Origin of the sequence: Streptomyces termitum, from assembly GCF_014650175.1 — a bacterium.
GTDB lineage: Bacteria > Actinomycetota > Actinomycetes > Streptomycetales > Streptomycetaceae > Streptomyces > Streptomyces termitum.
Window position 1 is genome coordinate 1 of sequence record NZ_BMUL01000026.1, and the last position, 55,296, is coordinate 55,296.

At 74.3% G+C, this 55,296-nt stretch carries 56 protein-coding genes (1 of these 56 only partly in view); 28 read left to right on the plus strand and 28 right to left on the minus strand.

Going from position 1 to position 55,296, the window contains the following annotated elements; all coding sequences use genetic code 11:
• Together IE219_RS30020 and IE219_RS30025 are read left to right on the plus strand one after the other, a co-directional pair.
• A partial coding sequence (locus IE219_RS30020) for an FG-GAP-like repeat-containing protein (protein WP_189983241.1) occupies nt 1–822 on the plus strand: 822 nt, incomplete at its 5' end.
• Between the two features lie 68 nt (nt 823–890).
• Entirely contained in the window at nt 891–2,369 is a 1,479-nt protein-coding gene (locus IE219_RS30025; protein WP_308434057.1) for an FG-GAP-like repeat-containing protein, read from the plus strand.
• Nucleotides 2,370–2,382: 13 nt separating this feature from the next.
• Here IE219_RS30025 and IE219_RS30030 read toward each other — a convergent pair whose 3' ends face one another.
• The 3 genes from IE219_RS30030 to zapE all read right to left on the minus strand — a co-directional run bounded on the left by IE219_RS30030 (nt 2,383) and on the right by zapE (nt 5,450).
• Nucleotides 2,383–3,744, minus strand: a complete 1,362-nt coding sequence (locus IE219_RS30030) for an alkaline phosphatase PhoX (RefSeq protein ID WP_189983243.1) — start codon at nt 3,742–3,744, stop codon at nt 2,383–2,385.
• A 132-nt stretch (nt 3,745–3,876) separates the two neighbouring features.
• A complete protein-coding gene (locus IE219_RS30035) occupies nt 3,877–4,302 on the minus strand; it encodes an OsmC family protein (RefSeq protein ID WP_189983245.1) in 426 nt (141 codons plus the stop codon).
• Nucleotides 4,303–4,370: 68 nt separating this feature from the next.
• Nucleotides 4,371–5,450, minus strand: a complete 1,080-nt coding sequence (gene zapE / locus IE219_RS30040; protein WP_189983246.1) for a cell division protein ZapE — start codon at nt 5,448–5,450, stop codon at nt 4,371–4,373.
• A 36-nt stretch (nt 5,451–5,486) separates the two neighbouring features.
• Between zapE and IE219_RS30045 the strand changes: the two genes are divergently transcribed.
• From IE219_RS30045 to msrB, 4 genes are all read left to right on the plus strand, one after another.
• The gene (locus IE219_RS30045; protein ID WP_189983248.1) at nt 5,487–6,266 is read left to right on the plus strand and encodes a pyrimidine reductase family protein; all 780 of its coding nucleotides are present in this window, start codon (nt 5,487–5,489) and stop codon (nt 6,264–6,266) included.
• Nucleotides 6,267–6,372: 106 nt separating this feature from the next.
• Complete coding sequence (locus IE219_RS30050; protein ID WP_189983250.1) at nt 6,373–6,843, plus strand: indole-3-glycerol phosphate synthase; 471 nt, start codon at nt 6,373–6,375, stop codon at nt 6,841–6,843.
• A gap of 107 nt (nt 6,844–6,950) precedes the next feature.
• Nucleotides 6,951–8,342: a UDP-N-acetylmuramate--L-alanine ligase gene (murC, locus tag IE219_RS30055; protein ID WP_189983252.1), complete on the plus strand. Its 1,392-nt coding sequence runs from the start codon at nt 6,951–6,953 to the stop codon at nt 8,340–8,342.
• A gap of 16 nt (nt 8,343–8,358) precedes the next feature.
• Nucleotides 8,359–8,766 carry a peptide-methionine (R)-S-oxide reductase MsrB gene (gene msrB / locus IE219_RS30060; RefSeq protein WP_189983254.1) on the plus strand — a complete coding sequence of 136 codons (408 nt, stop codon included), beginning with the start codon at nt 8,359–8,361 and terminating at the stop codon, nt 8,764–8,766.
• A gap of 17 nt (nt 8,767–8,783) precedes the next feature.
• Here msrB and IE219_RS30065 read toward each other — a convergent pair whose 3' ends face one another.
• Complete coding sequence (locus tag IE219_RS30065) at nt 8,784–9,308, minus strand: GNAT family N-acetyltransferase (protein WP_189983256.1); 525 nt, start codon at nt 9,306–9,308, stop codon at nt 8,784–8,786.
• Nucleotides 9,309–9,398: 90 nt separating this feature from the next.
• Between IE219_RS30065 and IE219_RS30070 the strand changes: the two genes are divergently transcribed.
• The 3 genes from IE219_RS30070 to IE219_RS30080 all read left to right on the plus strand — a co-directional run bounded on the left by IE219_RS30070 (nt 9,399) and on the right by IE219_RS30080 (nt 12,071).
• Nucleotides 9,399–10,040: a mycothiol-dependent nitroreductase Rv2466c family protein gene (locus IE219_RS30070; protein ID WP_189983258.1), complete on the plus strand. Its 642-nt coding sequence runs from the start codon at nt 9,399–9,401 to the stop codon at nt 10,038–10,040.
• A 78-nt stretch (nt 10,041–10,118) separates the two neighbouring features.
• On the plus strand, nt 10,119–11,228 hold the full coding sequence (locus IE219_RS30075) for a hypothetical protein (protein ID WP_189983261.1): 1,110 nt from the start codon (nt 10,119–10,121) through the stop codon (nt 11,226–11,228).
• A gap of 96 nt (nt 11,229–11,324) precedes the next feature.
• Nucleotides 11,325–12,071 (plus strand): class I SAM-dependent methyltransferase, encoded by a 747-nt coding sequence (locus tag IE219_RS30080; protein ID WP_189983262.1) that lies wholly within the window; start codon nt 11,325–11,327, stop codon nt 12,069–12,071.
• A 7-nt stretch (nt 12,072–12,078) separates the two neighbouring features.
• Here the strand turns inward: IE219_RS30080 and IE219_RS30085 are convergent, their stop codons facing one another.
• From IE219_RS30085 to IE219_RS30105, 5 genes are all read right to left on the minus strand, one after another.
• On the minus strand, nt 12,079–12,867 hold the full coding sequence (locus tag IE219_RS30085; protein WP_229850214.1) for a hypothetical protein: 789 nt from the start codon (nt 12,865–12,867) through the stop codon (nt 12,079–12,081).
• Nucleotides 12,851–14,065, minus strand: coding sequence for a hypothetical protein (locus IE219_RS30090; RefSeq protein WP_189983264.1), 1,215 nt, complete (start codon nt 14,063–14,065; stop codon nt 12,851–12,853). Before IE219_RS30090 ends, IE219_RS30085 begins: the two co-directional genes overlap by 17 nt.
• 228 nt (nt 14,066–14,293) lie before the next feature.
• The gene (locus tag IE219_RS30095; RefSeq protein WP_189983266.1) at nt 14,294–15,112 is read right to left on the minus strand and encodes a DUF4232 domain-containing protein; all 819 of its coding nucleotides are present in this window, start codon (nt 15,110–15,112) and stop codon (nt 14,294–14,296) included.
• Between the two features lie 200 nt (nt 15,113–15,312).
• The gene (locus IE219_RS30100; protein WP_189983268.1) at nt 15,313–16,149 is read right to left on the minus strand and encodes an ABC transporter permease subunit; all 837 of its coding nucleotides are present in this window, start codon (nt 16,147–16,149) and stop codon (nt 15,313–15,315) included.
• Nucleotides 16,146–17,054, minus strand: a complete 909-nt coding sequence (locus tag IE219_RS30105) for an ATP-binding cassette domain-containing protein (protein WP_189983270.1) — start codon at nt 17,052–17,054, stop codon at nt 16,146–16,148. The genes IE219_RS30100 and IE219_RS30105 overlap by 4 nt, the downstream gene beginning before the upstream one ends.
• A 132-nt stretch (nt 17,055–17,186) precedes the next feature.
• Here IE219_RS30105 and IE219_RS30110 point away from each other — a divergent pair, with 132 nt between their 5' ends.
• Both IE219_RS30110 and IE219_RS30115 read left to right on the plus strand, forming a co-directional pair.
• The gene (locus IE219_RS30110; RefSeq protein WP_229850216.1) at nt 17,187–18,494 is read left to right on the plus strand and encodes a sensor histidine kinase; all 1,308 of its coding nucleotides are present in this window, start codon (nt 17,187–17,189) and stop codon (nt 18,492–18,494) included.
• Nucleotides 18,491–19,243 carry a response regulator transcription factor gene (locus tag IE219_RS30115; RefSeq protein ID WP_189983272.1) on the plus strand — a complete coding sequence of 251 codons (753 nt, stop codon included), beginning with the start codon at nt 18,491–18,493 and terminating at the stop codon, nt 19,241–19,243. The genes IE219_RS30110 and IE219_RS30115 overlap by 4 nt, the downstream gene beginning before the upstream one ends.
• Before the next feature lie 29 nt (nt 19,244–19,272).
• On the opposite strand, the gene IE219_RS30120 is transcribed toward IE219_RS30115, so the two are convergent.
• Both IE219_RS30120 and IE219_RS30125 read right to left on the minus strand, forming a co-directional pair.
• Complete coding sequence (locus IE219_RS30120; protein ID WP_189983274.1) at nt 19,273–20,058, minus strand: SDR family NAD(P)-dependent oxidoreductase; 786 nt, start codon at nt 20,056–20,058, stop codon at nt 19,273–19,275.
• 111 nt (nt 20,059–20,169) lie between these two features.
• Nucleotides 20,170–21,168, minus strand: a complete 999-nt coding sequence (locus IE219_RS30125; protein ID WP_229850219.1) for an ArsR/SmtB family transcription factor — start codon at nt 21,166–21,168, stop codon at nt 20,170–20,172.
• Between the two features lie 67 nt (nt 21,169–21,235).
• On the opposite strand from IE219_RS30125, the gene IE219_RS30130 reads away from it, so the two are divergent.
• A complete protein-coding gene (locus IE219_RS30130) occupies nt 21,236–22,156 on the plus strand; it encodes an aldo/keto reductase (RefSeq protein ID WP_189983276.1) in 921 nt (306 codons plus the stop codon).
• 28 nt (nt 22,157–22,184) lie between these two features.
• Here the strand turns inward: IE219_RS30130 and IE219_RS30135 are convergent, their stop codons facing one another.
• The 3 genes from IE219_RS30135 to IE219_RS30145 form a co-directional block, all read right to left on the minus strand.
• The gene (locus tag IE219_RS30135; protein WP_189983278.1) at nt 22,185–22,424 is read right to left on the minus strand and encodes a DUF397 domain-containing protein; all 240 of its coding nucleotides are present in this window, start codon (nt 22,422–22,424) and stop codon (nt 22,185–22,187) included.
• A gap of 66 nt (nt 22,425–22,490) precedes the next feature.
• The gene (locus IE219_RS30140) at nt 22,491–22,730 is read right to left on the minus strand and encodes a DUF397 domain-containing protein (RefSeq protein WP_189983280.1); all 240 of its coding nucleotides are present in this window, start codon (nt 22,728–22,730) and stop codon (nt 22,491–22,493) included.
• Nucleotides 22,727–23,560, minus strand: coding sequence for a helix-turn-helix domain-containing protein (locus tag IE219_RS30145; protein WP_189983282.1), 834 nt, complete (start codon nt 23,558–23,560; stop codon nt 22,727–22,729). Before IE219_RS30145 ends, IE219_RS30140 begins: the two co-directional genes overlap by 4 nt.
• Nucleotides 23,561–23,708: 148 nt before the next feature.
• Here IE219_RS30145 and IE219_RS30150 point away from each other — a divergent pair, with 148 nt between their 5' ends.
• Nucleotides 23,709–24,173: an ATP-binding protein gene (locus IE219_RS30150; RefSeq protein ID WP_189983284.1), complete on the plus strand. Its 465-nt coding sequence runs from the start codon at nt 23,709–23,711 to the stop codon at nt 24,171–24,173.
• Between the two features lie 152 nt (nt 24,174–24,325).
• On the opposite strand, the gene IE219_RS30155 is transcribed toward IE219_RS30150, so the two are convergent.
• Nucleotides 24,326–24,835 carry a hypothetical protein gene (locus tag IE219_RS30155; RefSeq protein WP_189983286.1) on the minus strand — a complete coding sequence of 170 codons (510 nt, stop codon included), beginning with the start codon at nt 24,833–24,835 and terminating at the stop codon, nt 24,326–24,328.
• Nucleotides 24,836–24,911: 76 nt separating this feature from the next.
• Nucleotides 24,912–26,285, minus strand: coding sequence for a VanZ family protein (locus tag IE219_RS30160; protein ID WP_189983288.1), 1,374 nt, complete (start codon nt 26,283–26,285; stop codon nt 24,912–24,914).
• Between the two features lie 381 nt (nt 26,286–26,666).
• On the opposite strand from IE219_RS30160, the gene IE219_RS30165 reads away from it, so the two are divergent.
• Entirely contained in the window at nt 26,667–27,191 is a 525-nt protein-coding gene (locus IE219_RS30165; RefSeq protein ID WP_189983290.1) for a hypothetical protein, read from the plus strand.
• A 71-nt stretch (nt 27,192–27,262) separates the two neighbouring features.
• Here IE219_RS30165 and IE219_RS30170 read toward each other — a convergent pair whose 3' ends face one another.
• Together IE219_RS30170 and IE219_RS30175 are read right to left on the minus strand one after the other, a co-directional pair.
• Nucleotides 27,263–28,078 (minus strand): serine protease, encoded by an 816-nt coding sequence (locus IE219_RS30170; protein WP_189983292.1) that lies wholly within the window; start codon nt 28,076–28,078, stop codon nt 27,263–27,265.
• Between the two features lie 142 nt (nt 28,079–28,220).
• A complete protein-coding gene (locus tag IE219_RS30175; RefSeq protein WP_189983294.1) occupies nt 28,221–28,409 on the minus strand; it encodes a hypothetical protein in 189 nt (62 codons plus the stop codon).
• Nucleotides 28,410–28,679: 270 nt separating this feature from the next.
• On the opposite strand from IE219_RS30175, the gene IE219_RS30180 reads away from it, so the two are divergent.
• Together IE219_RS30180 and IE219_RS30185 are read left to right on the plus strand one after the other, a co-directional pair.
• On the plus strand, nt 28,680–29,510 hold the full coding sequence (locus IE219_RS30180) for a type II CAAX endopeptidase family protein (protein ID WP_189983296.1): 831 nt from the start codon (nt 28,680–28,682) through the stop codon (nt 29,508–29,510).
• A gap of 162 nt (nt 29,511–29,672) precedes the next feature.
• Complete coding sequence (locus tag IE219_RS30185; RefSeq protein WP_229850221.1) at nt 29,673–30,128, plus strand: peptidoglycan binding domain-containing protein; 456 nt, start codon at nt 29,673–29,675, stop codon at nt 30,126–30,128.
• An 81-nt stretch (nt 30,129–30,209) separates the two neighbouring features.
• Here IE219_RS30185 and fusA read toward each other — a convergent pair whose 3' ends face one another.
• On the minus strand, nt 30,210–32,213 hold the full coding sequence (fusA, locus tag IE219_RS30190; RefSeq protein WP_189983298.1) for an elongation factor G: 2,004 nt from the start codon (nt 32,211–32,213) through the stop codon (nt 30,210–30,212).
• Nucleotides 32,214–32,484: 271 nt separating this feature from the next.
• Nucleotides 32,485–32,892: a VOC family protein gene (locus IE219_RS30195; protein WP_189983300.1), complete on the minus strand. Its 408-nt coding sequence runs from the start codon at nt 32,890–32,892 to the stop codon at nt 32,485–32,487.
• 164 nt (nt 32,893–33,056) lie between these two features.
• On the opposite strand from IE219_RS30195, the gene IE219_RS30200 reads away from it, so the two are divergent.
• Nucleotides 33,057–33,686 carry a nucleoside/nucleotide kinase family protein gene (locus IE219_RS30200; protein WP_189983301.1) on the plus strand — a complete coding sequence of 210 codons (630 nt, stop codon included), beginning with the start codon at nt 33,057–33,059 and terminating at the stop codon, nt 33,684–33,686.
• A 56-nt stretch (nt 33,687–33,742) separates the two neighbouring features.
• On the opposite strand, the gene IE219_RS30205 is transcribed toward IE219_RS30200, so the two are convergent.
• Nucleotides 33,743–34,246: a GNAT family N-acetyltransferase gene (locus IE219_RS30205; protein ID WP_189983303.1), complete on the minus strand. Its 504-nt coding sequence runs from the start codon at nt 34,244–34,246 to the stop codon at nt 33,743–33,745.
• Between the two features lie 178 nt (nt 34,247–34,424).
• On the opposite strand from IE219_RS30205, the gene IE219_RS30210 reads away from it, so the two are divergent.
• The 3 genes from IE219_RS30210 to IE219_RS30220 all read left to right on the plus strand — a co-directional run bounded on the left by IE219_RS30210 (nt 34,425) and on the right by IE219_RS30220 (nt 37,043).
• On the plus strand, nt 34,425–34,736 hold the full coding sequence (locus tag IE219_RS30210) for a hypothetical protein (RefSeq protein ID WP_189983305.1): 312 nt from the start codon (nt 34,425–34,427) through the stop codon (nt 34,734–34,736).
• Nucleotides 34,737–34,863: 127 nt separating this feature from the next.
• Entirely contained in the window at nt 34,864–35,823 is a 960-nt protein-coding gene (locus IE219_RS30215; protein WP_189983307.1) for a DUF1444 domain-containing protein, read from the plus strand.
• Between the two features lie 77 nt (nt 35,824–35,900).
• Nucleotides 35,901–37,043: an aminopeptidase P family protein gene (locus IE219_RS30220; protein WP_189983309.1), complete on the plus strand. Its 1,143-nt coding sequence runs from the start codon at nt 35,901–35,903 to the stop codon at nt 37,041–37,043.
• A gap of 30 nt (nt 37,044–37,073) precedes the next feature.
• Here the strand turns inward: IE219_RS30220 and treZ are convergent, their stop codons facing one another.
• Together treZ and IE219_RS30230 are read right to left on the minus strand one after the other, a co-directional pair.
• Complete coding sequence (treZ, locus tag IE219_RS30225) at nt 37,074–38,825, minus strand: malto-oligosyltrehalose trehalohydrolase (protein WP_189983311.1); 1,752 nt, start codon at nt 38,823–38,825, stop codon at nt 37,074–37,076.
• Between the two features lie 82 nt (nt 38,826–38,907).
• Entirely contained in the window at nt 38,908–39,876 is a 969-nt protein-coding gene (locus IE219_RS30230; RefSeq protein WP_189983313.1) for a GNAT family N-acetyltransferase, read from the minus strand.
• Between the two features lie 350 nt (nt 39,877–40,226).
• On the opposite strand from IE219_RS30230, the gene IE219_RS30235 reads away from it, so the two are divergent.
• On the plus strand, nt 40,227–40,772 hold the full coding sequence (locus IE219_RS30235; RefSeq protein ID WP_189983357.1) for an FHA domain-containing protein: 546 nt from the start codon (nt 40,227–40,229) through the stop codon (nt 40,770–40,772).
• A gap of 143 nt (nt 40,773–40,915) precedes the next feature.
• Nucleotides 40,916–42,013: a cytochrome P450 gene (locus IE219_RS30240; RefSeq protein WP_189983315.1), complete on the plus strand. Its 1,098-nt coding sequence runs from the start codon at nt 40,916–40,918 to the stop codon at nt 42,011–42,013.
• Nucleotides 42,014–42,016: 3 nt separating this feature from the next.
• Here the strand turns inward: IE219_RS30240 and IE219_RS30245 are convergent, their stop codons facing one another.
• From IE219_RS30245 to glgX, 3 genes are all read right to left on the minus strand, one after another.
• Nucleotides 42,017–42,223 carry a hypothetical protein gene (locus tag IE219_RS30245; RefSeq protein WP_229850223.1) on the minus strand — a complete coding sequence of 69 codons (207 nt, stop codon included), beginning with the start codon at nt 42,221–42,223 and terminating at the stop codon, nt 42,017–42,019.
• A gap of 51 nt (nt 42,224–42,274) precedes the next feature.
• Nucleotides 42,275–44,623 carry a malto-oligosyltrehalose synthase gene (treY, locus tag IE219_RS30250; protein ID WP_189983317.1) on the minus strand — a complete coding sequence of 783 codons (2,349 nt, stop codon included), beginning with the start codon at nt 44,621–44,623 and terminating at the stop codon, nt 42,275–42,277.
• A 212-nt stretch (nt 44,624–44,835) separates the two neighbouring features.
• On the minus strand, nt 44,836–46,956 hold the full coding sequence (glgX, locus tag IE219_RS30255) for a glycogen debranching protein GlgX (protein ID WP_189983319.1): 2,121 nt from the start codon (nt 46,954–46,956) through the stop codon (nt 44,836–44,838).
• Between the two features lie 146 nt (nt 46,957–47,102).
• Here glgX and IE219_RS30260 point away from each other — a divergent pair, with 146 nt between their 5' ends.
• The 4 genes from IE219_RS30260 to IE219_RS30275 all read left to right on the plus strand — a co-directional run bounded on the left by IE219_RS30260 (nt 47,103) and on the right by IE219_RS30275 (nt 51,524).
• A complete protein-coding gene (locus tag IE219_RS30260) occupies nt 47,103–47,948 on the plus strand; it encodes a Tat pathway signal sequence domain protein (RefSeq protein ID WP_308434058.1) in 846 nt (281 codons plus the stop codon).
• Between the two features lie 64 nt (nt 47,949–48,012).
• Nucleotides 48,013–49,320, plus strand: coding sequence for a copper amine oxidase (locus IE219_RS30265; RefSeq protein WP_189983323.1), 1,308 nt, complete (start codon nt 48,013–48,015; stop codon nt 49,318–49,320).
• A 112-nt stretch (nt 49,321–49,432) separates the two neighbouring features.
• Nucleotides 49,433–50,719, plus strand: a complete 1,287-nt coding sequence (locus tag IE219_RS30270) for a DUF5919 domain-containing protein (protein ID WP_189983326.1) — start codon at nt 49,433–49,435, stop codon at nt 50,717–50,719.
• Between the two features lie 79 nt (nt 50,720–50,798).
• A complete protein-coding gene (locus tag IE219_RS30275) occupies nt 50,799–51,524 on the plus strand; it encodes a 3'-5' exonuclease (protein ID WP_189983328.1) in 726 nt (241 codons plus the stop codon).
• An 87-nt stretch (nt 51,525–51,611) separates the two neighbouring features.
• Here IE219_RS30275 and IE219_RS30280 read toward each other — a convergent pair whose 3' ends face one another.
• Nucleotides 51,612–52,439: an alpha/beta fold hydrolase gene (locus tag IE219_RS30280; protein ID WP_189983360.1), complete on the minus strand. Its 828-nt coding sequence runs from the start codon at nt 52,437–52,439 to the stop codon at nt 51,612–51,614.
• Nucleotides 52,440–52,502: 63 nt separating this feature from the next.
• Nucleotides 52,503–53,360: a phosphotransferase gene (locus tag IE219_RS30285; protein WP_189983330.1), complete on the minus strand. Its 858-nt coding sequence runs from the start codon at nt 53,358–53,360 to the stop codon at nt 52,503–52,505.
• A gap of 378 nt (nt 53,361–53,738) precedes the next feature.
• Between IE219_RS30285 and IE219_RS30290 the strand changes: the two genes are divergently transcribed.
• On the plus strand, nt 53,739–54,578 hold the full coding sequence (locus tag IE219_RS30290) for an ATP-grasp domain-containing protein (RefSeq protein ID WP_189983332.1): 840 nt from the start codon (nt 53,739–53,741) through the stop codon (nt 54,576–54,578).
• Nucleotides 54,575–55,296 carry the 5' portion of an ATP-grasp domain-containing protein gene (locus tag IE219_RS30295; RefSeq protein ID WP_189983335.1) on the plus strand. Its footprint extends 73 nt past the window's final position, so 722 of the gene's 795 nt are visible here — the first part of the coding sequence; its start codon is at nt 54,575–54,577; its stop codon lies beyond the right edge, outside the window. Before IE219_RS30290 ends, IE219_RS30295 begins: the two co-directional genes overlap by 4 nt.

Here is a 55,296-nt window from a genome sequence, read left to right on the forward strand (position 1 = left end):
TACGCCGACGGTTCGGTGTCGCTCTTCACCTTCAAGTCCCGTGCCGACGGCGGTTTCTCGGATCCGGTGAAGTCGTGGACGACGGCGCCGGGCAACTGGTGGCCGGAGAACGTGAAGCTGGCCTCGGGTGACTTTGACGGCAACGGGCGCGACGACGTGGCGGCGTTCTACGGCTACAGCGACGGCCGGGCGGCCCTCTACACCTTCAAGTCCACCGCCACCGGCGAGTTCGGCACCCCGCTGCGCTCGTGGAACGTCCCGGAGAACTACTGGTGGGGCAAGAACGTGAAGCTGGCCTCGGGCGACTTCGACGGCGACGGCCGTGACGACGTGGCGGCGTTCTACGGCTACAGCGACGGCCGCGCCGCGCTCTACACCTTCAAGTCCCGCACCGACGGCGGCTTCTCCGACCCGGTCCGCTCGTGGAACGTTCCCGAGAAGTACTGGTGGGGCGAGAACGTGAAGCTGACCGCCGGGGACTACGACGGCGACGGCCGGGCGGACGTGGCCGCGATGTACGGCTACGAGGACGGCGGCGTCGCCCTCTTCACCTTCCTCACCGCCGCCGACGGCACGTTCTCCGACCCGGTGAAGTCGTGGACCACCGCGCCCGGCAACTGGTGGATCGAGAACGTCCAGATCGCCTCGGGCGACTACGACGGCAACGGCCGGTCCGACGTGGCCGCGTTCTACGGCTACAGCGACGGACGGGCCGCCTTCTACACCTTCAAGCCGGACACGGCGGGAAGGTTCGGCACCCCGCTGCGCTCGTGGAACGTCCCCGCGGAGTACTGGTGGGGCGACCACGTGAAGCTCGGCTGACCCGCACACCGCACCAGGGCGGCGGCACGGTCCGTGCCGCCGCCCTTCGTCACGAAACGAGACATTCCATGGGACGCAAGACCTTCCGTACGGGAGCCCGCGCCGCCCTCACGACGGCCCTGCTGCTGGGCGCGGCCGCCCTGACCCCGGCGCAGTCGGCCTCCGCCGCCTCGCTCGCCACCTGGGAGAAGGTCGCCCAGTGCGAGAGCGGCGGCAACTGGTCCATCGTCAGCTCGAACGGCCTCTACTACGGCGGCCTCCAGTTCTCCCTCAGCACCTGGCGGGCGTACGGCGGCAGCAACTACGCCACCTACCCGAACCTGGCCACCAAGAAGGAGCAGATCCTCATAGGCGAGAAGGTCCTGGCCGGTCAGGGCGAGGGTGCCTGGCCCGTCTGCGGGCCCCGCGCGGGCCTCGGCGGCGACAGGGCCGAGCCCTTCCCCGACGAGCCGACGGAACCCGTCGAGCCGGCCTGGCGCGACGACGCCGCCTCCCGGGTGAGCGCGGACTTCAACGGCGACGGCCGCGACGACAACGCCGCCTTCTACGGCTACGCCGACGGCTCGGTCGCCCTCTTCTCCTTCCTCGGCCGGAGCGACGGCGGCTTCGCCGACCCGGTCAAGTCGTGGAGCACGACCCCCGGGAACTGGACCCACCGCAGCATCAAGCCCGTGGCCGGCGACTTCAACGGCGACGGCCGGGCGGACCTGGCCGCGATGTACGACTACGCCGACGGCTCGGTGGCCCTGTTCACCTTCCTGGCCCGGCCCGACGGCGGCTTCGCCGCACCGGTGAAGTCGTGGACGACGGCGCCGGGCAACTGGTGGCCGGAGAACGTGAAGCTGGCCTCGGGCGACTTCGACGGCGACGGCCGTGACGACGTGGCCGCGTTCTACGGCTACAGCGACGGCCGGGCGGCCCTCTACACCTTCAAGTCCACCGCCACCGGCGGATTCGGTACGCCGCTGCGCTCGTGGAACGTCCCGGCGGACCACTGGTGGGGCGAGAACGTGAAGCTGGCCTCGGGCGACTTCGACGGCAACGGGCGCGACGACGTGGCCGCCTTCTACGGCTACAACGACGGCCGCGCCGCCCTCTTCACCTTCAAGTCCCGCACCGACGGCGGCTTCTCCGACCCGGTGAAGTCCTGGAACGTCCCGGAGAAGTACTGGTGGGGCGAGAACGTGAAGCTGACCGCCGGGGACTACGACGGCGACGGCCGGGCGGACGTGGCCGCGATGTACGGCTACGAGGACGGCGGCGTCGCCCTCTTCACCTTCGCCACCCGCGCCGACGGCACCTTCGGGAGCCCGGTGAAGTCGTGGACCACCGCGCCCGGCAACTGGTGGATCGAGCACGTCCAGATCGCCTCGGGCGACTACGACGGCAACGGCCGGTCCGACGTGGCCGCGTTCTACGGCTACAGCGACGGACGGGCCGCCTTCTACACCTTCAAGCCCAACGCCTCCGGCGAGTTCGGTACGCCGCTGCGCTCGTGGAACGTCCCGCAGAACTACTGGTGGGGCAGCGCCGTCACCCTCGCCTGACCCCGGGCGGGGCTCAGTGCCACGGCCCGGTCACGGCGAACGTGGTGCCCGGCGTGTAGCAGTTCACGTACATCGTGGAGCCGTCGGGGGAGAAGGTGACCCCGGCGAACTCCCCCCACTCGGGGGCGCCGGGCGCCCCGATGTCCTGGCGCCCGCGCGCGACCGGGTACACCTCGCCCTTCCGGGTCACCCCGAAGACGTGCTGCGCGCCCGCGCCGTCCTCGCAGACCATCAGGCCGCCGGTGGGCGCGAGGCAGATGTTGTCGGGGCTCTCGCCGGGCAGCCGCACGTCGGTGTCGGGGCCGAAGACCACGGCGAGGGTGAGGCTCCGCTTCCGGGGGTCGTACGTCCACACCTGCCCGAAGTGGGTGGCGCCCGAGCCGTCGGACGCGCGGGCGAAGGAGGAGACGAAGTGGACGTTCCGGCCGCCCCAGTAGCAGCCCTCCAGCTTCTGCGCGTGGGTGATGCCGCGCCGCCCGAAGTCCTGGAGGCGGATCGGCGTCCCGGCCGCGCCCGGGTCCGGCACCGGCACCCACTCGACGCGTTCGAGGACCGTCCCGGCCTCCTGGACCACCGACAGGTCGGGGACGCCCGGCACGCGCAGTGCCTCCAGGGCGCCGCCCGCGCGCAGGGAGCCGGTGCCGCCGCGCGGCCGCTCGGGCAGGAAGCGGTAGAAGAGGCCGAAGGGATGGTCGAAGGCGTCCTCCGTCTCGTAGACGATCCCGGTGGACGGGTCGACGGCGACGGCCTCGTGCGCGAAGCGGCCGAGGGCGGTGAGCGGGACGGCCCCGGTGCGGCTCGGGTCGGCCGGGTCGACCTCGAAGACGAAGCCGTGGTCCTTCTCGTACCCCTTGGTTCCGGCCGTGTCCTCGGTCTCCTCGCAGGTCAGCCAGGTGCCCCAGGGGGTGGGCCCGCCCGCGCAGTTGACGGCGGTGCCGGCGATGCCGACGTGTTCGGCGTGCACGTCGCCGTCCGCGTCGAGGGCGAGGACGGTGCAGCCGCCCTTGCCGCCCCGGTCGTAGACGAGGCCGGGGACCTGGGGGACGGGGTGGCGGGCCTCGGGGCGGTTCTCGTGGTTGCGGACGAGCCGCACCCCGCCGTCCCGGCCCGCGAAGGCGGCCATGCCGTCGCAGTGGCTGGGCACGGGCCCCTCGCCGGAGCGCAGCGGATCGCCCTCGCGGGAGAGGACCCGGTAGGAGAACCCGGCGGGGAGGTCGAGCAGACCGGCCGGGTCGGGCAGCAGCGGGCCGTAGCGGCCGCGCGGCACGGCGGCGGCGGGGCCGCCGGTGAAGAGTTCGGCCAGGGCGCCGGTGAAGGCGATCCCGACGGCGGACGCACCGCCGCGGGCCAGGAGCTGACGTCGTGTCACGGACATGGGACGGCCTTCCCGCCGGGGACAGGGGTGGACCCGCTGTACGTACCACGCGCCGGGGCGCCTGATGCGCGGGGCGGGTCCGCCCCTCCTCGAACGGCGTAAAGCCGCCGGGCCGCCGGCCCGGCCGGGGCGTCAGGCCAGTTCGGCCGTCAGGGTGATCGTGGTGCCCGCGAGCGCCTGGCTGACCGGGCAGTTCTTCTTGGCGCCCTCGGCGGCCTCCTGGAACTGGCCGGCGTCCAGGCCCGGCACCTCGCCGCGCACGGTGAGGTGGATGCCGGTGATGCCCTCGCCCGGCTGGAAGGTGACGTCGGCCTTGGTCTCCAGGCGGGTGGGCGGGGTGCCCGCGCCGGCCAGGCCGTGCGACAGGGCCATCGAGAAGCAGGCGGAGTGCGCGGCGGCGATGAGCTCCTCGGGGCTGGTCTTCCCGTTCGGCTCCTCGGAGCGGGCCGGCCACGAGACGTCGTACGAGCCGAGGCCGGAGGAGTCGAGGCTGACGACTCCGGAACCCTTGAGGAGGTCGCCCTCCCAGACGGTGTGGGCGTGACGGACGGTGGCCATGATGGCTCCCTTTCGGTGGGGTACGGCCCCGGTGGGGTACGGCTCCCCGCCGGGGGGTACGGCCCAACCTACTGGGCCACGAGCCCCTTTGCGTCCCGCGCCAGGGCGGTGAGCCGGGAGATGGCGCGGAAGTACTTCTTGCGGTATCCGCCGTTCAGCATCTCGTCGCCGAACAGCCGGTCGAAGGGGAGCCCGGAGGCGAGGACGGGTATCTCGCGGTCGTACAGCCGGTCGGCGAGGACGACGAGCCGCAGCGCGGTCGACTGGTCCGGGACCGGGCCCACGTCGGTGAGGCAGACGGCGGACAGGTCGTCGGTGAGGGCGCCGTACCGGCTCGGGTGGACCTTGGCCAGGTGTTCGAGCAGGTGCGGGAAGTCGTCCAGGGAGGCGCCGGGGGTGGCGTAGGCGGTGGAGGTGACGACCTGCTCGGAGTACGGGGCGGGGGCCTGGGGCAGACCCCGGTGGCGGTAGTCCTCGCCGTCGATCCGCAGCGGCCGGAAGTGCGCGGAGAGGCCCTGGATCTCGCGGAGGAAGTCGGCGGCGGCGAAGCGGCCCTCGCCGAGCTTGCCGGGGAGCGTGTTGGAGGTGGCGGCGAGCGCCACGCCCGACTCGACCAGCTTGCCGAGCAGGCTGGAGACGAGGACGGTGTCGCCCGGGTCGTCCAGTTCGAATTCGTCGATGCACAGGAGGCGGTGCCCGCCGAGGGTCCGGACGGTCTGCTGGAAGCCGAGCGCGCCGACCAGGTTCGTCAGCTCCACGAAGGTGCCGAACGCCTTGAGCGCGGGCTCGGCGGGGGTGGCGTGCCACAGGGAGGCGAGCAGGTGGGTCTTGCCGACGCCGTACCCGCCGTCCAGGTAGACGCCGCGCGGCCCGGTGGGGGCGGCGGGCTTCCGGGCGAACCAGCGGCGCTTGCCCGCACCGCTGGCGTGCGCCCCGCCGAGGGACTCGGCGAAGCCGGAGAGGACCTTGACGGCCTCGCTCTGGCTGGGCTGGTTCGGGTCCGGTAGGTACGTGTCGAAGCGCACCGAGTCGAAGCGCGGCGGCGGGACCATCTCGGCGACCAGACGGTCGGCGGGGACACGGGGCTCACGCTCGCAGAGCGAGGCCGGGGCCGCGGCGGCGGCTTCATTCAGGGTACGGGTCGACACAGTTCTCCACTGTATGCGCCATGTCAGACTGCGGGGATGCGACGCCTCTTCCCTGTGACGGACATGACAGCTTCCACCGCCTCTGACCAGGGGGCCGACCGGGAATGGTCCCTCCTGGAGCTGGCCGACGCCTATGCGTACCCGGAGGGGGAGGAGCTCTGGCTGCGGGCCAACATGGTCTCCTCGCTGGACGGCGCGGGCCAGCACGAGGGGCGCTCCCAGCCGCTCTCCTCCGACGCCGACATGCGGATCTTCGGCACCCTGCGGGGGCTCGCGGACGTGGTCGTGGTCGGCGCGGAGACGGTGCGCCGGGAGGGGTACCGGCCGGCCCGCGCCCGGGAGGCGTTCGCGGCCCGCCGGGCCGCCGCCGGGCAGGGCCCGGCACCGGCCGTCGCGGTCGTGACGGCCTCCCTCGGCCTGGACCTCTCGGCGCCGCTGTTCACCGAGCCGCTGGTGCCGACCCTGGTGCTGACCGGGGCCGGGGCGCCGTCCGACCGGGTGGCGGCGGCCCGGGCGGCGGGCGTCGAGGTGCTGTTCGCGGGGGAGGGCGCGGCGGTGGACCCGGCGCGGGCGGCGGCGCTGCTCGCGGAGCGGGGGCTGCGCCGCCAGCTCACCGAGGGCGGGCCCCGGCTGCTCGGCCAGTTCACGGCGGCGGGGGTGCTCGACGAGCTGTGTCTGACGCTCTCCCCGACGATGACGGCGGGCGACGCCCAGCGGATCGCGCACGGCCCCTCCGTCGAGGTTCCGACACGCTTTGGGCTGGCTTCTCTGCTGGAGCAGGACGGCTTCCTCTTCAGCCGCTACCGTCGGATCTGACAATCAGCGGAATTTGCCGTTCCGCTTAGCTGCGGCTGGGCACAATCACAGTCGCAGTCCCCGTGGGGACACGGGGAAGGATGGTTTCCGCAGAAGGGCTCCTGAGGTGTTCACAAGCGTTCTGATGATCGAGAAGCCCCTGACGTCCGTGGACGTGGAATTCGTCACCACCCTGCACGGCGACGAGGGCGTGTCCTTCATCGTGCTGATGCAGCCGCGCGGTGATCAGGCCGATGTGCTGCTGCGCGCCATCGACGACGTGGCCATGGGGGAACTCAAGGAGGCGGCCCGCGAGGGCGACGAACCGGAGGGGAAGGAGGCCCTCGGCCCGGCCGGACTGGCCCTCGAACACTCCCTCCGGGCACTGAGAGAGGCGGGCTGCGAAGCGGTCGGACAAGTGGTCGAGGAGCACCCCCTCGACAAGATGAGGTCCGTCGTCGAGGAGTCCGAGGCGGACGAGGTCATCGTCCTCACCGCCCCGCACTACGTCGAGGAGTTCTTCCACCGCGACTGGGCCTCCCGGGCCCGCCACAAGGTCGGCGTCCCCGTCCTGAAGCTCTTCGCGCACAGCGAGTAGCCGCACCGCCCCCCGGGGGACACGGCCCGCCCGTGCCCCCGGGGGCCCCGCGCGCAGCCACTACCCTGGGACCGTCACGTCGTACGCACACCCGGGGAGAGAACCGCATGGCACCCGCCATCCCTGCCGCCATGGAACGGCCGCACTTCATCGGCATCGGCGGTGCCGGAATGTCGGGCATCGCGAAGATCCTCGCCCAGCGCGGCGCCAAGGTGGCGGGCAGCGACGCCAAGGACTCCCCGACCGCCGAGGCGCTGCGCGCCCACGGCGTCACCGTCCACCTCGGCCACGCCGCCGAGCACCTCGCCGACGACGCCTCCGCCGTCGTCGTCTCCAGCGCCATCCGCGCCGACAACCCCGAGCTGGCCCGCGCCGCCGAGCTGGGCATCCCCGTCGTGCACCGCTCCGACGCGCTCGCCTCCCTCATGGACGGCCTGGCGTCGATCGCCGTCGCCGGCACCCACGGCAAGACGACGACCACCTCGATGCTGGCCGTCGCCCTCACCGAGCTGGGCCTCGACCCGTCCTACGCGATCGGCGGCGACCTCGCGGGCCCCGGCACCAACGCCCGGCACGGCGACGGCCAGGTCTTCGTCGCCGAGGCCGACGAGAGCGACCGCAGCTTCCAGAAGTACGACCCCCAGGTCGCGATCGTCCTCAACGTCGAGCTCGACCACCACGCCAACTACGCCTCCATGGACGAGATCTACGAGTCCTTCGAGAAGTTCGCCGCGAAGATCCGCCCCGGCGGCGCCCTCGTCGTCGGCGAGCACCCCGGCGCCCGCGAGCTCGCCGCCCGGGTCTCCGGGAGCAGGGACCTGATGATCACCACGGTCGGCGAGGCCGAGACCTCCGACGTGTGGATCCGCCGCATCACGCCCAAGGGCATGACCAGCGAGGTCTGCGTGGTGATGGACGGCGTCGAGCACGTCTTCACCGTCTCCGTCCCCGGCCGCCACTACGCGCACAACGCCGCCGCCGCGCTCGCCGCCGGCGCCCACGCGGGCCTCGACCCGGCCGCCCTCGCCCAGGCCCTCACCGCCTACACCGGCGTCGGCCGCCGCCTCCAGCCCAAGGGCGAGGCCGGGGGCGTCCGGGTCATCGACTCGTACGCGCACCACCCCACCGAGATGACCGCCGACCTGGAGGCCATGCGCGGCGCCGTCGGCGACGCCCGCCTCCTCGTCGTCTTCCAGCCGCACCTCTTCTCCCGCACCCAGGAGCTGGGCAAGGAGATGGGCGACGCCCTCGCCCTCGCGGACGCCTCCGTCGTCCTCGACATCTACCCGGCCCGCGAGGACCCGATCCCCGGCGTCACCAGCGAGCTGATCCTCGACGCGGCGCGCGCCGCGGGCGCCGACGCGACCCCCGTCCACGACAAGGACGCCGTCGCCGGAGTGATCGCGGGAATGGTCCGCCCCGGCGACTTCGTTCTGACCATGGGCGCGGGCGACGTCACGGACCTCGGTCCGCGGATCCTCGCCCGCCTGACCGACTGAGGGAGTGGAGCGAACGATGGCGTACGAGGTCGAGAAGCCCGACGAGGAGTGGCAGGCCCAGCTGACCCCGTCGGAGTACCAGGTGCTCCGGCTGGCCGGGACCGAGCCCGCCTTCCGGGGCGAGTACACCGACACGAAGACGAAGGGCGTCTACTCCTGCCGCGCCTGCGGGGCGGACCTCTTCACCTCGAACGAGAAGTTCGAGTCCCACTGCGGTTGGCCGTCCTTCTACGACCCGAAGGACAGCGAGGCCGTCGAGCTGGTCGCGGACACCTCCCACGGCATGGTCCGCACCGAGGTCCGCTGCGCCCGCTGCGGCTCGCACCTGGGCCACGTCTTCGAGGGCGAGGGCTACCCCACGCCGACGGACCAGCGGTACTGCATCAACTCCCTCTCGCTGCGGCTGGAGCCGTCGGAGGACTGACGGGACGGGGGCCCGCCCTACTCCGCCGCCGGGTGCGCGTAGCAGTGCACGGCCACGGTGCCGTGCGGCCCCCACTCCTGCGCGACGGTGGCCAGCCGCCGCCAGCCGAGCCGCTCGTAGAGGGCGACCGCCGCGCCGTCGTGCGCGGCCACGTCCAGCACCGGCTGGAGGCCGCGGGTCCGGGCCTCCGCGACGGCCTCGGCGAGCAGCAGCGCGCCGAGGCCGTGGCCGCGCGCCGAGGGGGACACGTACAGCCGGTTCACCATGACGGCCGGGGCCGCCCCCGGCCGCCCGGCCCACACCCCGGGCGCCCCCTCGCCGGGCCGGGGCCCGGCCAGCCCCACGTGCCCGGCGGGCCGCCCGTCCAGCTCGGCCACCCACGCGCCCACGGTCGTCGGCGGCGTGATCCAGGCGGCCGGGCGCTCGGGCCAGCTCACCGGATAGCCGTCGTGCTCGTGCACCTCCCGCAGCAGCCGCACACAGGCGTCCAGGTCGTCGTCGGTCCGCCGCCGGACGGTGGGGTTCGCGTGCTCGCTCGTCATCGGGGCATCGAAGCACACGGGAAAGTGGCCCACTCCGGCAGGTGCGAAGTTGCCCACCCGGGTGGGCTGCCCGACCGGAAGACTGCCCGCATGACGACCGAGGACACGCCCCGTACGCACGCCCCCGCCCGCACCCGGGTGGACTTCTGGTTCGACCCCGCCTGCCCCTTCGCCTGGATCACCTCCCGCTGGATCCTGGAGGTGGAACGGCTCCGGGAGATCGACCTCCGCTTCCACGTGATGAGCCTCTACCTCCACAACGAGGGCAACGAACTGCCCGACTGGTACCGGGACCTGGTGGACCGCTCGCTCGGCCCGGTGCGGGTGGCGACGGCGGCCGCCGCGCGCCACGGCGACGGGGTCCTGCGCGATCTCTACACCGCGTACGGCACCCGTCTGCACCCGGGCGGGGAGAAGGACTTCGACCGGGCCACCGCCGAGGTCCTGGCCGAACTGGGCCTCCCCGCCGACCTGGCCGACGCGGCCCGCACCGACGCCCACGACGAGGCGCTCCGCCGCGGCCACGCCGCCGGTGCGGACCCGGCCACCGGCGGCTACGTCGGCACCCCCACCCTCCACCTCGACGGCGTCCCCTTCTTCGGCCCCGTCCTCGGCGCGGTCCCGCGCGGCGAGGAGGCCGCCGAACTCTTCGACGCGGTACGCCTCCTGGCCCACCACCCCCACTTCTTCGAACTGAAGCGCGAACGGACCGGGGCTCTCGTCTTCGACTAGACCCCGGGCCCGCCCCCGGGTGGCTAGCATGCGAACGGTCCGCCGAATGATCATTCGACGGAGGAAGGGGCGTTCGACATGGCCAGGGGTGGGGACCAGGACGGTTCGCCGGTGCCGGACGAGGAGTGGGAGCGGTTCCTCCGGGAGTCGGTGGAGGGCGTGGCCGACGCCCCGGTGGAGCCGTCGGCACGGGCCCGCGAGCGGAAGGCCGCGCCGCCGGTCCCGCCGGAGGGATGGCGCACGCCCGCCGCGCCGGTCCGGCGCGCCCGGCGCGGCACCGGCTGGTACGTGGCCGGGTTCGTGGCGGCCGTCGCGCTGCTGGCCGTGGCGCTGTTCCCGCAGTGGATCGTCGGCCGGTTCGGCGGGGACGACGGCGGCGGGGCGCCGCTCGCGGCCGAGTCGGAGCGTCCGACCGGGGCGCCCGCGGCCGGGGCGGACCAGCGGCCGACGCGGGCCGAGCCGTTCCGGGGCTCGCCCGCCGCGCGCTGGGCGGACGGGGCGGCCGGGATCACGGTCCCGGCGGCGAAGGCCACCGGCTGGATGGATGCCGCGCAGGTCGGCCGGGCCCTGGAGAGCAGCCGGGACTTCCTGGCCGCCGCGGGACTGGACCGGGGCGTGCTGGCCGGCGGGCACCCCACCCGGGCCGTCGCGCTCCTGAACCCGCACCAGAAGGACGTCCGGGAATACCTGCGGGCGGCGCTCTCGGGCGGGAAGGTCACGCCCTCGACGGATCCGCTGCTGCTGTTCAGCCGCTTCCGCCCGGACCGGGCGCGGCCGGCCGGCGACGTGGTGAAGACGCGCGGGCGGCTCACGTACCGGGAGGGGAAGCGGGGCGCGGTCGAGGTGACGGCGGACGTCACCTTCGTCTACCCCGTGGTCCCGGCGGCCGACGACGGCCCGGACGCCGAGGTGGTGCGGACGATCGTGCGCCGCGAGATCGTGCTGAGCTGGGACGATCCGGAGAAGGTCGTCACCGAGCCGGGCACCGCCTCCCTCGTCTCGTACGCCTCCGACCGGACGAACGGCGGCTGCGGCGACCCGACCGGCTACTTCGAGCCGCCCTTCGGGGAGGCCGGTGCGGGGCCCGCCGACGGGCGCCCGGAGGTCGATCCGTACGGCCGTACGGCTCCGATCGCGCCGAACGGCGGAGCGCGGACCGGTGACTGCGCGGCGGCCTCCCGCTCCTGACCCCGAAGGAGTGTCCATGACGTGGAAAGCCCGGTGGGAGGGCCGGTGACCGGCCTAGCATCGGGAACCTGTCGATGATCATGGGGGTGTGGGGACATGACGGACGCGGACGGTACGGCGGTGCGGGTCGCGGCGGCCTACCGGGCGTCGCGGGAGGTGCCCCGGGAGGGGCTGGCCGCCTGGCGCGCGGTGGTCGCGGAGGAGGCGGCGCCGGGACCCGGCCGGGTGCTGCTCGACGTGGGCGCGGGGACGGGGGCGTTCGCCTCGGCGTTCCACGACTGGTTCGGGGCGCGGGTCCTCGCGGTCGAACCGGACGGCGCCATGCGGGCGTTGATCCCGGCCGTGCCCGGCGGGGTGGTGCCGCTGGGCGGCCGGGCGGAGCGGCTGCCGCTGGCGGACGCGAGCGCGGACGCGGCCTGGCTGGGTTCGGTGGTGCACCACATCGGCGATCTGGCGGCGGCGGCCCGGGAGTTGCGCCGCGTCCTGCGCCCCGGGGCGCCGGTCCTCATCCGCAACACCTTCCCCGGGCGCTGCGCCGACGACCTGCGGGTCCGCTTCTTCCCGGAGACGGCCCGCAGCGTCGACGGCTACCCGAGCGTGGACGAGGTCTGTACGGCCTTCGGCGCGGCGGGCTTCCGCCGCACGGGCCTGCACTCCCTCCCGCAGCGCTCCGCCCCCACCCTCGCCGCCTACGCCGCGGGCCTGAACCGCGAGGCCGACTCCGAACTCCGCGCCCTGACCGACCCCGAATACACCGCGGGCCTCACCCGCCTCCACGCCGCGGCCGCGGAGGCCCCCCACGCGTCGGCGGTCAGCTGGATGGACCTCCTGGTCCTGCGCTGACGCCCGGTCAGACCGGTGGCAGGAGGTCGCTTTCGCTGAGGGTGTGGGGGAGGGGCGGGTAGGTGAACGTCGTTTCCCGGTTCTCGCGGCGGCGCAGGGCGTAGAGCTCCTGCCGCTGGTCCTCGTCGGCGAGGACGAGGCGGGTGCCGTCCGGGAGGAGCGGGCCGTCGGGGACGTACCGGAGGCGGGTCTTCGACGTGCGGAAGGTGATGCCCAGCCAGGGGTTCTCCGGTGCGCCCGCGCGCCTGTCCAGGACGATGCGGTGCCGGAGGAGGCGGTTGGCGGTGAGGGGGAAGGCGACCACCCCGTGGTGGGGGAGGGGGAGCGCGAAGGGCTCGCCGCCGGAACCGTCGGCGGTGTCCTTCGGTTCGAAGCGCAGGGTGCGTCCGGCGGGCGCGTCCGGGTTCTCGTAGCAGGAGAAGACCGCGATGTACGAGCCTTCGGCCAGGTCCTGGGCCTGGTCGGAGTGGGCGCCCATGGTGGCGTACGCGTCGGTGTACCGCTCCGCCAGCGCGTTGTCGAAGTCCGCCGGGAGGTGCGCGGCGGCCCGGACGCGCCGCGCGAGCCGTTCGTGGACGGGGCGGAAGCGCTGCGCCGGGGTGCCGTACCGGGTGGTGGTGCGGACGAGGGGCACGGCGCCGGTCGCGTCGGGCCGGGTGAGGACGGCGCCCCGCCGCCCCCTGCCCACGTCCTCCCAGCGGACGGCGGCGGCCAGTTCGGCGTAGAGGTCCTCGCCGGGGAGGCGCGGCAGGTCGCGGGCGAGGACCTCCCGCCGGGGGTCAGGGGCGGGGCGCACGGTAGTCTCCCGCGTTCATGCTGAAGGGGAACCTCTCGCCGTAGTCGACGAAGCCCGTGGTCCGGTTCTCCTCGGCGTACAGCGCGCGGAGTTCCGCCATGCCGGTCTCGGTGGGCGGTTCGAGCCGGACGCGGCCGCCGGGCCGGTCGAGGTAGGTGTGCCCGTCCTCGTGGACGGCTTCGGCGGCCGAGCAGCGCACGACGTAGCCCAGGCGGGTGGGGAGGACGGCGGCGTCCAGCGCGGAGGGCCGGACCTCGTGCGTGTAGAGGCGGTTGGTGGACAGCGGCATGAAGAAGACGGAGCCGGGATACAGGGTGACCTCGAAGCGCTCGGGACCCGTGGTGTGCTGTTCCTTGCGGCGGAAGCGGAGGACGGTCAGTCCGCTGGTGCCCCTCAGGCCCAGGCCGAAGGGGTCTTCGGGCTGGGCCTCCAGGAGCCCCGGGCCGTCGTAGAAGGTGCAGAAGGCCATGATGCCGCCGGCCGGCATGTCCTTGGTCTTGTCGGCGTGCGACGCGATCCGCGCCTTCGTCTGCCGCCGCTCCTCGGTGGCGCGGGTGTTGTGGTAGGTCTGCGCGAGGACGTGGTTGAGCGGGGCGTGGTCCCGGAAGAGGGTGTCGGCCTCGCGTGCGACGGCGCCGACGATCTCGGCGTCGGTGGGGCGGAAGCCCTCGGTGGGGCCCGAGAGGTTGGTGGAGCACCGCAGGAGGCGGAAGCGGAGCGCGTCGCCGTCGCGGGTGACGGGCGTCAGGTAGACGCCGCTGCGGTGGGCGGTGCCCGGCTTGGTGGACTCGGTCAGCGACTGGAAGGCGTGTTCGGCGCGGATCCGCTGGAAGTGGCCGTCCTCGGGGGCGAAGAAGCGCCGGTAGTGGACGCCGGCGCCGTGGACGCGGAGGGGGACCCGGCCGGAGCCGATCGTGGTCCACGGCGCGGCGGGGTCCTCGCGGAGGCCGGGGCACAGGTCGCGCACGGCGAGGACGCGCGCCGCGGTGCGGAGCCGGTCCGCCGGGACCGCGTGCGGGTCGCCGCACAGGTAGACGGTGCGGGGCGCGTCGGCGGCCGGGGCGGCGGCGAACTCCTCCGGGGTGACGACGGCGCCGAAGAAGCCGCGGACCGTCTCGTGGTCCCGCAGTCCGGGCGGGGCGACGAGCACGTTCCCGGTCTCGTCGAGCCGGGCCTCCACGGGTCGTGTCGTGAGCATCGGACGGTTCCCTTCCTCTGTGGGGACGGGGCGGGGACGGGGGACACGGCAGCGGTCCGCCCCTTCCCGTCCGCGCGGCGGGGCGCGGGCGGGAAGGGGCGGACCGCTGGACGCCCGATGCTCTCACGGGGTCCGGTGCCGGGCAACGGAGTTCGGCGGCTGCCGCCGGGGGCCTCCGCGCGCCCGCCGACCGGGGCGGGGGCGCGCCGGAGACGGGGCCCGCGCGGGTCAGCTCTGGGTGATGTCGGCCTGCTTCATGGAGGCGGTGGCGTCGGCGACGTTGTCGCGGTAGAGGCCGAGCTTCGGGACGGCGACGCGGGCACCGGCGCCGATCGCGAAGTTGCGGGTGTCGGCGTTCGGCATGTGGGAGGGGCTGACGAGGACGTTGATCTCGTCGACCTTCTTGCCGGTGCCGCCGGCCTTCCCGGCGAGGTCGAGCACCGCGTACGCCTTCGTGCCGGCCAGCAGGGCGTGGTCGGGGCCGCCGATGCCGCTGGGGACCAGCGGGTGGATGTTGCCGCTGCGGTCGGCGGAGGTCGACAGGCCGAGGTCGACGGCGGGCAGCAGGTCGAGGCCGCAGGCGGTCGCGCCCTTGTTGGTGACCTCGATGACCCGCAGGGAGCCGCCGCCCTGACGGACGTTCACCGTCAGGTTCGTCATGGCGCAGGGGTGCTTGTACGCGTACTCCTCGGTGTTCTTCGAGGAGTTGCCGGCCTTGGCGGTGCCGCTGCCCTTGCTCGTGCCGGAACCGGTGCCGGTGCCGGAGCCCGTGCCGGTGCTCGCGCCGGTGCCGCCGGTCGTCTTCTGGGCGGCCTTGGCGGGGGCGGGCGTCGTGACGGGGGTCTCGGAGGAGCCGCCGGACTGCGCCGCCGCGCCGCCGGTGGTGGCGGGCGCGCTCGCGTCGGCCTGCTGACCGGCGGCCGGGGTGGTGGCCTGGCCCGCCGGGGCCGGGGCGGCCTTGTCGCTGCCGTTGCAGGCGGTCAGGCCCAGGGCCAGGACGGCGGTGGTGGCGGCGAGCAGGGCACGGTGCTGGGTGCGGACGCGCATGACGACTCCAGGGGGAGAGTGAGGGCGAGAGGAAGGAGTCCGGTTTCCGGTGCGCTTTCCGCGCCCCGTTCCGACCGGTGATACGAGCTTCGCAGCTCGTCTCTTGCGTTCCGCTAACGTCCGCTACCGCTCCGCTCACGTCCCGCGACACCCCGCGTGAGGGAGGGAGAACCACCGGAAAGAGGCCGTGCCCGCCCCGCTCACCGGTCGCGTGCCCGTACCCCGGCGACCGCGACCGCGCACGCGGCGCACGCCCACACCGCGTAGACCGTCCAGGCCCCGCCGGTGGTCCAGGGGAAGGCCACCGGGCCGGGGGAGGGGTCGGCGAGCCGGAGCCAGGCGCGGTAGGGGAGGGCGTGTCCGGCCACCGCCGACCAGCGGCGGCCGTCGGTCAGGAACAGCGGCAGGACGAGGAGGACCAGGACCGTCGCGACCATGGTGGAGGCGGTGTGCCTCAGGAGGGTGCCGAGGGCGAGGCCGGTGAGCGCGCACACGGGGGCGAGGAGCGCGGAGGCCAGGACGATGCGGAGGGCGCCGGGATCGCCCGGGGAGGCGCCCGCGTCCCGGAGTTCGAGGATGCCCTGGGTGACGGCGAAGGAGGCCCCGGCGGCGACCGCGCCGAAGACCGTGGTGACCAGGGCGACGACGACCGCCTTGGCGGCCATGACGGAGCCGCGGGCGGGGACGGCGGCGAAGGTCGTCCGGTCGGTTCCGGTGGCGTACTCCCCGACGACGACCAGGGCCCCGACGGCGCCGAGGGCGAGGGCCATGAGCATGGCGGCGTTCGGGGTGAACGCCTCCTGTAGCGCGATCCCGTCCCGCGCGAAGGGGACACGGTCCTCCGGCCGCCAGTGGCTGTACGTGTCGTAGGCGACGCCCGCGTTGAAGCCGACGACCGCGAGGAGGGCGGCCGTGTAGGCGATCCAGGTGGAGCGCAGCGAGCGGTGCTTGATCCACTCGGCGGCGACCAGGTCGGTGAACCGGGCGCGGGGCCAGGAGGCTTCGGCCGTCGGGAGGGCGGCGGGTGCGAGGGTCATCGGGTCTCTCCTCCGGAGAACTGGACGCGGTCGGCGGTGAGTTCCATGAACGCCTCTTCGAGCGAGGCGGTACGGGTGGCGAGTTCGTGCACCGGCAGGGCGTGCAGCCGGGCGATCTCGCTGACGCGCACGGCGTCCAGGCCGGTCACGGTGAGCCGTTCGCCCTCCGCGTGCACGGTGGCGCCCTCGGCCGTCAGCAGGTCCCGCAGGGCGGTCGCGGCGGGGGTGGTCACGGCGACGTGCCGCCGGGTGCCGCGCGCGGAGAAGTCCACGAGGCTCTCGGCCGCGAGGAGTTCGCCCCGGCCGATGACGACGAGCTGGTCGGCGGTGTGCTCCATCTCGGACATCAGATGGCTGGAGACGAAGACGGTACGGCCCTCGGCGGCGAGCCGCCGGAAGAGGTCGCGGACCCATTTCACGCCTTCCGGGTCCAGGCCGTTGAGCGGCTCGTCGAAGAGGAGGACCGGCGGGTCGCCGAGGAGGGCGGACGCGATGCCGAGGCGTTGTCTCATGCCGAGGGAGAAGCCGCCGATGCGGCGCCGGGCGACGTCGGCGAGGCCGACCTCGCGCAGCACTTCGCCGACCCGGCCGCGCGGGATGCCGTTGCCCCGGGCCAGGGCCCACAGGTGGGCTTCGGCGCTGCGCCCGCCGTGCACGTCGTGGGCGTCGAGGAGGGCGCCGACGTGGCGCAGGCCGCGCGGACGGTCGCGGAAGGGTCTTCCCGCGACGGTGACGGTGCCGCCGGTGGGCCGGTCGAGGCCGAGGATCATCCGGAGCGTGGTGCTCTTGCCGGAGCCGTTCGGGCCGAGGAATCCGGTCACCCGGCCGGGGTGCACGGTGAAGGTCAGGCCGTTGACGGCGGTCGTGCCGCCGTAGCGCTTGGTGAGTTCGCTGATGTCGATCACGGGGTTCACGGTGCCGTCCGGGCCCCCCGCCCGTCGTCGGACCGGTGCGGACAATCTCCGGGCGCGGTGTCGACCGGGGTTGTACGGCCCGGGTCCGATGACCCGGGGCGGGGACGCGCCTACGATCACGGCATGCCCGTCTCCCCGCCTCCGTCCCCGCCCACGGTGCCGCCCCCGATGCCCCTGCCGCTGCTCAAGCGCATCCCGCCGGGCCTGTGGGTGGGCCTGGCGTGGGTGCCGGCGGCGGTGCAGCCGATCGTGCGGTACGTGCTGGTGCCGCCGCGCGACGCGTACTCCCTCAGCTATCCCCGGCACGGTCTCGACGCGCCCGCCGCGCAGGTGCTGCTGGCGCTGGCCCTCCTCCTGGCGCTGACCGGCTGCGTGCTGCTGGGCCGCCGCCCCGGGACGGCGTACGCCCTGGTGGTCGGCGGGACGGTCGTCCTGTCGCTGGCGTGGCGTCAGGACGAGGCCATGCCGATCCAGTTCCTCGGGGTGGGCGTCGCCCTCTGCTGCCTGGCGGCGGCGCTGCCCCGGCGGGCCGCGCTCGTGGCGACGGCCGGGACGCTGGGCGTGCTCGCCGGGTACCTCGTCCTGCGGTGGGCGACGGACGCGGAGACGGGGACGGCCTCGGAGCCGTTCATCGCGCTGATGGTCGTCATCGCCGGGCTCCTCGGCAACTCGGTGCACCAGGCCGGCGCGCACACCGCCGAGCTGCACGCGCGGGCCGCCGCGCAGGCGGTCATCGCCGAACGGCTCCGGATCGCGCGGGAGATGCACGACACGGTCGCCCACAGCATCGGCATCATCGCCCTCCAGGCGGGGGCGGCGGCCCGGGTGGTGGAGACGCAGCCGGACCGGGCCCGGGAGGCGATGACGACGGTGGAGCTGGTGGGCCGGGAGACGCTGGCGGGGCTGCGGCGCATGCTGGGCGCCCTGCGCGAGGCCGACCACGACCCCGCCGCGCACGACCGGGACCGGGACCGGGACCGGGACCGGAGCCGCGCCCCCGCCGCCGGTCTCGCGGACCTGGAGCGGCTGGCCGCGACGACCACGGCGGCCGGTGTCCGGGTGGACGTCCGCCGGAGGGGCGAGTGCCGCCCGCTCCCCGCCGACGTCGACCTGGCGGCGTTCCGCATCGTCCAGGAGGCGGTGACGAACGTCGTGCGGCACGCGGCGACCGACCGCTGCCGGGTGGACGTCGAGTACCGCGCGGACGAGCTCGTCGTCGAGGTCACCGACCGGGGCGCGGCCGTGCCCGGAGCCCCGGACGGTTCCCGGCCCCGGAGCACCGGGTTCGGCCTGCTCGGCATGGGCGAGCGGGTCGCCCTGCTGGACGGCGGCTTCACGGCGGGCCCGCGCCCGGAGGGCGGCTTCCGGGTCGCCGCCCGGCTGCCGCTGCCGCAGGGCGCGACGGCGGGAGCGGAGGCGGGTGCCCGATGACCGTGCGCGTGCTGCTCGCCGACGACCAGCCCCTGGTCCGCGCCGCCCTCCAGATGGTGATCACCGACACCGCCGACGTCGAGGTCGTGGGCGAGGCGGGGAACGGCGAGGAGGCGGTCCGGATGACCGGGGAACTCGCCCCCGACGTGGTCGTCATGGACATCCGGATGCCCGGCACGGACGGCATCGAGGCCACCCGCCTGATCACGGCGGGCGGCGGCCCCACCCGGGTGGTCGTCCTCACCACCTTCGACGAGGACGACCATGTGTACGGGGCGCTGCGGGCGGGCGCGTCCGGGTTCCTGGTCAAGGACATGGCCCTGGACGACATCCTCGCCGCGATCCGGGTCGTCGCCGCCGGTGACGCCCTCATCTCCCCGGCCGTCACCCGCAGGCTGATCAGGGAGTTCGCGGCCCGCCCCGAGACGGCCCGCCCCGAAACGTCCCGCCCCGAAACGTCCCGCCCCGAGACGGCCGGACCCGGGACGGCCGGACCCGAAGCGGCCCACCCCGGGACGGCACCGGAGTCCCGCCGTCCGGAGCTGGCGCGGATCACGGACCGGGAGCGCGAGGTGCTCGTCCTGGTCGGCCAGGGCCTGTCCAATACGGAGATCGCCGAACGGCTCTCCCTCAGCGTCGCCACCGCCAAGACCTACCTGACCCGCCTGCTGGCCAAGCTGGACGCCCGCGACCGCGTCCAGCTCGTGATCCTCGCCTACGAGGCGGGCCTGGTGGGCCCGCACGCCTGACCGGAACCCGGGCCCCGGGCCCCCGGGGGTCAGTGCACGGAGAAGCCGCCGTCCACGAAGAGGGAGTGGCCGGTGATGGAGGCGGAGGCGGGGCCCGCGAGGAGGACGGCGGCACCGGCGAAGTCCTCGGCGAGGCCGTTGCGACCGGTCAGGGTGCGGGCGGCGAGGGCGGCGACCTTCTCCGGGTCGGAGGAGAGCCGCTGGTTGAGCGGGGTCATCACGAAGCCGGGCACCAGGGTGTTGACGGTGACGCCGTACGGGGACCACGCCTCGGCCTGGGAGCGGGCCAGCGACTCCAGGGCGCCCTTCGACACCCCGTACGCCCCGCTCTGCACGAACGCGCGGTGCGCCTGCTGCGAGGTGATGTGGATGATCCGGCCGTGGCCGCGCTCGGCCATGCCGGGCCCGAACCGCTGCCCGAGCAGGAACGGCGCCTCCAGGTTCACCGTCATCGTCGTGTCCCACACCTCCTCGCCCAGCTCCCCGAGCGGCGGCCGGAGGTTGATCCCGGCGGAGTTCACGAGGATGTCCGGCTCGCCGAAGACGGCCGCCGCCGCCTCCGCGCCCGCCCCGATCCCCTCCCGGGTGCTCAGGTCGGCGCTCACCCATCCCGCCTCGCACCCGTCGGCGGTGAGTGCGGCGACGGTCGCGGCGAGTTCCGCCTCCTTGCGGGCGAGGACGACGACGCGCGCCCCGGCGCGGGCCAGCGCCCCGGCGACGGCCCGGCCGATGCCGGAGCTGCCGCCGGTGACGAGGGCGGTGCGGCCTTCGAGGGAGAAGAGGCCGGAGAGGTATCCGGCGGGCCCGGTGGTCATGGTCGTGCTCCTCGTGCGTGCGTACGGCCCCGGTCCGCCCGGTGCGGCGGCCGGGCCGGTGTCCCGCATCCTGGCACAGCGCTCCGGCGGCCCGCGAAGGCCGTCCCGGGGTCAGGCTGAGGCCGCTCGGAGGAGGGTCTCGGCCGCGCCGGTGCGGGCGTAGAGGACGGAGCGGCCGGCGCGGTGGGCGCTGACCAGGCCCGCGTCGCGCAGCGCGGTGAGGTGCTGGGACACCCCGGCCGGGGAGAGCCCGGTGCGGTGGGCCAGCCGTGTGGTGGAGGCCGGGTTCTCCAGGGAGGCCAGCAGCAGGGTGCGCGAGCGGCCCAGGACGGCGGAGAGGGCGTCGGCCCGCGCGACGGGCCGCGCCTGCCAGAGCGAGCCGACACCGCGTGCCTGGTAGGCGAGCTGGGGCGGGTCCGGCGGTGTCGTCCGGGTGCGCAGCCCCGTCCCGGTGAAGACCGAGGGGATCAGCAGCAGTCCCGTGCCCGCCGTCGTGCGGGTCAGCGGCTGCTTCCGGCGGGCCATCCGCAGCACGTCGCCGTCCCAGCTCAGCGACGGGTGCAGGGTGTCGAGGAGGTGGCCGGTGCCGTGCTCGGCGGCGGTGCGGGCCCGGTGGAGGACGTCGGTGTCCAGGACGGCCCGGATGCGCGCCCAGTAGGGGGCGAGTGCCAGTTCCCAGTAGGTCTCGATCTCCTCCGTCACCTTGGGCAGGAGGCCCTGCGGGTCGTTGCGCAGGGCGCGCGTCCGGCGGCCGAGGGCGCCCTGGTGGCGGGCCAGGTGGTCGAGGTCCTGGCGGACCCGGTCGGCGGGCGCGGCCCGGATCGCCTCCCGCTCCGCCGCCGGGGCGGGGGCCGGTCCGGTGGGGGCCGGGTTGAGGAAGTCGGGGACGTAGCCGCCACCGGGCGGGATCAGTTCGTGGAGCCATCCCCGGTCCAGCCCGGCGGCGATCAGCCGGGGCCGTACCTGGTCGGCCCAGGTCCGGTGCACGGGATGCGCGGCGCCGGACCTCAGCAGCCGGAAGCTGGGCGCGACCTCCCACAGGGGCGAGACGGCGAACCGCACCCGCGCCAGGTCGTCCGTCGAGAACGCCAGCTCCGCCAGGGCGACCACTCCTCGATGGATTCGGGCATGAGTGAATCAATGGCGGGCCAGGCTATCGCGCGGACAGCATCCCTCCATGACCTCACAGAAGATCACCGCGTCGGCGTCGGGCACGTGGAAGCTCGGCGACCTGACGGTCCACCGGATCGGTTTCGGCGCGATGCGCCTGCCCCAGCACGGCGAGGCACTCGCGGACGGCGCCGTCCCGCGCGACCGCGACCGGGCGATCCGCGTGCTGCGCCGCGCGGTCGAGCTCGGCGTGAACCACATCGACACCGCCGCGTTCTACTTCTCACCGCTGCGCTCGGCCAACGAGCTGATCAACCGGGCGCTGGCCCCCTACCCCGACGACCTCGTCATCGCCACCAAGGTCGGACCGGGCCGCGACCCCTCGGGCCGGTGGCTGCCGCACGCCACCCCCGGGCAACTGCGCGGCCAGGTCGAGGAGAACCTGCGCCAGCTCGGCCGCGACCACCTCGACGTGGTGAACCTGCGCATCGTCGGTGACGGCTCGATCGCCGAACGCTTCGGCGCGCTCGCCGAACTGCGCGAGGCCGGACTCGTCCGCCACGTGGGCCTGTCCAACGTCCGCCCCCACCACCTCGCCGAGGCCCAGGCCATCGCGCCGGTGGTCTGCGTCCAGAACATGTACGGCATCGGCGCCCCGTCCGAGCAGAGGGAGCTGCTGGACCTCTGCGGTCGACAGCGCCTCGCGTTCGTGCCGTTCTACTCGATCGCCGGTGCCGGACGCACCGCCGGCGCGACCGCCGACCACGACCCGCGGGTGCGCGCCGTCGCCCGCGCCCACGGTGTGAGCGCGGCCCAGGTCCGGCTGGCGTGGACGCTGCACCAAGGCGCGCACGTCCTGGCCATCCCCGGCACCGGCGACCTCGGCCACCTCGCCCAGAACGTCGCCGCCGGCTCCCTGCGGCTGTCGGAGGCCGAACTCGCCGCCCTGGACTCCGCCGCCGGAGGGGACGGGCCCCGCGCGTCCTGAACGGCTTCGGGCCGCCGGGGCGCGGACGTCAGGCGAGCCGGGAGAGGAACTCCGTCCAGGCGGCGGGACCCACCGTGAACCGCGGGCCGTCGGGGACCTTGGAGTCGCGGACGTGGACGGTGGTGGGGCATGTGGCGACCTCGACGCAGTCACCGTCGCCGCCGCTGCTGTGGCTGGACTTGTGCCAGGGCAGGGCGACTTCGACGCAGTCGCCGCCGTTGCCGGTGCTGTGGCTGCTCTTGAACCAGGACAGATCGTTCGTGTGCATGGTGCTCCTCGGATCTCTCGTGGTGGTGCCGGGACGGTCGCACGGGACCGTCCCGGCAACGGTGTCTCAGACGAGCCGGGAGAGGAACTCCGTCCAGGCGGCCGGAGCCACCGTGAACTGCGGGCCGTCGGGGACCTTGGAGTCGCGGACGTGGACGGTGGTGGGGCATGTGGCGACCTCGACGCAGTCGTCGCCGCTGCCGCCGCTGTAGCTGGACTTGTGCCAGGACAGGGCGACTTCGACGCAGTTGTCGCCGCTGCCGCTGCTGTAGCTGCTCTTGAACCAGGCCAGTTCGGTCGTGCTCATAGTGCTCCTCGGATCTCCCGCAACAGACTCACGGATGCTTCTACGGACAGAGCCTGTGTCCGCATCCTGGCATATCGCTGCTGGAGCATGCTGACCACTTTGGGGTCCGAGATGAGGTGGCCGGTCTCCTGGCCCTCGCAGTACGCGTACCAGACGTTCTCCTCGGTTTCCAGGAGGCAAAGGGGGCCACCGAGGCCCGCGTGATAGCCGCGCGATTCCGGCATGACCTGGATGTCGATGTTGCGCCGCTCGCAAAGGTCGAGGATGTGGTCGAGCTGCTCGCGCATGACCTCCGGGTCGGCCACCTGACGGCGCAGTACGGACTCCTCGATGATGAAGCTGTAGATCGTTTCCGGGCGCTCGGTGAGGATGCGCGCCCGCTCCATGCGACGGAGCAGGTTCGATTCGATCTTCTCCTCGCTCATCGCCGGGATCTGCTTCTCGAAGAGGGTCTTGGCGTAGGCAGGTGTCTGGAGCAGGCCCGGTACGAGCCGGTTCTCGTAGGTGTCCAGGGTCACCGCCAGCGGCTCCAGGTCCGCCCACTTCTCGAACCACTTCGCCACGCCCAACCTGCGCGTGATGCGCCTGGCCGACGCCCGGATGACACCGAACGCGTCCAGCACCTCCTCCGCACGCGTCACGAACTTCTCCGAGGGGAGGCGTCTGCCCTGCTCGATCGAGGAGACCGTCGGGAGCGAGTAGTCGATCCGCGCCGCGAACTGCTCCTGCGTCAGACCGGCCCGGTTACGGAAAAGCTTGACCACTTCCCCGAAAGCCTTCAGAGTCTCCGACCAGTCCTGGCCGTCGCCCGCGAACGTCTTCTTCGACACCCCGTCACCTCCGTACGCGCGTGATCACGCTGACCGCACCAAGCTTTACGGATAGTCACCGGTACCGTCCAGCGGAACGGCTCGTACAAGCCCTCTTGTACGGGTTCGTGACCTGGCAAGTACCTGCTCACGCCGTCACATTGGCCCCATGGCCACCCCTCTGGCCCGCAAAGGGCCTGTCACCGTACGTATGTTCGCGCAGCGTTTCAGCTCCACCCCGCGAGGGGCCCGCCTCGCCCGTCGGCTGGCGCTCCATCAACTCCACCAGTGGAAGGTCCCGTACGGCTCCGAGCTGTCCGACACCGCCGGACTCGTCGCCGCCGAACTGGCCTCCAACGCCGTCCTGCACGGCCGGGTGCCCGGACGTGAGTGCGAGATCGCGCTGCTGTACGCGCCCGGACTGCTGCTCCGTATCGACGTCTCCGACGCCCGGGACGAACGCCGGCCGCTGCCCGTCAGCCGCGACCCCCTCGACGAGGGCGGGCGCGGTCTGCTCCTCGTCGAGGCGCTGACCTCGCGATGGGAGGTGCTCGACCGGGTGCCCGTCGGCAAGACGGTGCGGGCCGAGATCGACCTCGCCCCGACCCTGTCCGGCCCGCCGAGAGCCGAATGACACCCTGCCACCCCCAAAAGAAGCTCCCCACTCCGGACCCGCGCCCCCTGGAAAGGGCGTTCTGACGTTCCCGGCTCGCACCGAGCGCGCCTCGCCCCACCGCGCAACCGTCCCAGCCCCGCGCCGCCCGCCCCCGGGCGGAGCGCGGCCCGTCAGTCCCCGACCGGCTCGGCTTCCCGCAGGTCTTCCAGCCGTACCGGCCGCAGCCCCTCGAACACCACCCCGACCCCGTACGGCTCGCAGATCGGCAGGTCTCCCTCCGTGAACCGCAGCATCCACCCGTCGGCGTAGACGTCCACCTCCGGAGCGTCCACCGCCACCCGCTCCTCCGGGACGCCCAGCTCGGCACCGACGAACCGCCGCGCCTCCGCGACCACGTCGTCCAGACGCGCCAGCACCTCCCCGAGCAGCCGCAGATCCACCGCCCCGACGTCCTCGCCCGCCTCCAGCATCACGTGCACCTCCACGCCCCACCGCTCCGGCTCCGCCACCCCCCACACGGACAGCCCGCCCGGCCCGTCGGCCACACGCACCAGCGGTCCCACCCCCTCGGGGAAGACCGGACCGCCCCTCTCCACCTCCCGCTCGGTGAGGGACGGGAGCGCTTCCGCCCCGGGCCGCTCCACGCGGTCCGCGCCGGCCGGACAGGTCCGCTTCCCCACGAGAACTCCTTTCGCCGACGAAGCCGGAAGCCGCGGAAAGCGGCCCCGGCCCCATCCTGCCGCGAGCGGGGCTGGTTCAGGGACTCTGAGTCCCTCCCGGGGAGAGAGGTGTGCTTCCGTCCATGGGAATGGCTGAAGGGTCCCTCACGTCTCCGGTGGTGGCATCCACGACGGCCGAGAACAGGGTTCCTCCGGCACTGGCCCCCAGACGCCAGTGGACACGCCACTCGCCGCCCCGCCGCTCCGCCAGCAGAACAGGATCTTCTCGCTTTCCCTGGCCGGGCTTGAGCTTGTGCCGAGAATCAAACCTGGCCCATGCTTTCTGCTCGTCGACGGCGACCGGAGGCAGCGAAGGGTCATCGACGTTCCGGGCTATGAGATCGGTCATTCGCCCAGAGGGTTCGATCAGGATGTCCAGACGCATGGGCATGAGGACCTTCCCCTCCCAACGGCGCCATTCCACCACCCAACCCAGATCCTTGACGCTGCTGTCGACCGGCCAGACTCTGACCCTTGAGTCGCGCAACGCCCACGGCGCGTAACGCTTCGCGAAGGTGGTTGCGACCTGCTGTGCCTGATCGGCCGTATCGGCTCGCCCGCTGACCCCGGGAATCTTGTAGGCGTATGTTCCCTCACCCTGACTGGTGGGAGTGAAGTGAACGGTGAGCTTCTCTCGATCCGGCCAGGTGAGCTCGGCATATCCCCCTGGCAGGGGGGCGCTGACGGTGCTGGGACCTTCTACGCTGTTGAGGAAGCTGGCATCGCCGATGGCGTAGGTGTCCCCGAAAGCCTTCTTCACCTCGACTTCGAGCGCCTGGTTCTGCTCTCGGCTCGCTTCAGGAATCGCGGCGGGCAGGACGGCACGCACCGGCTCGATGACTACGACCCAGATTGCGGCGATGAGCAGTGCGATTGCCGTCCCGGCCACGGCGGCGCGGCGGACCGTGGCCCGGGGGAGCGGCGTGCCGTGGCTGATTCTGCGGCAGACGAGGGATCCGATCGCCGCACCGGCGATTATGCCGGCCGTATTCGCGACGAGATCGTCGGTGTCACAGAGGCGGGTGATGAAGGGGACCGTGGCCTGGGCGGTTTCCACGGTCGCGGTGAACAAGACCCCGATCGCGGCGCTGAAGTATGGGCGCCTGGTCGCCAGAACCGCGAAAAACCCGAAGGGGGCGAAGAGCACGACGTTGAGTCGGCCCTGGGTCGTCATGAACGCCTCGACGACGTCGGGGTTTATGGTGCAGCGTTGCATGAGAATTCCGCTGCCACCCCACGTGGTCAGCAGGATCGGCCCGATCGTGGATGAGGCCCACAGCCCTTGGAAAAGCGCCTGCACCCGGTCGAACTTTCGCGCGGCCACGATGAAAGTGATGCCGCCCGTGGCGAGAGTCGCGACGATGGCCCATGCGAGGAAGAGCAGATGGTCCTGGAATACTGCTTGAATCATGTAGGAGCCTGTCCATGGGGAAGGGCCCGCATCTCCCACCTTTCGAGCTGAGACCGATGCGGGCCCTAAGGGTGTTCCGCGTGCGATCCGGCAGGGGGCCATGGGCGGTGCCGAATGGATCTTGATCGACAAGTTGTCCGAGTGGTCGCAGGTCTGGACGCTCACCGTTTTCTTCTGTTCGCGGACGGTCCGTGCGGTGGTCTTCCCGTCCGGCGGGGCTCCGTTGGTCGGCGGTTGGGGAAGGGTTGGACCGCCGCGCGAGGCTCGGCGCGGCGGACGGGGGGACCCGGCCGCTACGCCCCGGGGAGGGGGTCGGGCCTCCGCCGGACCCCTGCCCCGGGGGCGTACCGATCGCACCGCACGAAGGGAACCGCACCACCGATGTCACGCACGCCCCTCCGCCGGGCCGTCTCCCGCGCCGGTCTCACCGCCGCCGCCCTGGTCTCCGCGCTCGCCGCCGTCCTCACCGCGCCCGCCCCGGCCTCCGCCGCCGTCCTCTCCTGCTCCGGCTACGGCTGCGACGGGCACGACCCCAACATCCAGACCTGGCAGAGCGGACCCGCCACCGCCTCGGGCCCCTACGACTACGGCAGCGGCTTCAGCATCGAACTGCGCAGGGGCACCACCGACGGCGACCTGTACGTCTGGGGCCGGGCTCGCTTCCCCAACGGCAGCAACGGCTTCGAGTACGGCACCTACGTCGAGCGCTGCTACCCCGACGGCACCGTCTGCGAGATCCTCCCCGGCAAGAACCTGGGCACCAGCGGCTGGACGGCCGACAGCACCCTCAACTACAGCATGACGCGCACCCCGATGTACTACGACCCGGGCAACCGCAAGATCCGCGCCTGCCTCTACCACTACAACACCAACGACCCCTGGAAGAAGTGCACCGGCTGGTACTGACGGACCCCCACCCCGGCCCCGGGAGCACCGGGCCGCCCGCGCCCCCTTCCGGGGCCGGACGGCCCGGCCGTTCAGATGCCGGTCTTGGCCGTGATCCAGGTGCGATAGGCGGCGACGCTGGTGTAGACGGAGGGGGTCTGGCCGTTGCACGTCTTGGCGCCCCAGCTGACGATGCCGATCACGCGGCCGTACTGGGCGAGGGGGCCGCCGCTGTCGCCCGAGCAGGCGGACAGGCCCGCGGCCTTGTCGAGGGTGCAGAGGTGGTTGACCAGGCTGATGCCCTGCCCCGGCCAGCGCAGTCGGCATTCGGCCGGGGGCAGGAGGGTGACGGTGGCCTGCTGGAGGGTGTCGGAGGCCGGGCCGTTGCCGGTGAGGTAGCCCCAGCCGGTGAGGGTCGCGGTCCCGCTGAAGGCTTCTGGCAGGGCGGGGAGGGCGATCGGCTGGACCTGGGGGGTGAAGACGATCGGGGTGCTCAGCTTCAGAACGGCGATGTCGTTCGGCTTGCCGGCGGCTTCGCCGTTGTGGTCCGCGTGGCCGATCGCCTCCTGTACCGGGTAGAGAGTGCCGCCGGGGACGAGGGTGTTCGATCCGACCGCCACCCGCAGCCTGTTGGCCGGCGCCGTCAGGCAGTGGGCGGCCGTCAGGACCCACCGGTCGCCGATGATCGACCCTCCGCACCTGGGGTACCAGCCATCGGTGGCCTGCTGCTGTACGGAGACCTGGTACGGGTACGCGCCCTCGGGGGCGTCCGTCCCGCCCACGACCTGGGCGACCGGCGGCGCCGGCGGTACGGCCGCCGCCGTGCCCGCGCCGAGGCCGACGGCCGGCAGAACCGCCCCCGCCACCGCCGCGATCATGTGCCGCAGCCGACTGCCCACCCGTGTCATGCCCCCACCTGTTCCCGTCTCGGCGCCCCGACGGCAGGGGCGCGACCGTGGGGGAGCGTGCCGGTGCCCGTCCGCCCGGCGCAAGAGGGGCGAACAAGCCGCCGCCGGCCACCCGCCACCGGCCCGGCCGGAGGGGCGGCGGTCAGCGCACGTCGACCTTGAGGACGAAGATCTCCCGCACATTGACGCCGTAGGTGAGGGCCTCGGTCCGGACGGAGTCCTGCGGCGGGGAAACGGCGACGGCGAGTGCGGACAGGCCGACCGCGACGGCCACGGCCCCCACGCCCCGGCGGACCGTCCGGCGCACGGCGGTTCCACGAAACAGGCTCACGGGTGTTCTCCCTCTCGACATCCGGCCAGGGCGCATCCTGGGGCGGGCATCCGCCGACGTGAAAATATCACCGAGGGTATGTGCGTGATCGCGGAACGTGGAGAAAGGGCGAGGCTCCCGGCTCGCTTGCCGGATATTTGTCCGTTTGGATCCCTCATGGTCATTTATGGGATTTATTGCCAATCATGTGAAGATATGGGTGCCTTGCGGTAAGGGGAGTGTCCGCTCCGCCGGGTGACGTCGTACCGCCGTACGGAACGGAGCAGCCCCATGTCCACACACCGCACCCCCGCCCGGCAGGGCAGAACGCTCACCTGGCCGTGGTTCCTGGCCGTGGCCGTCGTCTACCTCGCGATCATCCAGGTCACGGGCGCCCTCATCGGCGTCGACACCGCCGGTGCGAAGAGCGAGTTCCCCACCACCGAGGCGATCGTCCGCAACGGCCTGATCCCGATCGTCCTGTCCGTCGTGTTCGGGGCGGCGGTGGTGACCTGGCTCGGCTGGTGGGGCGACGTCCTGCGCTACCGGGCGCCGGTGCGGCGCTGGGTGCGGTTCGTGCCCGTCTCGATGCTGGTCGCCGCCGTGCTCGCGATCAACTACGGGAACCTCGCCGACCAGTCGGCGTCCATGGTCCTGGCCCTGATCGCCATGGCTGTGTGCGTCGGCATCGGCGAGGAGCTGATGTTCCGCGGGGTCGGCGTGCAGGTCTTCAAGAAGGCCGGGTTCGGCGAGGGCAAGGTCGCGCTCTGGTCCTCCGTCGTCTTCGGCGCCGCCCACCTCTCCAACGCCTTCGGCGCCGGATCGCAGGCGATCCTCCAGGCGATCGTCGTCTCCACCTCCGGCTACTTCTTCTACCTCTGCCTCCGCGTCGGCGGCACCCTGCTGCTGCCCATGCTGGTCCACGGCATGTGGGACTTCAGCCTCATCTCCAACGGCGTCGGCACCGACCCCAAGACCTCCCCGGGCCTGCTGCTCCCGCTCCTCCTCCAGGTCGCCCTGATCGTCCTCCTGCTCGTCAGGCGCCGCTCCGTCGAACCGGCGGCCCCCGCGGGCGACACCACCGGCGGACCCGCCCCGGCCGAGCCGGCGCCCGGCCGCTGATCCCTCGGGGCGTGCGGCGGTGGCGAGAAGCGGAATTCGGGATTCGGGGTTCCCGCTCGGCGGGCACGCCCCAGGGCTCCGCAGGAGGCTCTCAACAAGATCGACTTCTGGGGGCATGTGAGGGAGGATGCCTCCACTCGACAGAAGGGTTGGCTCCCAACAATGCAGCGCAGTCTCACGCGGGTCGTCGCAGGCACGGCCGCGATGATCGGCATAGCGGCCGGAAGTTTCGCACTCGCCGCCCCCGCCACGGCCGCCGCACCGGCCGCTCCGCGGACCGCGGTCGTGGCCGTGACCGCCGTCAACAACCTCGGTCTCACCCAGAACCAGGCCAAGGGCGTCCAGTGCTTCCTGGACGGCTCCATCTACGGCAACTTCGTGATCGACGGATACCTCGGCACGGAGAGCTGGAAGGGGATCCAGCGCTGGCTCAACAACGAGTGGGGCCAGAACCTCTCCGTCGACGGAGCGGTCGGCCCGCAGACGATCAAGGGACTCCAGCACTTCCTCAAGTACGGCAACTGGGGTTACAACGGCGCCGTGGACGGCGTCGCCGGTCCCGAGACGCAGGCGGCCTTCGCCCGGTTCGGCGCCTCGACCTTCAACCAGTTCTGCTGACCCCGGCCCTTCGCGACGGCCCGCCCGCACCGCGAGGGTGACGGGGGCGGCCGGAAGCAGGCGCTTCCGGCCGCCGGGCGGTCAGCCCTTCAGGGGCTCGTAGCCCGCGGGGCGGGTGGTGAAGGTGCCCCGGCCCTGGGTGCGGCCGCGCAGGCGGGTCGCGTAGCCGAAGAGCTCGGCCAGCGGCACCGTCGCCGTCACCACCGACGTGCCGCCCCGGACCTCGGAGTCCGTGACCCGGCCCCGGCGGGACGCCAGGTCGCCCAGGACCGTGCCGACGGACTCGGCGGGGACGGTGACCGTCACCTCGGCCACCGGCTCCAGGACCGTCATCGCGCTCGCCCGCAGCGCCTCGCGGAGCGCGAAGCGGCCCGCCGTGCGGAACGCCATCTCCGAGGAGTCCTTCGGATGCGTCGCACCGTCCGTCAGCGTGACCCGGACGCCCGTCACCGGATGCCCGCCGAGCGGGCCGTCGACGAGCGCGTCCCGGCAGCCGGCCTCGACCGCCCGGACGTACTCCGCCGGAACCCGCCCGCCGGTCACCGCCGACGCGAACGCGAAACCGTCCTCCCCGTCGTACGGCTCGACGTCGACCACGACGTGCGCGAACTGGCCCGAGCCGCCGTCCTGCTTCACATGCCGGTACAGCACGCCCGCCACCCCCTTCACCACCGTCTCGCGGTACGCCACCTGCGGGCGGCCCACCGCGACCTCCAGGCCCCGGTCCCGCCGCAGCCGCTCCACCGCCACCTCCAGGTGCAGCTCGCCCAGCCCCGACAGCACCGTCTGGCCCGTCTCCGGGTCGCGCCGCACCACCAGCGACGGATCCTCCTCGGCCAGCCGGACCAGGCCCGTCGCCAGCCGGTCCACGTCGGTGCCCCGGCGCGCCTCCACCGCCACCGAGACCACCGGGGCGGCCGTCACCGGCGGTTCGAGGACCACCGGCGCCGCCGGATCGCACAGCGTCGCCCCGGCGCGGACGGCCTTCGGACCGATCACGGCGACGATCTCCCCGGCCACCGCCGAGGACAGCTCCTCCGTGCGGTCCGCCTGCACGCGCAGCACCCGCGAGACCCGCTCCGCGCGCCCCGTCGCGGTGTCCAGCACGGCGTCCCCCTTCGTGATCGTGCCCGCGTAGACGCGGACGTAGGTCATGCGGCCCGTCGGGGTCGCGCTCACCTTGAACGCGAGCGCCACCAGCGGCGCCGCCGGATCGGCCGGGACCCGCCCGCCGCCGACCGGAGGCCGGTCCAGTGGGGAGGGCAGATAGGAGACGACCGCGTCGAGCAGCGGCTCCACGCCCCGGTTGCGGTACGCCGAACCGCACAGCACGACCACCGCCGCACCCGACAGGGTCAGCTCCCGCAGCGCCCCGGCCAGCGTGCCGTCCGTCAGGGCGTCCGTCGCGCAGAACTCCTCCAGGGCGCCCGGATGCAGCTCCGCCACCGCCTCCTCCAGCGCCCGGCGCCGGGCCGCCGCCTCCCGCCGCAGCCCGACGGGGACCTCGGTCTCGGCGAGGCCGTCGCCGTCCCACACGTACGCCCGCGTCCCGACCAGGTCCACCACGCCCCGGAAGCCGTCCTCGCGGCCGATCGGCAGCTGGACCGGGAGCGGGACGACGCCGAGGCGGTCCCGGAGCGAGGCCACGGCCGCCTCCAGATCGGCGCCCGCCCGGTCCATCTTGTTGACGAACGCGATCCGGGGCACGCCGTGACGGTCGGCCTGCCGCCACACCGTCTCGCTCTGCGGCTCGACGCCCGCGACCGCGTCGAAGACGGCCACGGCGCCGTCGAGGACGCGCAGCGCCCGCTCGACCTCGTCGGAGAAGTCGACGTGGCCCGGCGTGTCGATCAGGTCGATCCGGTGCCGGTCCCAGAAGCAGCTGACGGCGGCCGAGGAGATCGTGATGCCCCGCTCCCGCTCCTGCGGGTCGAAGTCGGTGACCGTCGTGCCGTCGTGGACCTCGCCCTTCTTGTGGACGGCGCCGGTCAGGAACAGGATCCGCTCGGTCACGGTCGTCTTGCCCGCGTCGACGTGGGCGAGGATGCCGAGGTTGCGGATGCGGGTGTTCGGGAAGGAGCGCACGGTGTCGTGCCTTTCGCTGCTGTGGTGCGGACACAGGGCAGCGCGATTCCCGGACGCGGAAAGGCGTCAGCGGGCCTGCGATGACGGGCGCGCAGCCGTCACCGGCAGGCGGGAGAGGCGAGGATCACGTCGTACCGGGCACGGGGGAGGGCCGTGAGACGCACGGTCGACTCCCCTCGGACGGATGCACGGACGGACGGACGCGGCACCCTCGGGGGGCGCGCGGTGCGGCGAGTCTAGGGAACCGTCCTCCGGGGACGACAGCGAATTTTCAGGCGGCCGGCTGGAGCAGGTCCCAGCGGTTGCCGTACAGGTCCTCGAAGACGGCGACCGAACCGTACGCCTCGTGGCGCGGCTCCTCCAGGAACTTCACCCCCGCCTCCGACATCCGGGCGTGGTCCCGGGCGAAGTCGTCCGTGTGCAGGAAGAAGGCGACCCGGCCGCCGCTCTGGTTCCCGACGGCCGCCGACTCGGCCTCGTTCCTGGCGCGGGCCAGCAGCAGCCCGGCGTTCCCGATCCCGCCGACCCCGCCGGCCCCCGGGGGCCGGACCACGACCCAGCGGACGCCGCCGCCCCGGTCGGTGTCCTCCACGAGCTCGAACCCGAGGGAGTCGGTGTAGAAGGCGATGGCCTCGTCGTAGTCGTGGACGACGAGGGTGACGAGCGCGATGGACGGCATGCGCCCAACGTAACGCCGGAGACCGGCGGCCACCCACCCGCGCGGCCCCGCGTCCGACCCTGCCCCGACCCTCGCCGTCCGGCGCGGCGGCGAGGGTCGGGACGGGGGGTGCACAGGGGTCGGGGCCGGGTCGGCCCGTCCGGCGGGATGGGATGCTGGGGCACATGGGTGACGCGCGGGGCATCGAGGGGCTCGCCGGACGGGCGCGCGGGCTCGCCGTGCCGGGGCGGCGGCGCATCCTCGGCATCGCCGGGCCGCCCGGCGCGGGCAAGTCCACGCTCGCCGCCCGGCTCGTCGAGCGGCTCGGCGGGCTCGCCGTCCTCGTCCCCATGGACGGCTTCCACCTCGCCGGCGCCGAACTCGACCGGCTCGGCCGGACCGGCCGCAAGGGCGCCCCCGACACCTTCGACGCCGCCGGATACGCCGCCCTCCTCGCCCGCCTGCGCGCCCCCGAACCCGGCACCGTCGTCTACGCCCCCGCCTTCGACCGCGCCCTGGAGGAACCGGTCGCCGGCTCGCTGCCCGTCGCCCCGGAGGTCCCGCTCGTCGTCACCGAGGGCAACTACCTCCTGCACGACGCGGGCCCCTGGGCGGCGGTCCGGCCGCTCCTCGACGAGGTCTGGTACCTCGACCTCCCCGACGCCGTCCGCGTCCCCCGCCTCGTCGCCCGGCACGTCCGCTTCGGCCGCGCCCCGGAGGCGGCGGCCCGCTGGGTCGAGCGCTCCGACGAGGCCAACGCCCGCCTGATCGCCGACGGCCGGCACCGCGCGGACCTCGTGGTGCCGGGGGAGTAGCCCCCGGGCCCGGCCCCCGGCCCCGGCCGCCGATGCCGCCCCCGGCGGGAGGCGCGTCAGCGCAGGGTGCGCGTCAGCCAGAAGACCTCGCCCTTCTCCTCCGTCGTCACCCGGTCCCGCGTGAAGCCGAGCTTCTCCAGGACCCGCAGCGACGGCGCGTTCCACGTGCCCACCGTCGACCACAGCCGCTCCCGGCCCGTCGCCCGCGCCGCCTCCACGACCGCCGCCGCGGCCTCCGTCGCGTACCCGTTCCCGTGCACCCGCTCGAACAGCTCGTACGCGATCTCCGGCTCCTCCAGCGAGGCGCGGCCGACGATCAGCCCGCAGTAGCCGATGAAGTCGCCCTCCGCGCGGCGCACGATCGGCAGCAGCGCGATCCCCGTCGTCTCCGTCGCGGCCAGGAACCCCCCGATCGCCTTCCGGATCCGGTCCTCCGGCGGCTTCCCCTCCCCGCGCTCGGCCAGCAGCGAGCAGAACACGGGCGCGTCCGACTCCGCCCACGGCCGCAGGACCAGCCGCTCGGTCTCCAGGTGGAAGGGCATCGTCTGAAACTCAGTCATGCCCCCACCCTGCCCCACCTCTCCCATCCCTCCTGCCCCACCCCGCCCCTCCCGCCCCCGCCCCGGCGTCTCCTTGCCGCCGACCGGCAAGGACCGGGGCGCCGCTCCTGCCCGCCGCCGCCCTCGCGACGCCCGGCCTCCGCCGCGATCCTGCGGGGGAACGGAAAGGGGGACGCGTGTGCTCGACGTACTGGACGGCCTGTTCCTGTGGGCCGCCGGGGTGGTCTTCGTGTGGCGGGGCGCCCTCCGGCTGATCGGCCGCGCCGACGCCCCCGGACCGGACGGCCCCCGCTGGACCGGCCTCTCCCGGGGCGCCGGATGCGTCCTCCTGGGCGTCTCCCTCGCCGCCCAGGCGCTCGGCGTCTTCGACCCCGTCGGCAGCACCCTCCGCCTTCTCGGCCTCCCGCTGCTCGCGCTCGCCCTCGCCGGCGGGCACCTCCACCGGTGCCGGAACCGGCGGGCCCCCCGCCACGCCGCCCGCGTACCCTGACCGCCCCCGACGGCTCCTGACGGCCCCTCACCCCGCCTCCGGGGCGCGGTGAGTTCGACGGGAGGGCGGTGCTCCGGCCGCCCCGGTCGCTACGCTGAACACAACGGCGACGGAAGGCGGGGCTGGCGTGGGGTGGTTGAGGAGAGGACCCAGGCGGGACGGCGAGGACGCCCCGCGCGACCCCGAGTTCGGCTACTTCTCCGTGCGCGAGGCCGCGCTCTTCCGCTCCACCGTCCGCGAGGCGTTCGCCGAACTCGGCCTGGAGGTCACCGTCTACGCCGACTCCGTGCAGGACGACGGCCGGCGCCGCTTCGGCCTCGGCAACCTCGCCGCCGTCTGCCACCGCGACCGGCGCGGCCCCCGCGTCTGGCCCGCCCTGATCCGCCGGCACGTCTCCCTCGTCGTCCGCACCCTGGACGGGCCCTCCGCCCTCGACACCCTGCCGCCCGACCAGATCCGCGCCCAGCTCTACCCCCGCGTCGTCAACGCCGACGGCATCGACCCCGGCGCCTTCGGCTACGCCCGCACCGTCGCCCCCGGCCTGTACGAGATCCTCGCCCTCGACCTGCCCGAGAGCGTCATGATGCTCACCGACGAGGCCCTCGACCGGCTCGGCGACCCCGCCCAGCTCCGCGCCCGCGCCCTGAAGAACCTGCGCGGACTGCCCGTCGAGGACCACGAGACCGTCCGCGACGCCGACGGCATGTGCTTCGAGATCGTCGCCGGGGACTCCTTCTACACCGCCAGCCGCGTCCTCGACCTCGACGGCCTCGCCCACCGCGTCACCGGCCTGCCGCTCGGCGAGCACGGCGCCCTCGTCGCCCTGCCCTTCCGGCACCAGATCGCCTTCCACCCCATCCGCGACACCTCCATCATCCCGGCGCTCGGCGCCCTGGCCTCCTTCGCCGCCGCCGAGTACGAGGACACCCCCGGCGCGATCAGCCCGTACGTCTTCTGGTGGCGCGACGGCGTCCTCACTCAGCTCAGCGAGCACGACGAGGACCACGGCGAACTGCGGATCGTCGTCGGCGACGACTTCCAGGAACTCCTGGAACGGCTCATCGCCCAGGGCCCCGGCCCCTGCTGAACCCGGCCCGCGCGGTCGCGGCGGCGAGGACCGGCGGGCAGGATGCTGAGGGACCCACCGCCGCGCGAGGAGACCCCATGCCGAGCAGCCCCGAGGACGCCGCCCCCGCCCCCTTCACCGCCGACGACTACCGGGCCCGGATGGACCGGGCCGCCGCCTCCGCCGCCGACGCCGGACTCGCCGGGGTCCTCGTCGCCCCCGGCCCCGACCTCGTCCACCTCACCGGCTACCGGCCGACCGCGATCACCGAACGGCTCACCGTCCTCGTCATCGCCCCCGGCCGCGACCCCGTCCTCGTCGTCCCCACCCTGGAGGCCCCCGACGCCGAGAAGGCCGCCGGGGCCGCCGCGCTCACCCTGCGCACCTGGACCGACGGCAAGGACCCGTACGCCGTCACCGCGCCCCTCCTGGACGCCTCCGGCCGCTTCGGCGTCAGCGACAACGCCTGGGCGATGCACCTGCTCGGCCTCCAGCAGGCCCTGCCCGCCACCTCGTACGTCTCCCTCACCGAGGCCCTGCCCATGCTCCGGGCCGTCAAGGACGCCCACGAGCTGGCCCGGATCGCCGCCGCCGGGGCCGCCGCCGACCGGGCCTACGGCGAGATCCTCAAGGTGCGCTTCGCCGGCCGCCGCGAGACCGAGGTCGCCGCCGACCTGGCCCGGCTGCTCATCGACTTCGGCCACTCCCAGGTCGACTTCACGGTCGTCGGCTCCGGACCCAACGGCGCCGACCCGCACCACGAGGCGGGCGAGCGGACCATCGAGCACGGCGACATGGTCGTCCTCGACTTCGGCGGCCTCAAGCACGGCTACGGCTCCGACACCACCCGTACCGTCCACGTCGGCGAACCCACCGACGAGGAGCGCCGCGTCCACGACCTGGTCCGCGAGGCCCAGCAGGCCGGCTTCGAGGCCGTGCGGCCCGGCATCGCCTGCCAGGACGTCGACCGCGCCGCCCGTAAGGTCATCACCGACGCCGGATACGGCGCGTACTTCATCCACCGCACCGGCCACGGCATCGGCGTCACCACCCACGAACCGCCCTACATGATCGAGGGCGAGGAGCGGCCCGTCGTCCCCGGCATGTGCTTCTCCATCGAACCCGGCGTCTACCTGCCCGGCCGCTTCGGCGTCCGCATCGAGGACATCGTCACGATGACCGAGGACGGCACCGGCCACCGCTTCAACACCACCCCGCACGAGATGGCCCTCGTCGAATAGCCGGACCGGCCCCGGCGGAAAGGACCCCGCTCAGCCGTCCGCCAGGACCGCCGCCGACTCGCCGGGCAGGCGCAGCAGCCCGTCCCGGCCCGGCGCCGCCACCGGCTCCCAGGCGGCGAGCACCCGGTCCCGGCCGTTCGACCCCAGCGGGATCTCCACCGGCACCGCCGACAGGTTCACCGCCACCCGCACGTCACCCCGCCGGAAGACCAGCCACCGGGCCTCCTCGTCGAAGGCGGCCTTCACCCCGCCCAGGTCCGGATCGGTCAGGTCCGGCAGGGTGCGGCGCAGCGCGATCAGCTCCCGGTGCCAGGCCAGCACCCGCCGGTGCGGGTCCCGCTCCCGCTCCGACCGGTCCAGCACCGATCGGTCCCGGGTCGCCGGGTCCTGCGGATCGGGCACCTCGCCCTCCGCCCAGCCGTGCGCCGCGAACTCCCGCCGCCGCCCCTGCCGCACCGCCTCCGCCAGCTCCGGGTCCGTGTGGTCGGTGAAGTACCGCCACGGCGTCGTCGCCCCCCACTCCTCGCCCATGAAGAGCATCGGCACCGACGGCCCCGTCAGCACCAGCGCCGCCGCGCACGCCAGCAGCCCGGGGGAGAGGGAGGCCGACAGCCGGTCCCCCAGCGCCCGGTTGCCGATCTGGTCGTGGGTCTGCGCGTACCCCAGGAAGCGGTGCGCGGGCGTCCGCTCCCGGTCCACCGGACGGCCGTGGTGCCGCCCCCGGAAGGACGACCATGTCCCGTCGTGGAAGAAGACCCGCGTCAGGGTCTTCGCCAGCGCCGCCAGCGGGGCGCGCGCGAAGTCCGCGTAATAGCCCTGCGCCTCGCCCGTCAGCGCCGTGTGCAGGGCGTGGTGGAAGTCGTCGTTCCACTGCGCGTGCAGGCCCAGCCCGCCCCGCGCGCGCGGCGTCGTCGTCCGGGGGTCGCCGAGGTCCGACTCCGCGATCAGGAAGTGCTGCCGGCCCTGCTCCCGCGCCAGCTCGTCCACCGCCGCCGACAGCTCCTCCAGGAAGGTCAGCGCCCGGTCGTCCGCCAGCGCGTGCACCGCGTCCAGCCGCAGCCCGTCGATCCGGTAGTCCCGCAGCCAGGCCAGCGCGCTGCCCAGCAGATACGCCCGCACCTCGTCCGAACCCGGCGCGTCCAGGTTCACCGCCGCCCCCCACGGCGTGTGGTGGGTCTCCGTGAAGTACGGCCCGAAGAGGGGCAGGTAATTGCCCGACGGGCCCAGGTGGTTGTGGACCACGTCCAGCACCACGCCCATGCCCAGGCCGTGCGCCGCGTCCACGAACCGCTTCAGCGCCGCCGGGCCGCCGTACGGCTCGTGCACCGCCCACGGCGCCACCCCGTCGTACCCCCAGCCGTGCGTCCCCGGGAAGGGACACAGCGGCATCAGCTCCACATGGGTGACGCCCAGTCCGGCCGGCTCGCCCAGCCGCTCCGCCGCCGCGTCCAGCGTGCCCTCCGGGGTGAAGGTGCCGACGTGCAGCTCGTAGAGGACCGCGCCGCGCAGCCGCAGCCGGGGCGGCTCGTGCCGCCACGCGTGCGCCGCGTGGTCCACCACCGCGCTCAGTCCGTCCGGGCCGTCCGGCAGCGCCCGGCCGCGCGGATCGGGCCGGACCGGCCCGTCGTCGAGCCGGAAGCCGTACCGGTCGCCGTCCCGCGCCGGGACCGTGCCGGTCCACCAGCCGTCCCGCTCGGCATCCCGGTCCAGCGGATGCCCGGCGCCGTTCAGCTCCAGGGTCACCCGGTCACGGGCGTACGGGGCCCACACCTCGAACAGCACGACGGTCCCCTCGCAGACGACGGTACGGTCACGGCCGGGCCGCCCCACCGGGACGGCACGGCGGCCGTCTCCATCCTGGCAGTCAGGACGGCGACGCGCCCGGCGCGTCCCACACGCAGTCGATCTGCCGCTGGAAGACGGCGTACCCCGCGCGGGCGAAGGCGGCGGCCATCGGCACGTTCCCCACGTCGGTGGAGGCCCGCACCCGGTCCACGCCCGTCCCGGCCAGGATCCGGGTGCCCTCGGCGAGGATCTCGTCGATGTACCCGTGGCCCCGGTGGTCCGGGAGCACCCCGATGTAGGCGATGATCGGGTTGTAGCTGTTGCGGGCGGGGACCACGAAGCCCACCGGGTCGCCCGTGTCGGCCCGCTCGGCGATCCGCCACCAGTCGCGCGGCGACGCGTAGCGGGCGAACTCCCCGTCGTACTGCCGCTCCGCCGCCTCCCGCGCCGCCAGGCCCCCGGCCAGCTCCGCCCGGCTGTGCGCGTCGAGCGTGCCCTCCAGCGTCCGCGCCATCAGCGCGACCAGGTCCTCCCGGTCCCGCACCGGCCGGAACCGCAGCCGGCCGGACGGCTCCGCGACCGGCCTTCCCGGCCGCCACTCCAGCCGCAGCCGCTCCACCAGCGGCCGGGCGCCGGTCTCCGCGAGCAGGTCGAGCCGCGCCTCCACCCCGGCCCGCTCCACCGCGTCCTCCCGCCAGTCCGGCGACAGGAAGCGGCTGTACTCCGGCGGGACCGTCCCGGCCGGCACGACCGCCGCCGACGCCTCCGCGAGCAGCCTGCGGCCCACCCCGGCCGCCTCCTCGGCGGACAGCTCCGGCGCCAGGTCGAAGAAGTCGAGGAGGTACGGGGCGGCGCCCGCCGTGTGGGTCCACCAGGCGATCCGGCCGAGCGGCCGGCCGTCCCGCACCGCCACCCACATCCACTCCGGGAGGCGGCGGCCCGACGCGAGGTCGTCGGAGAGCTCGTGGTCGAGCGTGTAGGACAGGCCGAGGAAGAGGTCCAGCTCCTCGGAGCCGGTGAGCGGGCGGACGACGAGACCGTCGGTCATACAGGAGTTCCCCCAGGGGTACGGGTGCGCTGAGCCCGCAGACCGTAACAGCGGCCGCGCCCCCCGGTCGCCCGGTTTTACGGCGGGGCCGGGGCCGGGCCGGGGCCGCCGCCGGGCCGGGGCGGATGCGCGGCGGGGCCCGGCGGGAGCCCGGGACGGCGGCGGGCCCGGGGGCGCTCAGGGGCGGGGCCGGGGATTTCTGTGGCAGAGCCGGTACGGGGCGGGGCACCGGGACTTCTGGACAGTCCGGGCCGGTCACCCGGACAATCACCCCTGTGACGACCCCTTACGAGCCCCCGGCGCAGGCACCCGCGCAGGCCCCGGCGCAGCTCCCCGCGCCCGCGCCCGCCCTGCCCCCGGCGCCCGTACCGGCGCACGCCCCCCGGCTGACCGACGCCGAGCGGGACCGCGCCCTGGGACTCCTCCGGGAAGGCGCGGCCCAGGGGCGGCTCTCCCACGACACCTTCCTCTTCCGCATGGAGCGGGCGCTCCAGGCCCGCCGCCCCGACGAACTCGCCGTCCTCACCGCCGACCTGCGCGCCGAGGGCACCTGGACCCGGCGGGTCGTCGGCGCCGTCGAGCGGATGTCGGCCTTCACCGCCCGCGTCGGCCGGGCCTGGCACGCCGAGCGGCTGCCGAAACTGCTGCTGCCGCAGCCGGGGCCGTACCCCCTGCGGATCGGCCGCGACCCGGCCAACGGCCTGCGCCTCAGCCACGAGACCGCCTCCCGGCTGCACGCCGAGCTCTCCCTCCAGGGCGGCCTGTGGATCCTGCGCGACCTCGGCTCCACCAACGGCACCACCGTCAACGGCCGGCGGGTCGTCGGCGCCGTCGCCGTCCGGGCCGGCGACGTCGTCGGCTTCGGCGAGACGACCTTCCGCCTCGCCGCCGACTGACCGCGCGTCCGCCGAGGTCAGAGCCGTACCCCTTCACCCGTACGGCGGCACGTGGCGGGCGGTGGGCGGCGGCCGGTGGTCCGCTGGGAGGACCCGCGCCGCCACCCGGCCGCGGCAGCCACCGCCGGACGACAGGGGACGCGATGCGCGACGAGCCGAACCCCGCCCCGGGCCGCCCCGGCCCCCGCCCCGCCGCCGGCCCCTGGGCCGCCGGGGACCCCTGGCGGAGCCTGCCCGCGATGAGCCCCGCCGCCCGGGTCACCCCCCTCGGTCCCGGCCGCGTCCGCGCCGCGACCCGCCCCGCCGCCGGCCCGCCCGGCGGCCGGACCGTCGCCCCCAGCCCGCTGGACCCCGGCGCCGCCCGCGACCCGCACCCCGTGCACCGCAGGCTCCGCGAGGAGTTCCCCCTCACCTACGACCCGCTGCTGCGCGCCTGGGTGCTCAGCCGGTACGCCGACGTCGCCGCCGCCCTCACCGACCCGCGCTTCACCCACGGCCACCGGCCCGGCGACCCGCCGTGCGCCCGTGCCCGGGGCCACGCCGACGTGGACCTCGACGGACTGCGGGCCGCCGCCGAACGCACCGCCCACGTCCTCGCCCGCCGGATCGCCGACCGGCCGCAGGCCGACCTGGTCGCCGACTTCTGCCACTGGCTGCCCGCCGGGACCGTCGCCACCGCCGTCGGCGTGCCCTACCGGGACATGATGCGGCTGGTGCGCGGCCGGGCCGCGACCGCGCTCGCCGGGAAGTGCGGCGGCCAGCTCGCCGTCCGCGAGAAGGCGCTCGCCTCCTTCCTCGCCAACGTCCTCACCGACCCCGCCCTCACCGCCGCCCTGCGCCGGGCCCCGGCGGAGGCGGTGGACCGGGCGTGGACCGAGTCGCTGCGCCGCGACCCGCCGGTGCAGATCGCCGTCCGGCGGGTCCGCGAGGACGTGCCGGTGAGCGGCGGCGTGCTGCCCGGCGGCTCCTCCGTCGCCCTCCTCATCGGCGCCGCCGGACGGGACCCGGAGCGCTTCCGCGACCCGGACCGCTTCGACCCCGAGCGCGACGACCCGGGCCAGCTCACCTACGGCGGCGGCTTCTGCCCGGCGGTCGTCCTGGCCGGACTGGAGGCGCGGCACGCGCTGCGCGCGCTCTTCGAGGCGATGCCGAGGCTGCGGCCGGCCGACGGCTTCCGCCCGGTGCCGGCCGGCCTCATCACCCGCGCGCCCCAGACCCTGATCGTCCGGCCCGGCGGCTGACGCTCAGCGGCGCCGCTGGTAGGAGTCGCTCTGCGTCAGCGGCGAGTTGTGCACCGCGAAGCTGTTGTACGACACCCGGTCCTGCGCCGCCTGGACCCGGGCCTCCTGCTCGATCAGCAGCCCGTCCGCGTTCTCCGTCCTGTTCCCGCCGCGCCGCAGCAGGACCACGATGAGCAGGAGGATGATCGCCCCGAGAATCCCGAACAGCACCAACAATCCGATCGCCTCCCTCTCTTCGAACACCGTCGTCCCAGTATGCGGTCAATTCGTTGTACGGGCCAGGAGTGCGAAGGGCCGGTCCGCGAACAGTTCTGCCAGCTTGAGGGGGTTGGCGGTCCCCCCGGCGAACTCCCGCACCCCGTCCAGGACATCGCACCAGCGCCCCTCCGGAAGCGTCAGGGCGGTGTCCCGCCAGCCGCCCGCCTCCGCCAGCCGCAGCGACAGCCGGGTCACCGCCGTCACCGCCTCGCCGCCCCGGACGAAGGCCAGGCAGTGCGCGGCGGCCGGGCCCCCGGCGGTCAGCGGGACGTGCCCGGCGCCCGGCCCGAAGGCCGCCGGGCGCTCCCGGCGCAGCCGCAGCGCGGCCCGCACCACCGCCGTCCGCGCGTCGTCCGGCCCCGGCGCGTACGGCGCCCGGTTGTCGGGGTCCACCAGCGCCCGGTACTCCCGCTCGGTGTGCTGGTACAGCTCCGGCACGCCCGGCATGGTCAGCTGCACCAGGGCCGCGCCCAGCGCGTGCGCCCGGATGTGCGGCTCCAGCGCGAAGGCCGCCTCCGACGCCGTCCGCAGCGGCACCCGGCCGGGCCCGGCGGCCGTGAAGTCCGCCACCGCCCGCTCGTACACCGGATCCGGCTCGGTCCACGAGGTCCGCAGCCCCTCCTCCCGCACCGCCTTCAGCACCGCCGGGCCGATCCGCGCCGGGTCCGGGACGCCGAAGCCGAAGGCGGTCTGCCAGGCCGTCCAGGCCAGGTGCGGATCGGGCGCCGGGACGCCGGACACCTCCGCGAGCAGCCCCGTCCACACCCGGGGGCACTGGGCGAGGACCGCGACCGCCGCCCGCACGTCGGCGCTGCGCTTGGTGTCGTGCGTGGTGAGGACCGTGCCGGTGCCCGGCCAGTCGCGGGCCAGCCGGGCGCACTCCTCGTGGAACTCGGCGACCGGGACGCCCGGCCGCCCCGGGTCCCCGCCGACCTCGTTGGCCGAGAGCAGCGGCGCGAACCGGTAGAAGGCGGTGTCCTCGGTGGACTTGGCGCGCAGCGCCGACGAGGTCTGCGCGAACCGGGCCCGGAAGGCCCGGTGCTCCGGGGAGTCGCCGAAGGAGCCGAGGAGCAGGCCGCGCACCGCGTCGACGGCGTCCGCCTCCTCCGGGACGGCGAAGGCGGCCCGGCAGGCACGGGCCGCGCCGGGGGTGAGGACCTCCTCGGCGCCGGTCCGGTACGGCCGGTAGACCCGCAGATGGACGAGGAGCTCCTCGATCGCGGTGCGCAGCGCCCACGGCGCGTGGTCCGCCAGCGCCGGATCGGCCGCGCACAGCCGGACGGCCTCCCGGGTCAGCCGGGCCGCCTCCGCCGCCAGGTCGTGCCGCACCACCTCGTAGGCGGCACGCCGGGCGGTGTCCGGCCAGGCGCCGCCCCGGTCGGCCGAGCGGCGGGTGAAGTCCCGGTAGGCGTCGGTCAGTTCGGCCGCGCCCTCCGGGTCGGTGAGGACGCCGTCGACCAGCCGGAGCGCGTCGTAGCCGGTGGTCCCGGCCACCGGCCAGGCGGCCGGCAGCCGCTCCCCGTCGGCGAGGATCTTCTCCACCACCGTCCAGCACCGGCCGCCGGTCGCCGCCGCCAGCCGCTCCAGATAGCCCTGCGGGTCGGCGAGCCCGTCCGGGTGGTCGATCCGGAGCCCCTCCACGACCCCGTCCGCGACCAGCTCCACGATCTTCGCGTGGGTCGCGTCGAAGACCTCCGGGTCCTCCACCCGGACCCCGATCAGCTCCGACACGGTGAAGAAGCGGCGGTAGTTCAGCTCGGTGCGGGCCAGCCGCCACCAGCACAGCCGGTACCACTGGGCGTCCAGCAGCGCGTCCGGCGGCAGGCCCTCGGTGCCGGGCCGCAGCGGGAACTCCTGCCCGTCCAGGCGCAGCGTCCCGTCCTCGACGCGCAGCCGGTCGCGGACGGCGGACAGCCGGCCGGGCAGCACCGGCAGCAGCACCTTCCCGTCCCCGGCCGCCCGGTCCACGTCGAACCAGCGGGCGTACGGCGACGCGGGGCCGTCCCGCAGCACCGCCCGCAGCGCGTGGTTGTGGCGCGGTGAGGCCGCCATGTGGTTCGGCACCAGGTCCAGGACCAGGCCGAGGCCGTGGGCGCGGGCGGTCGCGGCCAGCGCGCGCAGTCCGGCCTCGCCGCCCAGCTCGGCCCGCACGGAGCGGTGGTCGGTGACGTCGTAGCCGTGCGCGGAGCCGGGCACGGCCTCAAGGACGGGGGAGAGGTGCAGGTGGGAGACGCCGAGCCCGGCCAGGTGCGGCACGACCCGCTCGGCGGCGGCGAACGGGAAGGCGGGCTGGAGCTGGAGCCGGTAGGTGGCGGTGGGCATGACGGCGGGGGAGGGCGAGGGGGACGTCATGTGGGGGTACGTACCCGGTGCGGCCGGTTCCGTCCCGGCCCGGTGCGCCCGGCCCCGCACGCCTTCACCCGTACGAGTGGAGACGTACGGGTGGAGGCGTACGGACGAAGGCGTACGGGCGCGGCGCACCGGAGGCCCGGGGTGGTCCGGCGGGCGGCCCGGGAGCGCCGGGGGGGCGGGCCCGGGGCCGGGCCGGGGGAGGCGGGGCCGGGTCAGGCCGGGCGGCGGAGCACCGCCAGGCTCAGGGGGGCGAGCACCACCCGCTCGCCGGCCGCGATCTCCGGCCCCTCCAGCGGCGGCACGCCCTCCGGCTCCGAGGTGTCCACCACCGTCCGCCAGCACCGCCCGTGGCTGTCCGGCACCGCGAACTCCAGCTCCTGGGCGGAGGCGTTGAACATCAGCAGGAAGGAGTCGTCGGCGATCGGCTCGCCCTGCGGGCCCGGCTCCGAGATCGCGTTGCCGTTGAGGAAGACGGTCAGCGCGCGGGCGTGCGCCGCCTGCCAGTCGCGGGCCGTCATCTCCTCGCCCTCGGGGGTGAACCAGGCGATGTCGGTCAGCTCGTCGTGGGTGCCCTCCACCGGCCGGCCGTGGAAGAAGCGGCGGCGCCGGAAGACCGGGTGGTCGCGGCGCAGCCGCACCATCGCCCGGGTGAAGCGCAGCAGGGTCTCCCCGGCCTCGCCGCCCTCCTTCGGCCAGTGCACCCAGGACAGCTCGCCGTCCTGGCAGTAGGCGTTGTTGTTGCCGCCCTGGGTGCGGCCGAACTCGTCGCCGTGGCTGAGCATCGGCACGCCCTGCGACAGCATCAGGGTGGCGAGGAAGTTGCGGGTCTGGCGGTTGCGCAGCTCGTTGATGCCGACGTCGCCGGTCTCGCCCTCCTCCCCGCAGTTCCAGGAGCGGTTGAAGCTCTCGCCGTCCCGGTTGCCCTCCCCGTTGGCCTCGTTGTGCTTCTCGTTGTACGAGACGAGGTCGCGCAGGGTGAAGCCGTCGTGGCAGGTCACGAAGTTGACCGAGGCGAGCGGGCGGCGGCCGTCGTCCTGGTACAGGTCGGAGGAGCCGGTGAGCCGGGAGGCGAACTCGGCGAGGGTGCGCGGCTCGCCCCGCCACAGGTCCCGCACGCAGTCCCGGTACTTGCCGTTCCACTCGGTCCACAGCGGCGGGAAGTTGCCCACCTGGTAGCCGCCCTCGCCGACGTCCCACGGCTCCGCGATCAGCTTGACCTGGCTCACCACCGGGTCCTGCTGCACCAGGTCGAAGAAGGACGACAGCCGGTCCACCTCGTGGAACTGCCGGGCCAGGGTGGCCGCCAGGTCGAAGCGGAAGCCGTCCACGTGCATCTCGGTCACCCAGTACCGCAGACTGTCCATGATCATCTGGAGGACGTGCGGGGACCGCATGAGCAGCGAGTTCCCGGTGCCGGTGGTGTCCGTGTAGTGGCGCGGGTCGTCGCCCAGCCGGTAGTACGAGGGATTGTCCAGGCCCCGGAAGGAGAGCGTGGGGCCCAGGTGGTTGCCCTCGGCGGTGTGGTTGTAGACGACGTCGAGGATGACCTCGATCCCCGCCTGGTGCAGCGCCCGCACCGCCGCCTTGAACTCCAGGACCTGCTGGCCCCGGTCGCCCCAGGAGGCGTAGGCGTTGTGCGGGGCGAAGAAGCCGATCGTGTTGTAGCCCCAGTAGTTCGACAGCCCCTGGTCGGCCAGCCGGTGGTCGTTCACGAACTGGTGCACCGGCATCAGCTCCAGCGCGGTCACGCCCAGTTCCTTCAGGTGCCCGATCACCGAGGGGTGCGCGAGCCCCGCGTAGGTGCCGCGCAGCTCCTCCGGCAGGTCCGGGTGGAGCATCGTCAGGCCCTTCACGTGGGCCTCGTAGATCACCGTGTGGTGGTAGTCGGTGCGCGGCCGGCGGTCGTCGCCCCAGTCGAAGTACGGGTTGACCACCACCGAGGTCATGGTGTGCGGGGCCGAGTCCAGGTCGCTCCGCGCGTCGGGCCGCCCGAAGGGGTAGCCGTACACCGCCTCGCCCCAGTCGACCGATCCGGACATCGCCCGCGCGTACGGATCGAGGAGCAGCTTGGCCGGATTGCAGCGCAGCCCGCGCTCCGGCGCGTACGGCCCGTGCACCCGGAACCCGTACCGCTGCCCCGGCATCACGCCGGGCAGGTAGGCGTGGCGGACGAAGGCGTCCGTCTCGCGCAGCTCGACGGCGGTCTCCGTGCCGTCGTCGTCGATGAGACACAGCTCGATGCGGTGCGCCGCCTCCGAGAAGACCGCGAAGTTGGTGCCCGCTCCGTCATAGGTGGCGCCCAGGGGGTACGCCTGTCCCGGCCAGACCTGCATGGGTACGAATCTTCCTCTTCTGTCCGGGTTCGGGGATCTTCTTCGGCCAGATCCTGCCCGAAAGATGTCCAACCGCCCAGGGACGCGCCCCGTCCTACCGGGTGACCGCAGACCAAGAGGGGGATAGAGGGGGAAATATGTACGAAATGCTACGACGTCACCTGGGGAAGGTGATGGCGGGGACGGCCATGGCGGTGACCGGCACCGCCGTCGCCGTCGCCGTGACCCTGCCCGGCGCGGCGGGCGCCGACGACGCCCCGGGCGACCGGACCGCCGCCCGCGCCCCGGCCGGCGCCTCCGCCGGCTCCGCCGGCTCCGGCGGCGCCCCGGACGCGGCCGGAGCCGGCGGTGCGGCAGGTACGGCCCCGCCGCCGCCCGCGACCGTCCTCCCGGCCGCCGCCGAGGGCCCCCGGGGCACCGGCACCGACCCGCTCACCGACGCCGAACTGGCCCGCGCCGAGGCCCTCGCCCTCACCCCGCCCGGCGCCGCCGCGCTCCAGGACGCCGCGGGCGACCGGGGCCGTCCGCAGCGCCTCGGCACCGAACTCGCCGACCCCGAACCCGGCCGGGAGGACGTCCGCCGCGCCCAGGTCCGCTTCTACGACTACGCCCGCGACGAACTCGTCGTCCGCACCGTCAACCTCACCACCGGCGCCGTCGAGTCCACCTCGGCCCGGCGCGGGGTGCAGCCCTCCGCCCACCCCGAGGAAGTGCGCGCCGCCCTCGCGCTCCTCCTCGCCGCACCGCTCGGCCAGGGCGTCAAGGAGGACTACGCGCACGCCACCGGCGGCACCCTGACCGACCCCGGCCGGCTCCGCGCCACCGGCGACGTCTACCGCCCCTACCGGGAGAAGAACGTCCCCGAGGCCCTCGCCCGCTGCGGCGAGCACCGCTGCCTCCGGCTCGTCACCAAGATCCCCGACGGGCCCTGGATCGACACCCGGAACCTCATCGTCGACCTCTCCGCGAGGAACGTCGTCCGCGTCGGCTGACCACCGCCGCCCGCCGTTCCACCGCACCCCGCGCACATCCTTCACGCACAAGGAGCACACCCGCATGACCGTCCGGTACTCCAGGCGGGCCCGGGGGACGCTCGCCGCCCTCGCGGCGACCGCCCTCCTCGGCACCGCCACCGCCGCGAGCCCCGCCGTCGGGGCCCCCGCCGCGACCGCGCCCGCCGCACCCGCCGCCGCGCCCGCGCCCCCGTGCTCGGCCGCCCAGCGCGTCACCCGCACCCTCGACGGCGGCGCCGTCTGGGCCATGTGCTGGCGCTACAGCACCGACGCCGGCCTGATCCTCGACCACATCACCTACCAGCCGCCCGGCGGCGCCCCGGTGAAGGTCCTGCGCACCGCCCGCCTCGCCCAGATCCACGTCCCCTACGACGACGGCGGCGCCGAGTACGACGACCTCACCGGCGCCGGCTTCGGCTGGGGCCTCCAGGACCTCAAGCCCGCCGAATGCCCCGGCGGCGCCCTCACCACCGTCAAGATCCCCGACGCCGGGCGGGTCAAGGGCCTGTGCACCACCACCCGCGCCCGGGGCCACGCCTACCGCATGGCCAAGGACACCGGGACCGGCGTCTACCAGGCCCAGGCCAAGGACCTGCTCGTCTACACCGTGAACAAGGTCGGCTGGTACGAGTACATCTCCGAATGGCGCTTCTCCGCCGACGGCACCATCGGCGTCAACGTCGGCGCCACCGGCAGCCTCTCGCCCGTCGACTACAACGCCGCCGACGGCCGCGGCTGGCCGCTCGGCAAGGGAGCCCGCGGCTACGCCACCAGCCACGCCCACAACGTCTTCTGGAAGCTCGACTTCGGCCTCGACGGCGGCAAGGACCGCATCGAGCAGTACGACTCCACCGTCACCGCCCCCGCCCGGGGCGGCGGCCCCACCGTCAAGACCCGCCGGACCGCCGTCACCAAGGAACTCGCCGGCGACGCCAAGAACATGCGCTGGTGGCGGGTGGTCAGCGGCACCGGCAAGAACGCCGACGGGCACCCCCGCAGCTACGAGATCGTCCCCGGCCACACCGACACCCACGCCGGCCGCCCCTTCACCCGGCACGACGTCTACTTCACCCAGGCCCGCTCCTGCGAGCAGTACGCCAGCAACAACATCGGCAACTGCCCCGCCAACGCCGGTGACAGCGTGGACAAATGGGTCAACGGGGAGACTCTGACCAAACCGACCGTCTGGGTCAACATCGGGTTCCACCACATCGCCCGAGACGAGGACCAGCAGCCCATGCCGGTCCACTGGCAGGGCTTCCAGCTCGCCCCCAGGGACGTAACCGCTATGAATCCGCTCACTCCGGCCGATCTCGCCTCCCAGAACGGTCAGCCCGAACTGGGCAGTTGAGCAAGAGCCCGTTCGATCCTGCTGCACCGCCTCCCGCTCCCGGAGTACCCTTCCTTGATCGTTGTCGGAGAGTGTTCAGGGACGGGCGTCCAGAGCAGAAGGCGGTGCGCGGGTGAGCTCCGGAGGTCTTGAGCTGCCCCCGGGGGACACGGGTCCCGAAAGGGGCCCGGCGGATTCCGCGGCGGCGCCGCCCGGCACCGTCCTGCCCTCCGGAGCCCCCGCGCGCCCCGGCGCCGTCCACGTCGCCCGCCCGGTCGAGATCGGCGCCGAACTCGACTGGGGCGCCGAGGCGTGGAGCGAGGTCCGCACCCGTGCCCAGCGGGCCGGCCGCGCCTACATCTGGCTCAATCTCGTCGAACAGCGGATGCGGGCCGTCGTCGCCGCCGTCCTCCGGCCCGTCTACGAACCCGTGCACGGCGAGGAGTGGGTGGTCGCGGCGGCCGGCCCGGCGGGGCAGGAATGGGTCCGCCGGGCCGTCGCCGTCCGCGAGGTCTCCCGCCGCAAGGGCTACCTCCTCGACCCCGCCGACGACAACGTCCTCTCCTTCCTCACCCTGCCCCAGCTCCGCGAGCTGATGGTCCAGCACTGGCCCTGCTTCGAGCCCTACTTCGACGACCGGCGCGAGGTCGAGCTCGCCCTCGACGAACTGGAGGTGACCCGCAACGTCGTCTCCCGCAACCGCGCCCTGTCGCCCACCGTCCTCGCCCAGGCCGAACGGGCCTCCGCGCTCATCCTGGAGATCCTCGGCAGCGGCGCGGGCGTCCCCTCCGCCGACCGGCTGCCCGTCGACGCCGTCGAGGACCTCGTCGGCGACCGGTACGCCGACGTCGTCTCCGTCCACCCCGACCGGGTCCGGCTCCAGCGCCAGCTGCCCGCCGAGGACCTCTTCGGCGGCGCCCGCCGCCTCGACGCCACCGGCATAGGTCTCAACCTCCTCGTGCAGAACTTCTCCGGCCGCCGGATGGTCCGCCTCGCCGAGTCCGGCTGCCGGATACGGCTCCTCTTCCTCAACCCGGCCAGCAGCGCCGTCAAGCGGCGCGAGCGCGAGCTCGGCATCAAGAAGGGCGAGCTCAGCCGCTCCGTCGAGATGAACATCCTGCACATGCGGCGGGTCCGCGCCCGGCTCCGCGACCCCGGCGCCTTCGAGATCCACGTCTTCGACGAGACCCCCCGCTTCACCGCCTACCTCGTCGACGGCGACGGCCCCGACGGCGTCGGCGTCGTCCAGTCCTACCTGCGCAAGGCCCGCGGCATGGAGGCCCCCGTCCTGGTGCTCAGGGGCGGCGGCCGGTCCGTCGTCCGCGCCCTCGCCCCCGGACGCGAGGCCGACCACGGACTCTTCGAGACGTATCGTGAGGAGTTCGAGTCGGTCTGGCTCGACTCCCGACCGGTCTCCTGACGCCGTTGTCAGTGGCCCGTGCGAGGGTGGAGAACACCACGGGGAGAACGCCACGGGGAGATCACGCAAGGAGGAATCGATGGCCTGGCACGGGGAACCACTGGTCGGCTTCGACCTGGAGACCACCGGCACCGACCCGCTGGAAGCCCGCATCGTGACGGCCTGCGTCGTCGGCTTCCACGAGGGACGGGTGCTCCGGCAGCGGGACTGGCTCGCCGACCCCGGCGTCCCCATCCCCGAGCCCGCGACCGCCATCCACGGCATCAGCAGCGAGCGGGCCGCCACCGAGGGCCGCCCCGCCCGCGAGGTCGCCGACGAGGTCGCCGAGACCCTCGCCGGATACTGGCGCCAGGGCGTCCCGGTCGTCGCGTACAACGCCTCCTTCGACCTCAGCCTGCTCGCCGCCGAACTGCGCCGCCACGGCCTGCCCTCCCTGGAGGAGCGGCTCGGCGGGACGGACATCGGGCCGGTCCTCGACCCGTACACCATCGACCGCGCCGTCGACCGCTACCGGCGCGGCAAGCGGAACCTCGAAGCGGTCTGCGGCGAGTACGGCGTCGTCCTCGAAGCCGCCCACCAGGCCGCCGCCGACGCGCTCGCCGCCGTCCGGGTCGCCGTCGCGATAGCCGAGCGGCACCCGAAGGTGGCCGCGATGACCCCGGCCGAGCTCCACGAGCGGCAGATCGTCTGGTACCGCGCCTGGGCCGAGAACTTCCAGGACTTCCTGCGCCGCAAGGGCGAGGCGGACGCGGTCGTGGACCCCGTGTGGCCGCTGCGCGGCGAGCCCGCCGGCGCCACCCCCTGACGGGACGCGCCGGCCGGGCCCCGGGACCCGGCCGGACGGTTGTTCCTCCCGCCGCCGGGCTCCGGCCGTTCGTCGCGAAGCCGGGCGTCAGGCGTTCTTCTCGAAGAAGGAGAGCAGCAGGCCGTTCACGGTCTCCGGCCGGTCCAGCGGGAACCAGTGCCCCGCCTCCTCCACCCGCTCGTACCGCCAGGACCCCGCCACGTGGGCGCCCGTCCCGGCCATCGAGCCCTCCGTGAGGAAGCGGTCCCCGGTGGACCAGACACCCATCACCGGCACCGCGGGCAGCGGCGGCAGCGGAAGCTCCGGCGCGAACTGCACCTCCGCCGGGAGACCCGCCCGGTAGATGTTCAGCGCCGCCGTCAGCGCGCCCGGCGCGCGCAGCGGCTCGATCACCGCCTCCGCGTCCGGGTGCTCGGTCAGCATCTCCCGCAGCCCCGCGAAGTCGTCCCGGCGCAGCCACTCCTCGGCCACCCCCGGAAGCTGGAACAGCAGCATGTACCAGGACAGCTTCCGCTGCTCCCAGCCCACCTCCCGGTAGGCCGCCAGGTGGCCCACCGAGAGCAGGCTCAGCGACCGCACCCGGTCCGGCACCGCGTGCGCGATGCCCTGCGCGACGCCCGACCCCCAGTCGTGGCCCACCAGATGGAAGCGGTCCACCTCCAGCCGGGCCAGCAGCTCCAGCAGGTCGCCCACGTGCTTCGCCGGGTGGTACGCCTCCGGGCCGCCCTCCGGCCGGTCCGAACCGCCGAAGCCCCGCAGGGTCGGGGCGACGGTGCGGTAGCCCGCCGCGTTCAGCGCCGCGATCTGGTGGCGCCACAGGAGGTGGCTGTCGGGGAAGCCGTGGACCAGCAGCACCACCGGCCCCTCGCCGCTCACCTCGACGTCGAGTTCCACTTCGGAGAGCCGTACCCGCATCACGCCACCTGTTCCTCTCGCCCCGTTCAAGGGTTGGAAAACCGGACCGACCTGGCGGCCACCCTAGAAGGGGTACCAGCGGACTTCAAGATCGCCGTCCCGCAGCGAGGCCACCCGCCGCTCGAATTCGGCCAGCGCCTTCGGGTTGTGCGGCGCGTGCTGGGCCACCCACGCGCAACTCGCGGTCTCCCGCGCCCCGCGCAGCACCCCGCACCCCTCCCACTCCCGCACGTCCCAGCCGTACGCCTCCGTGAAGGCGTCGTACGCCGCCGGATCCAGGCCGTACCGGTCCCGGGAGAGCGCCGGCACCACCAGGTCGTGCTCCCGCAGGTCCGACGAGAAGGTCTCCAGATCCATCAGGACCGGCCCGTCCGGACCCACCTGCACATTGCGCGGCAGCGCGTCGCCGTGCACCGGCCCCCGGGGCAGGTGCGGCACCAGCGCCGCCGCCGAGGGCGCGAAGGCGTCCCGCCGCTCCCGCAGGAAGGCCGCGTCCGCCGGATCGATCGCCTCCCCCGCCAGCCGCAGCCACCGCTCCACCCCGCCCAGCAGCTCCCGGCGCGGCAGGACGAAGCCCTCCGGCTCCGGCAGCGCGTGCACCGCCCGCAGCAGCGGCGCCAGGTCCCGCGGCTCGGCCGGCCGCACCGGCTCCGGCAGCGGCCGCCAGAACGTCACCGGATGCCCCTCCACCAGCCGCGGCTCCTCGTCCGCCGCCCGCACCGCCGGGATCCCGGCCGCCGCCAGCCACCCGGCCAGCGCCACCTCCCGCTCGGCCCGCGCGAACAACTCGGCGTCCCGCCCGACCTTCACCACCAGACCGGCCACCGCGAAGACCGCGTTCTCGCCCAGCGCGAGCAGCCGCGCCCCGTCCGCCGGCAGCCCCGCCGCGCCCAGGACCTCCCGCGCCCTCGCCTCGTCCATCGTCCTCTTCTCCCTGCTCAGCGGTGTGCGTGCGCCGCCAGTCTCGCACCACCCGACCCCACCCCCGGCATTACGAAACCTTGTTCAATAAGTCACAGATGGGTGACGGGCCTTCCGTTTCCCCCCGTCCATCGGGAAAGGTGCCGAACGGCTCCCGCGCCGCCCCCCACGGGGCGCGGTGGCCCCCTCCGGGCCCCCTCCCCTCCGAGCGGCGGACGCACCCGGAGGGCCGCGCCCCCGCGCCGCGCGGGTCCCTCCACCCGCCGCGGCGCGGGGGGTGCCCGCGAGCCGCCGGACGGCCCGTGTCATCCTGGAAGATCACGAAGCGCAGGACGACGGTGACCGGCGTCCGCGGGCACGGGGGATACGGGAAGACCGATGAGGCTCTGCTTCCTGGTGGAAGATCGCTACCGCAACGACGGGATGCCGGTCGAGGTGATCCGCACCCTCACCGCGTGGGGCCACCACGTCGACGTCCTGCGCCCCGGCGCCTCCCTGCTCCGCCTCGACGACGAGATCCGGGCCGGCAGCCACGACGCCTGGGTCCTCAAGACCGTCTCCGGCGGCCCCGGCCTGCCGCTGCTCGAAGCCGCCGCCGCCGTCGGACTGCGCACCGTCAACGACGCCCGCTCCATACGCGGGGTGCGGGACAAGGCCCTCGCCGCCGTCATCGGCCGCGCCCACGGCCTGCCCGTACCCCTCACCTACGCCACGGCCCGGCCCGAACACCTCGCCGCGATACCCGAATCCGCCTACCCCCTCGTCGTCAAACCCGCCGACGGCAGCGCCGGCCGTGCCGTCCACCTCGTCGCCAACCCCGGCCGCCTCACCGGAATCCTCCCGCTGCTCGCCGGCGAGGGCCCCCTGATCGCCCAGCCCTACGTGCCCAACTCCGGCGTGGACCTCAAGGTCTACTGCGTCGCCGGCGACTACCACGCCACCGAACGCTGCTCCCCGCTCCACCCCGGCCGCACCGTCGTCGAACGCGCCGTCCCCGTCACCGCCGAGATCGCCGCCCTCGCCGCCCGCGTCGGCGCCGTCTACGGCCTCGACCTGTACGGCTTCGACGTCCTCCTCGGCCCCGACGGCCCCGTCGTCGTCGACGTCAACGACTTCCCCAGCTTCCGGCAGGTCCCCGACGCGGCCGCCCGGGTCGCCGCCGCCGTCCTCGAACTCGCCCGCCACGAGAGCGGCGCGGTCCGGACGGAGCCCGTGTGAACCCCCTCCGCATCGGCGTCGTCACCCCCGACCCCGGCCACCAGCTCCTCGCCGACACCGCCCGCCTGCTGCGCGCCGCCGGGCACCGGGTCGACTGGCTGCACCCGCGCGACCCCGCCCCGGCGGACACCTGCGACGCCTACCTCCTCAAGGCCCGCACCCCCGAAGCCCTCGCCCTCGGCCGGGAACTGGAGGCGCGGGGCGCCCCGGTGGTCAACTCCACCGCCGCCACCGAACGCTGCCGCGACCGGGTCGCCCTCGCCGACACGGCCCGCCGCGCCGGCCTCCCCTACGCCCCCACCCTCGCCGTGACCACCCCCGCCCGGCTCGCCGCGGAGCCGTGGACCGGCCGGCCGCTCGTCCTCAAGAGCCGCTGGAGCCGCCGGGGCGACCTCGTGGCCCGCGCCGACACCCCCGACGCCCTGCGGGACCTCGCCCGGCGGTGGCCCGACGAGCCGGTCGTCGTCCAGGAGTTCGTGCCCAACGACGGCTGGGACCGCAAGCTCTGGTCCGTCGCCGGCCACCCCTTCGGCGCCCTGCGCCGCTCCGAACTCACCCCCGACGGCAAGGGCCCCAACCTCCCCCTGACCCCCCTGCCCCCCGCCTGGACCGCCCTCCTCCACGCCGTCGGCACCGCCTTCGCCCTCGACGTCCACGGCGTCGACCTCGTCGTCCCCGAGGACGGCCCCCCGCTCATCGTCGACATCAACGCCTTCCC

Coding starts and splice junctions, on each gene's coding strand:
- IE219_RS30195 (WP_189983300.1), bottom strand. CDS start 32,892: ATGCCGTCCATCGCGCTCGTCACCCTCGTCGTCCACGACTACGACGAG.
- IE219_RS30115 (WP_189983272.1), top strand. CDS start 18,491: ATGACCGTGCGCGTGCTGCTCGCCGACGACCAGCCCCTGGTCCGCGCC.
- IE219_RS30240 (WP_189983315.1), top strand. CDS start 40,916: ATGCGCGACGAGCCGAACCCCGCCCCGGGCCGCCCCGGCCCCCGCCCC.
- IE219_RS30035 (WP_189983245.1), bottom strand. CDS start 4,302: ATGGCCACCGTCCGTCACGCCCACACCGTCTGGGAGGGCGACCTCCTC.
- msrB (WP_189983254.1), top strand. CDS start 8,359: ATGGCGTACGAGGTCGAGAAGCCCGACGAGGAGTGGCAGGCCCAGCTG.
- treY (WP_189983317.1), bottom strand. CDS start 44,623: ATGACGTCCCCCTCGCCCTCCCCCGCCGTCATGCCCACCGCCACCTAC.
- IE219_RS30070 (WP_189983258.1), top strand. CDS start 9,399: ATGACGACCGAGGACACGCCCCGTACGCACGCCCCCGCCCGCACCCGG.
- IE219_RS30180 (WP_189983296.1), top strand. CDS start 28,680: ATGTCCACACACCGCACCCCCGCCCGGCAGGGCAGAACGCTCACCTGG.
- IE219_RS30030 (WP_189983243.1), bottom strand. CDS start 3,744: ATGTCCGTGACACGACGTCAGCTCCTGGCCCGCGGCGGTGCGTCCGCC.
- IE219_RS30100 (WP_189983268.1), bottom strand. CDS start 16,149: ATGACCCTCGCACCCGCCGCCCTCCCGACGGCCGAAGCCTCCTGGCCC.
- IE219_RS30110 (WP_229850216.1), top strand. CDS start 17,187: ATGCCCGTCTCCCCGCCTCCGTCCCCGCCCACGGTGCCGCCCCCGATG.
- IE219_RS30185 (WP_229850221.1), top strand. CDS start 29,673: ATGCAGCGCAGTCTCACGCGGGTCGTCGCAGGCACGGCCGCGATGATC.
- IE219_RS30080 (WP_189983262.1), top strand. CDS start 11,325: ATGACGGACGCGGACGGTACGGCGGTGCGGGTCGCGGCGGCCTACCGG.
- IE219_RS30275 (WP_189983328.1), top strand. CDS start 50,799: ATGGCCTGGCACGGGGAACCACTGGTCGGCTTCGACCTGGAGACCACC.
- glgX (WP_189983319.1), bottom strand. CDS start 46,956: ATGCAGGTCTGGCCGGGACAGGCGTACCCCCTGGGCGCCACCTATGAC.
- IE219_RS30160 (WP_189983288.1), bottom strand. CDS start 26,285: ATGATTCAAGCAGTATTCCAGGACCATCTGCTCTTCCTCGCATGGGCC.
- IE219_RS30265 (WP_189983323.1), top strand. CDS start 48,013: ATGACCGTCCGGTACTCCAGGCGGGCCCGGGGGACGCTCGCCGCCCTC.
- IE219_RS30205 (WP_189983303.1), bottom strand. CDS start 34,246: ATGACTGAGTTTCAGACGATGCCCTTCCACCTGGAGACCGAGCGGCTG.
- IE219_RS30025 (WP_308434057.1), top strand. CDS start 891: ATGGGACGCAAGACCTTCCGTACGGGAGCCCGCGCCGCCCTCACGACG.
- IE219_RS30290 (WP_189983332.1), top strand. CDS start 53,739: ATGAGGCTCTGCTTCCTGGTGGAAGATCGCTACCGCAACGACGGGATG.
- IE219_RS30260 (WP_308434058.1), top strand. CDS start 47,103: ATGCTACGACGTCACCTGGGGAAGGTGATGGCGGGGACGGCCATGGCG.
- murC (WP_189983252.1), top strand. CDS start 6,951: ATGGCACCCGCCATCCCTGCCGCCATGGAACGGCCGCACTTCATCGGC.
- IE219_RS30120 (WP_189983274.1), bottom strand. CDS start 20,058: ATGACCACCGGGCCCGCCGGATACCTCTCCGGCCTCTTCTCCCTCGAA.
- IE219_RS30090 (WP_189983264.1), bottom strand. CDS start 14,065: ATGCTCACGACACGACCCGTGGAGGCCCGGCTCGACGAGACCGGGAAC.
- IE219_RS30130 (WP_189983276.1), top strand. CDS start 21,236: ATGACCTCACAGAAGATCACCGCGTCGGCGTCGGGCACGTGGAAGCTC.
- IE219_RS30045 (WP_189983248.1), top strand. CDS start 5,487: ATGCGACGCCTCTTCCCTGTGACGGACATGACAGCTTCCACCGCCTCT.
- IE219_RS30135 (WP_189983278.1), bottom strand. CDS start 22,424: ATGCACACGAACGATCTGTCCTGGTTCAAGAGCAGCCACAGCACCGGC.
- IE219_RS30200 (WP_189983301.1), top strand. CDS start 33,057: ATGGGTGACGCGCGGGGCATCGAGGGGCTCGCCGGACGGGCGCGCGGG.
- IE219_RS30140 (WP_189983280.1), bottom strand. CDS start 22,730: ATGAGCACGACCGAACTGGCCTGGTTCAAGAGCAGCTACAGCAGCGGC.
- IE219_RS30170 (WP_189983292.1), bottom strand. CDS start 28,078: ATGACACGGGTGGGCAGTCGGCTGCGGCACATGATCGCGGCGGTGGCG.
- IE219_RS30150 (WP_189983284.1), top strand. CDS start 23,709: ATGGCCACCCCTCTGGCCCGCAAAGGGCCTGTCACCGTACGTATGTTC.
- IE219_RS30220 (WP_189983309.1), top strand. CDS start 35,901: ATGCCGAGCAGCCCCGAGGACGCCGCCCCCGCCCCCTTCACCGCCGAC.
- IE219_RS30230 (WP_189983313.1), bottom strand. CDS start 39,876: ATGACCGACGGTCTCGTCGTCCGCCCGCTCACCGGCTCCGAGGAGCTG.
- IE219_RS30165 (WP_189983290.1), top strand. CDS start 26,667: ATGTCACGCACGCCCCTCCGCCGGGCCGTCTCCCGCGCCGGTCTCACC.
- IE219_RS30280 (WP_189983360.1), bottom strand. CDS start 52,439: ATGCGGGTACGGCTCTCCGAAGTGGAACTCGACGTCGAGGTGAGCGGC.
- IE219_RS30075 (WP_189983261.1), top strand. CDS start 10,119: ATGGCCAGGGGTGGGGACCAGGACGGTTCGCCGGTGCCGGACGAGGAG.
- IE219_RS30065 (WP_189983256.1), bottom strand. CDS start 9,308: ATGACGAGCGAGCACGCGAACCCCACCGTCCGGCGGCGGACCGACGAC.
- IE219_RS30285 (WP_189983330.1), bottom strand. CDS start 53,360: ATGGACGAGGCGAGGGCGCGGGAGGTCCTGGGCGCGGCGGGGCTGCCG.
- IE219_RS30095 (WP_189983266.1), bottom strand. CDS start 15,112: ATGCGCGTCCGCACCCAGCACCGTGCCCTGCTCGCCGCCACCACCGCC.